The sequence below is a fragment of the Paracoccus sp. C2R09 genome, assembly GCF_018860625.1.
In the GTDB taxonomy this organism is placed as follows: domain Bacteria; phylum Pseudomonadota; class Alphaproteobacteria; order Rhodobacterales; family Rhodobacteraceae; genus Paracoccus.
This window is the reverse complement of the sequence record NZ_JAHKQB010000017.1, coordinates 54,980-109,875: the sequence shown is the minus strand read 5'-3', so window position 1 is coordinate 109,875 and position 54,896 is coordinate 54,980. Positions and strand designations below refer to the sequence as shown.

General features: G+C 65.2%; 58 protein-coding genes (2 of these 58 running past the window's edge). 25 read left to right on the top strand and 33 right to left on the bottom strand.

Annotation, left to right across the window (positions count from 1 at the left end; all coding sequences use genetic code 11):
- Both KO490_RS06390 and KO490_RS06385 read right to left on the bottom strand, forming a co-directional pair.
- Positions 1–51: the 5' end (the start) of a ligase-associated DNA damage response exonuclease gene (locus tag KO490_RS06390; RefSeq protein WP_216018578.1), read on the bottom strand. The gene continues 942 nt to the left of window position 1, outside the view; the window shows 51 of its 993 coding nt (coding positions 1–51); it begins with the start codon at positions 49–51; its stop codon lies beyond the left edge, outside the window.
- A gap of 31 nt (positions 52–82) precedes the next feature.
- Positions 83–559 (bottom strand): Lrp/AsnC family transcriptional regulator, encoded by a 477-nt coding sequence (locus tag KO490_RS06385; protein ID WP_216018577.1) that lies wholly within the window; start codon positions 557–559, stop codon positions 83–85.
- Between the two features lie 105 nt (positions 560–664).
- Here KO490_RS06385 and KO490_RS06380 point away from each other — a divergent pair, with 105 nt between their 5' ends.
- Complete coding sequence (locus KO490_RS06380) at positions 665–2,035, top strand: aminotransferase class V-fold PLP-dependent enzyme (RefSeq protein ID WP_216018576.1); 1,371 nt, start codon at positions 665–667, stop codon at positions 2,033–2,035.
- 4 nt (positions 2,036–2,039) lie between these two features.
- On the opposite strand, the gene KO490_RS06375 is transcribed toward KO490_RS06380, so the two are convergent.
- From KO490_RS06375 to KO490_RS06365, 3 genes are all read right to left on the bottom strand, one after another.
- Entirely contained in the window at positions 2,040–2,936 is an 897-nt protein-coding gene (locus tag KO490_RS06375) for a DMT family transporter (protein WP_216018575.1), read from the bottom strand.
- Positions 2,937–3,056: 120 nt separating this feature from the next.
- Positions 3,057–3,356, bottom strand: coding sequence for an HU family DNA-binding protein (locus tag KO490_RS06370; RefSeq protein WP_028726023.1), 300 nt, complete (start codon positions 3,354–3,356; stop codon positions 3,057–3,059).
- A 149-nt stretch (positions 3,357–3,505) separates the two neighbouring features.
- Positions 3,506–4,993 carry an AMP nucleosidase gene (locus KO490_RS06365; protein ID WP_216018574.1) on the bottom strand — a complete coding sequence of 496 codons (1,488 nt, stop codon included), beginning with the start codon at positions 4,991–4,993 and terminating at the stop codon, positions 3,506–3,508.
- A gap of 93 nt (positions 4,994–5,086) precedes the next feature.
- Here KO490_RS06365 and KO490_RS06360 point away from each other — a divergent pair, with 93 nt between their 5' ends.
- The 3 genes from KO490_RS06360 to KO490_RS06350 all read left to right on the top strand — a co-directional run bounded on the left by KO490_RS06360 (position 5,087) and on the right by KO490_RS06350 (position 8,196).
- Complete coding sequence (locus KO490_RS06360; RefSeq protein ID WP_216018573.1) at positions 5,087–5,944, top strand: SDR family oxidoreductase; 858 nt, start codon at positions 5,087–5,089, stop codon at positions 5,942–5,944.
- 50 nt (positions 5,945–5,994) lie between these two features.
- A complete protein-coding gene (locus tag KO490_RS06355) occupies positions 5,995–7,215 on the top strand; it encodes a UbiH/UbiF/VisC/COQ6 family ubiquinone biosynthesis hydroxylase (RefSeq protein ID WP_216018572.1) in 1,221 nt (406 codons plus the stop codon).
- A gap of 63 nt (positions 7,216–7,278) precedes the next feature.
- Positions 7,279–8,196, top strand: coding sequence for a glutaminase (locus KO490_RS06350; RefSeq protein WP_216018571.1), 918 nt, complete (start codon positions 7,279–7,281; stop codon positions 8,194–8,196).
- A gap of 18 nt (positions 8,197–8,214) precedes the next feature.
- Here KO490_RS06350 and KO490_RS06345 read toward each other — a convergent pair whose 3' ends face one another.
- Together KO490_RS06345 and KO490_RS06340 are read right to left on the bottom strand one after the other, a co-directional pair.
- Positions 8,215–9,639 (bottom strand): UdgX family uracil-DNA binding protein, encoded by a 1,425-nt coding sequence (locus tag KO490_RS06345; RefSeq protein ID WP_216018570.1) that lies wholly within the window; start codon positions 9,637–9,639, stop codon positions 8,215–8,217.
- Positions 9,639–10,871, bottom strand: a complete 1,233-nt coding sequence (locus tag KO490_RS06340; RefSeq protein ID WP_216018569.1) for a putative DNA modification/repair radical SAM protein — start codon at positions 10,869–10,871, stop codon at positions 9,639–9,641. Before KO490_RS06340 ends, KO490_RS06345 begins: the two co-directional genes overlap by 1 nt.
- Before the next feature lie 151 nt (positions 10,872–11,022).
- Between KO490_RS06340 and KO490_RS06335 the strand changes: the two genes are divergently transcribed.
- The 5 genes from KO490_RS06335 (at position 11,023) to KO490_RS06315 (ending at position 15,559) form a co-directional block, all read left to right on the top strand.
- Positions 11,023–11,613, top strand: coding sequence for an outer membrane lipoprotein carrier protein LolA (locus tag KO490_RS06335; RefSeq protein ID WP_216018568.1), 591 nt, complete (start codon positions 11,023–11,025; stop codon positions 11,611–11,613).
- 80 nt (positions 11,614–11,693) lie between these two features.
- Positions 11,694–12,935, top strand: coding sequence for an MFS transporter (locus KO490_RS06330; RefSeq protein WP_216018567.1), 1,242 nt, complete (start codon positions 11,694–11,696; stop codon positions 12,933–12,935).
- Between the two features lie 17 nt (positions 12,936–12,952).
- A complete protein-coding gene (locus KO490_RS06325; RefSeq protein ID WP_216018566.1) occupies positions 12,953–13,624 on the top strand; it encodes an HAD family acid phosphatase in 672 nt (223 codons plus the stop codon).
- A gap of 86 nt (positions 13,625–13,710) precedes the next feature.
- Complete coding sequence (locus tag KO490_RS06320) at positions 13,711–14,715, top strand: glycosyltransferase (protein ID WP_216018565.1); 1,005 nt, start codon at positions 13,711–13,713, stop codon at positions 14,713–14,715.
- Between the two features lie 157 nt (positions 14,716–14,872).
- Positions 14,873–15,559 (top strand): sulfotransferase, encoded by a 687-nt coding sequence (locus KO490_RS06315; RefSeq protein ID WP_216018564.1) that lies wholly within the window; start codon positions 14,873–14,875, stop codon positions 15,557–15,559.
- Between the two features lie 37 nt (positions 15,560–15,596).
- Here KO490_RS06315 and KO490_RS06310 read toward each other — a convergent pair whose 3' ends face one another.
- The 12 genes from KO490_RS06310 to hrcA all read right to left on the bottom strand — a co-directional run bounded on the left by KO490_RS06310 (position 15,597) and on the right by hrcA (position 27,075).
- Complete coding sequence (locus KO490_RS06310) at positions 15,597–16,580, bottom strand: hypothetical protein (RefSeq protein ID WP_216018563.1); 984 nt, start codon at positions 16,578–16,580, stop codon at positions 15,597–15,599.
- 23 nt (positions 16,581–16,603) lie between these two features.
- A complete protein-coding gene (locus KO490_RS06305) occupies positions 16,604–17,503 on the bottom strand; it encodes a glycosyltransferase family 2 protein (RefSeq protein WP_216018562.1) in 900 nt (299 codons plus the stop codon).
- Positions 17,504–17,507: 4 nt separating this feature from the next.
- Positions 17,508–19,136, bottom strand: a complete 1,629-nt coding sequence (locus KO490_RS06300) for a glycosyltransferase (protein ID WP_216018561.1) — start codon at positions 19,134–19,136, stop codon at positions 17,508–17,510.
- A gap of 37 nt (positions 19,137–19,173) precedes the next feature.
- Positions 19,174–20,046 carry a glucose-1-phosphate thymidylyltransferase RfbA gene (gene rfbA, locus KO490_RS06295; protein WP_216018560.1) on the bottom strand — a complete coding sequence of 291 codons (873 nt, stop codon included), beginning with the start codon at positions 20,044–20,046 and terminating at the stop codon, positions 19,174–19,176.
- Positions 20,043–20,900 (bottom strand): dTDP-4-dehydrorhamnose reductase, encoded by an 858-nt coding sequence (gene rfbD / locus KO490_RS06290; RefSeq protein ID WP_216018559.1) that lies wholly within the window; start codon positions 20,898–20,900, stop codon positions 20,043–20,045. Before rfbD ends, rfbA begins: the two co-directional genes overlap by 4 nt.
- On the bottom strand, positions 20,900–21,937 hold the full coding sequence (gene rfbB / locus KO490_RS06285) for a dTDP-glucose 4,6-dehydratase (RefSeq protein WP_216018558.1): 1,038 nt from the start codon (positions 21,935–21,937) through the stop codon (positions 20,900–20,902). Before rfbB ends, rfbD begins: the two co-directional genes overlap by 1 nt.
- Complete coding sequence (gene rfbC, locus KO490_RS06280) at positions 21,934–22,494, bottom strand: dTDP-4-dehydrorhamnose 3,5-epimerase (protein WP_216018557.1); 561 nt, start codon at positions 22,492–22,494, stop codon at positions 21,934–21,936. Before rfbC ends, rfbB begins: the two co-directional genes overlap by 4 nt.
- A 119-nt stretch (positions 22,495–22,613) precedes the next feature.
- The gene (fghA, locus tag KO490_RS06275) at positions 22,614–23,450 is read right to left on the bottom strand and encodes an S-formylglutathione hydrolase (protein WP_252727046.1); all 837 of its coding nucleotides are present in this window, start codon (positions 23,448–23,450) and stop codon (positions 22,614–22,616) included.
- 52 nt (positions 23,451–23,502) lie between these two features.
- Entirely contained in the window at positions 23,503–24,132 is a 630-nt protein-coding gene (locus tag KO490_RS06270; RefSeq protein ID WP_216018556.1) for an ATP-dependent Clp protease proteolytic subunit, read from the bottom strand.
- A gap of 83 nt (positions 24,133–24,215) precedes the next feature.
- Positions 24,216–25,343, bottom strand: coding sequence for an S-(hydroxymethyl)glutathione dehydrogenase/class III alcohol dehydrogenase (locus KO490_RS06265; RefSeq protein ID WP_216018555.1), 1,128 nt, complete (start codon positions 25,341–25,343; stop codon positions 24,216–24,218).
- Between the two features lie 141 nt (positions 25,344–25,484).
- Positions 25,485–26,012, bottom strand: coding sequence for a nucleotide exchange factor GrpE (locus tag KO490_RS06260; protein WP_216018554.1), 528 nt, complete (start codon positions 26,010–26,012; stop codon positions 25,485–25,487).
- Positions 26,013–26,019: 7 nt separating this feature from the next.
- Positions 26,020–27,075 carry a heat-inducible transcriptional repressor HrcA gene (gene hrcA / locus KO490_RS06255; protein ID WP_216018553.1) on the bottom strand — a complete coding sequence of 352 codons (1,056 nt, stop codon included), beginning with the start codon at positions 27,073–27,075 and terminating at the stop codon, positions 26,020–26,022.
- Positions 27,076–27,147: 72 nt separating this feature from the next.
- Here hrcA and rph point away from each other — a divergent pair, with 72 nt between their 5' ends.
- The 4 genes from rph to KO490_RS06235 are packed head-to-tail and all read left to right on the top strand — an operon-like array spanning position 27,148 to position 30,001.
- Positions 27,148–27,861, top strand: coding sequence for a ribonuclease PH (gene rph, locus KO490_RS06250; protein WP_216018552.1), 714 nt, complete (start codon positions 27,148–27,150; stop codon positions 27,859–27,861).
- The gene (rdgB, locus tag KO490_RS06245) at positions 27,858–28,475 is read left to right on the top strand and encodes an RdgB/HAM1 family non-canonical purine NTP pyrophosphatase (protein WP_216018551.1); all 618 of its coding nucleotides are present in this window, start codon (positions 27,858–27,860) and stop codon (positions 28,473–28,475) included. The genes rph and rdgB overlap by 4 nt, the downstream gene beginning before the upstream one ends.
- Positions 28,459–29,643 (top strand): radical SAM family heme chaperone HemW, encoded by a 1,185-nt coding sequence (hemW, locus tag KO490_RS06240; RefSeq protein ID WP_252727045.1) that lies wholly within the window; start codon positions 28,459–28,461, stop codon positions 29,641–29,643. The genes rdgB and hemW overlap by 17 nt, the downstream gene beginning before the upstream one ends.
- 1 nt (position 29,644) lies before the next feature.
- Positions 29,645–30,001 carry a YbaN family protein gene (locus KO490_RS06235; RefSeq protein WP_216018550.1) on the top strand — a complete coding sequence of 119 codons (357 nt, stop codon included), beginning with the start codon at positions 29,645–29,647 and terminating at the stop codon, positions 29,999–30,001.
- A gap of 43 nt (positions 30,002–30,044) precedes the next feature.
- On the opposite strand, the gene KO490_RS06230 is transcribed toward KO490_RS06235, so the two are convergent.
- The 7 genes from KO490_RS06230 to hemJ form a co-directional block, all read right to left on the bottom strand.
- Complete coding sequence (locus KO490_RS06230; protein WP_216018549.1) at positions 30,045–30,938, bottom strand: ParB/RepB/Spo0J family partition protein; 894 nt, start codon at positions 30,936–30,938, stop codon at positions 30,045–30,047.
- Positions 30,938–31,723, bottom strand: coding sequence for a ParA family protein (locus KO490_RS06225; protein ID WP_216018548.1), 786 nt, complete (start codon positions 31,721–31,723; stop codon positions 30,938–30,940). Before KO490_RS06225 ends, KO490_RS06230 begins: the two co-directional genes overlap by 1 nt.
- Positions 31,716–32,306, bottom strand: coding sequence for a 16S rRNA (guanine(527)-N(7))-methyltransferase RsmG (gene rsmG / locus KO490_RS06220; RefSeq protein WP_216018547.1), 591 nt, complete (start codon positions 32,304–32,306; stop codon positions 31,716–31,718). The genes KO490_RS06225 and rsmG overlap by 8 nt, the downstream gene beginning before the upstream one ends.
- On the bottom strand, positions 32,306–34,174 hold the full coding sequence (mnmG, locus tag KO490_RS06215) for a tRNA uridine-5-carboxymethylaminomethyl(34) synthesis enzyme MnmG (RefSeq protein WP_252727044.1): 1,869 nt from the start codon (positions 34,172–34,174) through the stop codon (positions 32,306–32,308). The genes rsmG and mnmG overlap by 1 nt, the downstream gene beginning before the upstream one ends.
- Before the next feature lie 2 nt (positions 34,175–34,176).
- Positions 34,177–35,445 carry a tRNA uridine-5-carboxymethylaminomethyl(34) synthesis GTPase MnmE gene (gene mnmE, locus KO490_RS06210; protein ID WP_216018545.1) on the bottom strand — a complete coding sequence of 423 codons (1,269 nt, stop codon included), beginning with the start codon at positions 35,443–35,445 and terminating at the stop codon, positions 34,177–34,179.
- Between the two features lie 10 nt (positions 35,446–35,455).
- On the bottom strand, positions 35,456–36,727 hold the full coding sequence (gene rho, locus KO490_RS06205) for a transcription termination factor Rho (protein ID WP_216018544.1): 1,272 nt from the start codon (positions 36,725–36,727) through the stop codon (positions 35,456–35,458).
- A 130-nt stretch (positions 36,728–36,857) separates the two neighbouring features.
- Positions 36,858–37,304, bottom strand: a complete 447-nt coding sequence (gene hemJ, locus KO490_RS06200; protein ID WP_216018543.1) for a protoporphyrinogen oxidase HemJ — start codon at positions 37,302–37,304, stop codon at positions 36,858–36,860.
- Between the two features lie 514 nt (positions 37,305–37,818).
- Here hemJ and KO490_RS06195 point away from each other — a divergent pair.
- The 4 genes from KO490_RS06195 to KO490_RS06180 are packed head-to-tail and all read left to right on the top strand — an operon-like array spanning position 37,819 to position 40,903.
- A complete protein-coding gene (locus KO490_RS06195; RefSeq protein ID WP_216018542.1) occupies positions 37,819–38,673 on the top strand; it encodes a shikimate dehydrogenase in 855 nt (284 codons plus the stop codon).
- Positions 38,670–39,257, top strand: a complete 588-nt coding sequence (coaE, locus tag KO490_RS06190; protein WP_216018541.1) for a dephospho-CoA kinase — start codon at positions 38,670–38,672, stop codon at positions 39,255–39,257. Before KO490_RS06195 ends, coaE begins: the two co-directional genes overlap by 4 nt.
- Complete coding sequence (dnaQ, locus tag KO490_RS06185; protein ID WP_216018540.1) at positions 39,250–39,957, top strand: DNA polymerase III subunit epsilon; 708 nt, start codon at positions 39,250–39,252, stop codon at positions 39,955–39,957. The genes coaE and dnaQ overlap by 8 nt, the downstream gene beginning before the upstream one ends.
- A gap of 52 nt (positions 39,958–40,009) precedes the next feature.
- Positions 40,010–40,903 carry a YihY/virulence factor BrkB family protein gene (locus KO490_RS06180; RefSeq protein WP_216018539.1) on the top strand — a complete coding sequence of 298 codons (894 nt, stop codon included), beginning with the start codon at positions 40,010–40,012 and terminating at the stop codon, positions 40,901–40,903.
- 18 nt (positions 40,904–40,921) lie between these two features.
- Here the strand turns inward: KO490_RS06180 and KO490_RS06175 are convergent, their stop codons facing one another.
- Positions 40,922–41,725 carry a response regulator gene (locus KO490_RS06175; protein ID WP_216018538.1) on the bottom strand — a complete coding sequence of 268 codons (804 nt, stop codon included), beginning with the start codon at positions 41,723–41,725 and terminating at the stop codon, positions 40,922–40,924.
- A gap of 130 nt (positions 41,726–41,855) precedes the next feature.
- Between KO490_RS06175 and KO490_RS06170 the strand changes: the two genes are divergently transcribed.
- The 7 genes from KO490_RS06170 to KO490_RS06140 are packed head-to-tail and all read left to right on the top strand — an operon-like array spanning position 41,856 to position 48,489.
- A complete protein-coding gene (locus KO490_RS06170) occupies positions 41,856–41,966 on the top strand; it encodes a NepR family anti-sigma factor (RefSeq protein WP_303463010.1) in 111 nt (36 codons plus the stop codon).
- Between the two features lie 40 nt (positions 41,967–42,006).
- Entirely contained in the window at positions 42,007–42,573 is a 567-nt protein-coding gene (locus KO490_RS06165; protein ID WP_216018536.1) for an RNA polymerase sigma factor, read from the top strand.
- A 7-nt stretch (positions 42,574–42,580) separates the two neighbouring features.
- On the top strand, positions 42,581–44,371 hold the full coding sequence (locus KO490_RS06160) for a sensor histidine kinase (protein WP_216018535.1): 1,791 nt from the start codon (positions 42,581–42,583) through the stop codon (positions 44,369–44,371).
- Positions 44,372–44,411: 40 nt separating this feature from the next.
- A complete protein-coding gene (locus KO490_RS06155; RefSeq protein WP_216018534.1) occupies positions 44,412–45,089 on the top strand; it encodes a paraquat-inducible protein A in 678 nt (225 codons plus the stop codon).
- Positions 45,086–45,745, top strand: coding sequence for a paraquat-inducible protein A (locus KO490_RS06150; protein WP_216018533.1), 660 nt, complete (start codon positions 45,086–45,088; stop codon positions 45,743–45,745). Before KO490_RS06155 ends, KO490_RS06150 begins: the two co-directional genes overlap by 4 nt.
- A 53-nt stretch (positions 45,746–45,798) precedes the next feature.
- Complete coding sequence (locus KO490_RS06145; RefSeq protein WP_216018532.1) at positions 45,799–47,850, top strand: intermembrane transport protein PqiB; 2,052 nt, start codon at positions 45,799–45,801, stop codon at positions 47,848–47,850.
- 3 nt (positions 47,851–47,853) lie between these two features.
- Positions 47,854–48,489 carry a membrane integrity-associated transporter subunit PqiC gene (locus tag KO490_RS06140; protein WP_216018531.1) on the top strand — a complete coding sequence of 212 codons (636 nt, stop codon included), beginning with the start codon at positions 47,854–47,856 and terminating at the stop codon, positions 48,487–48,489.
- A 112-nt stretch (positions 48,490–48,601) separates the two neighbouring features.
- Here KO490_RS06140 and KO490_RS06135 read toward each other — a convergent pair whose 3' ends face one another.
- The 4 genes from KO490_RS06135 to KO490_RS06120 all read right to left on the bottom strand — a co-directional run bounded on the left by KO490_RS06135 (position 48,602) and on the right by KO490_RS06120 (position 52,011).
- Complete coding sequence (locus tag KO490_RS06135) at positions 48,602–48,943, bottom strand: hypothetical protein (RefSeq protein WP_216018530.1); 342 nt, start codon at positions 48,941–48,943, stop codon at positions 48,602–48,604.
- Between the two features lie 91 nt (positions 48,944–49,034).
- Positions 49,035–50,741, bottom strand: coding sequence for a hypothetical protein (locus tag KO490_RS06130; RefSeq protein WP_216018529.1), 1,707 nt, complete (start codon positions 50,739–50,741; stop codon positions 49,035–49,037).
- Positions 50,742–50,764: 23 nt separating this feature from the next.
- Positions 50,765–50,947 carry a hypothetical protein gene (locus KO490_RS06125; RefSeq protein ID WP_216018528.1) on the bottom strand — a complete coding sequence of 61 codons (183 nt, stop codon included), beginning with the start codon at positions 50,945–50,947 and terminating at the stop codon, positions 50,765–50,767.
- On the bottom strand, positions 50,938–52,011 hold the full coding sequence (locus KO490_RS06120; protein WP_216018527.1) for a phosphatase PAP2 family protein: 1,074 nt from the start codon (positions 52,009–52,011) through the stop codon (positions 50,938–50,940). Before KO490_RS06120 ends, KO490_RS06125 begins: the two co-directional genes overlap by 10 nt.
- 108 nt (positions 52,012–52,119) lie before the next feature.
- On the opposite strand from KO490_RS06120, the gene KO490_RS06115 reads away from it, so the two are divergent.
- A complete protein-coding gene (locus KO490_RS06115; RefSeq protein ID WP_216018526.1) occupies positions 52,120–53,658 on the top strand; it encodes an SARP family transcriptional regulator in 1,539 nt (512 codons plus the stop codon).
- Here the strand turns inward: KO490_RS06115 and KO490_RS06110 are convergent.
- Together KO490_RS06110 and KO490_RS06105 are read right to left on the bottom strand one after the other, a co-directional pair.
- Entirely contained in the window at positions 53,655–54,434 is a 780-nt protein-coding gene (locus KO490_RS06110; protein WP_216018525.1) for a 3'(2'),5'-bisphosphate nucleotidase CysQ, read from the bottom strand. The two genes, KO490_RS06115 and KO490_RS06110, sit on opposite strands and share 4 nt — an antisense overlap.
- Positions 54,421–54,896 carry the 3' portion of a TldD/PmbA family protein gene (locus KO490_RS06105; RefSeq protein WP_216018524.1) on the bottom strand. 868 nt of this gene lie beyond the right edge of the window, so only the last 476 of its 1,344 coding nucleotides appear in the window; its start codon lies beyond the right edge, outside the window; the stop codon is at positions 54,421–54,423. Before KO490_RS06105 ends, KO490_RS06110 begins: the two co-directional genes overlap by 14 nt.

Below are 54,896 nucleotides of genomic sequence, written 5' to 3'. Positions count from 1 at the left end.
CGGACAATAGAGCCCGGCCTCGGTCGGGTGCAGGATCTGATCGGCGCGCATGGGCCCCAAGCTGACAGTTGTTGCGTGAAAATCAACGCGGCAGCCGAAGGGGGCGCGCCTCGAAGATGGTCTCCATCGAGAAAACGCCCGTGACGCGTTCCAGATCCATGTCGCGTGTCAACGCCTTGTAACACTGGTCGTATCCGGCCATCGAGGTGGTCACCAGCTTGGCCATGTAGTCCCATTCGCCGCCGATGCGGTGCAGCTCGGTGATCTCGGGGATGGATTCGACGCGGGCGCGGAACCTGCGCGCCCAGCCATCGTCGTGATGGCGGGTGCGGATCATCACGAAGACGGTCAGCTGCAACCCGGCCGCAGCGGCGTCGATCACCGCGCGGCTGCCCTTCAGCACGCCCGCCTGCTGCAGGCGCTGCAGCCGCCGCCAGCAGGCGTTCTGGGACATGCCGACGCGATCCGCCAGTTCGCGCTGCGACACGCCGCTGTCCTGCTGCAGGACCGACAGGATGCGGTGGTCGATATCGTCGAAGATGGGGGATCTGTCGTTCATTTGACCCACAGCTTAAGCCAACCGCGCATGAAATGAAATCAATTCCGCCGCCGGATCGGGTCACGATGCGGGCCACGATCCGGGTGACGGACAAGGAAGGCGGACATGGATATATTCGAGAAGCTGCGCGCGATGGCCGGACCGGCCGACAGGCTGCATCAGCAGGTCATCGGGCACGACCTGCTGATTGAGGGGCCGTTCGGGCCGAAGCGCATGATCTATGCCGATCACGTCGCCTCGGGCCGGGCCCTGATGCCGATCGAGCAGCTGGTCATGACCGATATCCTGCCCCGCTATGCCAACAGCCATACCGAGGCCAGCCATTGCGGCGCTGCCATGACCGCCATGCGCCGCGCCGCCCGCGCCCAGATCCTGCGCTGCACGCGCGGCACGCCGGATCATGCGGCGATCTTCTGCGGATCGGGGGCCACGGCGGGCATCAACCGGCTGGTTCATCTGCTGGGCGCGGGCCCGGGCATTCGCGTGATCATCGGCCCCTATGAACACCATTCGAACATCCTGCCCTGGCGCGAAAGCGGCGCAGAGGTGATCGAGCTGCCCGAGGGCGAGCAGGGCGGCCCCGACATGGCTGCGCTGGCGCGGGCCCTGGATACCGACATGCGCTGCATCGTGGCGATGTCGGCAGCATCCAACGTCACCGGGGTCGTCAGCGATGTCGCGGGCATCACCCGCGCCGTGAAGGCCGCGGGGGCGGCGATGGTCTGGGACTATGCCGGGGGTGCGCCCTATCTGCCCATCGACATGGGGCTGGGGATGGATGCGGTCGTCGCATCGCCGCACAAGTTCCTGGGCGGTCCCGGCGCATCGGGGGTGATGATCCTGCGCCGCGACGCGGTCCGCACGGATCGGCCCAGCCTGCCCGGTGGCGGAACCGTGCGTTTCGTGAACGGGGCGGGCCACGACTATGCCGCCAATGTCGAGGCCCGCGAAGAGGGCGGGACGCCGAACGTGCTGGGCGACATCCGCGCAGGGCTGGTCTTCGCGCTGAAGGATCACTTGGGCCAGCGGTTCATCGACGACCGGAACGCGCGCTGGCTGGACAAGGCGCGCGATCTGGACGCCGTGCCGGGGCTGGAGATGCTGGGCCGCCGGGACGTTCCGCGCCTGCCGATCCTGGCCTTCCGCGTGACGGGCGCGCACCAGCAATTCGTGACGCGGCTTCTGTCGGATCTGCACGGTATCCAGGCGCGGGGCGGCTGCGCCTGCGCGGGCCCCTATGTCCACCGGCTGCTGGGCATCGACGATGCCCAGTCGGAACGGCTGCGCCATGCGATCCTGTCGGGGGCCGAAATCGAGAAGCCGGGCTTCACGCGTCTGAACCTGTGCTGGGCCGCCCCCGAGCCCGAGATCGACGCCATCCTGCAGGCCGTGGCGCGACTGCCGCAGGATGCGTTGCGGCACCGCGACGCCTATTGCCCCGATCCGGCGACGGCGATCTTCCGGCCCGCGGCCTGAAGGATCAGGCCGGGGGCGGACGCTTGCGCACGGGGGCGGGCTGGCGCGACATCTGGACGGCAAGGATGCCCACCATGATGATCGCGACGCCCAGCACGTCCCCCGCGCCCAGGGATTCCCCCAGCAGAAGGGCCGCGATGGTCACGCCGAAGAACGGGCTGAGGAAGTGGAACGTCGCGGCGCGGACCGCCCCGATCCGCCCCACCAGCAGGAACCAGATCCACGTGGCCAACAGCCCCGGCACGATGACAGTATAGGCGAAGGCCCCGACCAGGCGCGGCGTGATCGCGACGTCCCAGGTTTCGACGAAGGGGGCGATCAGGGCCAGCGCACCCGCGCCCACCAGCATCTGCATGCCCACCACCATCATCACGTTGCCGCCGCCGCTGGCGCCGCGCACGGTCAGCGTGGCCACGGCCAGTGCCAGCGCCGCGACAAAGCCCATGGCGATGCCGATGGGATCGCTGCCGCCCTGCAGCCGCGCACCCATGATGATGCCCACGCCGACAAGGCCCAGCACCAGCCCCAGGATGCCCATCGGGCGCAGCCTCTCGCCCAGCCAAATCCAGCCCAGGAAGGCCACCATCAGCGGCATGCTGGCCGCGATGATCGATGCCAGGCCCGCCTCGATCCACTGCATCGCGATCCAGTTCAGCCCCAGATACAGCGCGTTCTGACACAGGCCCAGCACGACCACCGCACGCCACTGCGCCCGGCTGAGCGCGCGCCAGCTTTCGCCCATGAAGGATGCGATGGCGATCCCGATCCCCCCCGAGATGGCGAAGCGAAGGGCCAGCGCCATCAGCGGCGGCGCCTCGGTCACGATCATGCGGGTCGAGGTGAAGGCCGATGCCCACATCAGCGCGAAGCCGACACCCATGAGGATTGCGCGAAGATCCATGCCCTGCCCCGTTCTTGCATATGTTGCATCCGGGCTAGCAGAGGGTCGGCGGCGAACAAAGCGCAAAAAAAGGGCCGTGCGCGCGGCACGGCCCCGAAAACAGGTCGAAGACCCGTCGGATCAGCTGTTGACGCTGTCCTTCAGCGCCTTGGCGATGGTCACCTTGACCGACTTGTCGGCCGGCTTGGTGATCATTTCCTGGGTCTGCGGGTTGCGGACCTGGCGCTCGGGGCGGGCGCGGCAGGCGATCTTGCCGATGCCGGGCAGGGTCACGGCGCCACCGGCAGCGACTTCGCGGGTCACGATGGTGACCAGCGCGTCCAGCGCGGCACCTGCCGATTTCTTGTCCGAACCCATTTCTTCGGCCAGCGTAGCGACGAGCTGCGTCTTGGTCATCGGTTTGGCAGAAGCCGTAGCCATGTTCTGTCTCCTCTTGCCCTGTTGCTCCGGGCCACAAAATTACTGCCTTTTTAAGGCATATCGCCTGCTACACACGGTTTTCACGGGTAGATCAAGCCTTTTTCGCCGGACGCGCGAATTCCCGCGTTTGCTGGCGATTGCGCATGCGTTCACAGAAACGCCGTCTCGCTGAAGGAACGCAGCTTGCGCGAATGGATGCGTTCGAGGGGCATCTTGCGCAGCTTCTCCATCGCGCGAATTCCGATCAGAAGATGGTTGGCGACCTGCGTGCGGTAGAAATCCGTGGCCATCCCCGGAAGCTTCAATTCGCCGTGCAGCGGCTTGTCGGAAACGCACAGAAGCGTCCCGTAGGGCACGCGGAACCGGAAGCCGTTGGCGGCGATCGTCGCGCTCTCCATGTCCAGCGCGACGGCGCGGGACAGTGACAGGCGATGGACCGGTCCGGACTGGTCGCGCAGTTCCCAGTTGCGGTTGTCGATGGTGGCCACAGTGCCCGTGCGCATGATGCGTTTCAATTCGTATCCGTCCAGCCGGGTGACCTCGGCCACGGCCTCCTGCAGGGCGACCTGAACCTCGGCCAGGGCCGGGATCGGAACCCAGACCGGCAGGTCGTCATCCAGCACGTGATCCTCGCGCAGATAGGCATGGGCCAGCACGAAATCGCCAAGCGACTGGCTGTTGCGCAGGCCCGCGCAATGGCCGACCATCAGCCACGCATGGGGGCGCAGCACGGCGATGTGGTCGGTCGCGGTCTTGGCGTTGGACGGACCCACGCCGATATTGACCAGCGTGATCCCCTGCCCGTTCGCCCGCTTGAGGTGATAGGTCGGCATCTGCGGCATCTTGGGAAGCACGCTCAGCGGGGCGTCGGCGGTCGTGATCTCCTGGTTGCCGGGGGCCACGAAGGCGGTATAGCCGCTGTCGGGATCGGCCAGCACCTTGCGGGCATAGGCCTCGAACTCGTCCACGTAGAACTGGTAGTTGGTGAACAGGACGAAGTTCTGGAAATGCTCGGCCGCGGTGGCGGTGTAATGGGCCAGTCGCGCCAGCGAATAATCGATCCGCTGCGCGGTGAAGGGGGCCAGGTACTGGCTGCCATCGGGCATCGGACCGGCCATGCCGTTCACGATGTCGTCGTTCATGGTGTTCAGATCGGGCACGTCGAACACGTCGCGCAGCGAGAATGCGAGCACGCCTTCCTGCGGCACGGCAAGGTCGCTCTGGGTGGCGGCGACGGCGAAATGCACGGGCATCGGCGTGTCCGAGGGCTGCACCGTGATCACCACGCCGTGGTTCTTCATCAGCAGGCCGATCTGTTCGGTCAGATAGTTCTGGAACAGGTCGGGACGGGTGATCGTGGTGGCGAAGCTGCCCGGTGCCACGACATGGCCGAAGGACAGGCGGCTGTCGATCGTGCCGTGGATCGGCACCACCATCCGCACCTCGGGATAGAAGGCGCGATATCGCGCGACCGGGGTCTCGCCGCCCAGGATGCGGGTGAAGTTCTCCAGCAGGAAACTGGTCGCCTGATCATAGAGCGCGCGCAGATGGGCCACGGCCTCGACCGGGTCGTTGAAATCGCGGGGCGCCTCGGGCTGGGGCGTCTCGATCGGCAGAAAGCGGGAATCCGTGGTCATTTGGTCGTCCTTCTTGATGGCACGACCCTGCCGGAAGCGCCTGCGGCAGGCAAGCGTCTGGCGCCGCTTCGCGCGGGCCGTTACGCTGGCGTCATGGAAATGCTCGTTTTCGGTCACGGCTATTCTGCCGGCTATCTGACGCCCCTGCTGACGGCACGGGGCTGGAACGTCACAGGCACCACGCGCGAACATCCCGAAAGGGTGGCGGCCGCGGGGGCGCGCCCGCTGATCTGGCCGGGGGCCGAGGACAGCCTGCGCCAGGCCATCGCGCGGGCCGATGCGATCCTGGTATCGGCAGGCCCCGGCCCCGAGGGCGATCCCGTCCTGGCGCAGTTCCGGGCGGATCTGGCGCAGGCGCGGCCCGGCTGGCTGGGATACCTGTCCACCACCGGGGTCTATGGCGACCGGCAGGGCGGCTGGGTTGACGAGGACAGCGAGCTGGACGGATCGGGCCCGCGCGGCAAGGCCCGCATCCGCGCCGAGGCCGACTGGCAGGCGCTGGCCCGCGAAAACGACCTGCCGCTGCACATCTTCCGGCTGGCGGGGATCTATGGCCCCGGTCGCGGTCCGTTTGCCAAGCTGCGTCGCGGCAGCGCCAAGCGCACGGTCAAGCCGGGGCAGGTCTTCTCGCGCATCCATGTCGAGGATATCGCCCAAACGCTGCTGGCCTCGATCGACGCGCCCGATCCGATCGGGATCTACAACCTCTGCGACGACGAACCCGCCCCGCCGCAGGACGTGATCGCCCATGCCGCGATGCTGCTGGGCATGGACCCGCCGCCCGAGATCCCGTTCGAGGAAGCCGCCCGCGAGATGTCGCCCATGGCGCGATCCTTCTATGCCGACAGCAAGCGCGTCTCGAACGTGCGGATCAAGGAACGGCTGGGCGTCGCGCTGAAATATCCGGGCTATGACAGCGGGCTTCGCGCGATCCTGCGCGCCGAGGGCTGAGCCGTTGCGCCGCATTGCCTTTGCCCACCGCCCGTGACTAGATCGCGGCCATGAAACGCTTTGACGTCCTGATCGCCGGGGGCGGGCTGAACGGCCCCACGCTGGCCATTGCCCTGGCGGATGCCGGGCTGTCCGTGGCCGTGGTCGATCCGCGCCCCGCATCCGCGCGGGCCGATGCCGCATTCGACGGGCGGGCCTATGCGCTGTCCATCGCCTCGACCCGGCTTCTGGGGGCGTTGGGACTGTGGGCGGACCTTGCGCCCAAGGCGCAGCCCATGCGCCAGATCAAGGCATCGCAGGGTCAGCCCGGATCGGGGGCCGCGCCCTGCTTCCTGCATTTCGACAGCGCCGAGATCGAAGAAGGGCCCGTCGGCCACATGCTGGAGGATCGGTTCCTCTATGCCGCGCTGCTGGCGGGGATGGATGGGCGCGTGACCCATCTGGACGGGCTGGCGGTCACGGACCATGCGGCGGATGCGACCGGCGTGACCGCGACCCTGTCGGACGGGCAGCAGATCCGCGCGAACCTGCTGATCGGCGCGGACGGGCGCGGTTCGGGCGTGGCCGCGCGGGCGGGCATCGCGCGGCGCGGCTGGGGATACGGGCAGACCGCGCTGGTCGCGGCCATCGACCACGAACTGCCCCATGACGGCATCGCGCATCAGTATTTCATGGCGACCGGCCCCTTGGCGATCCTGCCCCTGCCCGGTAATCGCAGCAGCGTCGTCTGGTCGGAAACCGACGCCAATGCCCGCGCCATCGCCGCGCTGCCCCATGATGAATTCATGGCCGTGCTGCGCCCCCGCTTCGGCGATTTCCTGGGGCAGATCGGCCTTGCGGGGGCGCGCTTCAGCTATCCCCTCAGCCTGTCGCTGGCCGAACGCTATGCGGCGGATCGGGTCGCGCTGGTGGGGGATGCGGCGCATGGCGTCCATCCCATCGCGGGCCAGGGGCTGAACCTGGGGCTGCGCGATGTCGCGGCCCTGGCCGAGGTGCTGGTCGAAGCCTCGCGCCGGGGTGAGGATATCGGAAACGAGCTGGTCCTCGAACGATACCAGGGGTGGCGGCGCTTCGACGCGACCGCGCTGGCGCTTGGCATGGACGGGGTGAACCGGCTGTTCGCCACCGACAATCCGCTGATCGCGGGCCTGCGCGGGGCGGGGATGGGCCTCGTCGGCGGCATCCCGGGCCTGCGCCGCCGCTTCATGCGGCAGGCGGCGGGGCTGTCGGTCGATCCCATGCCGCGCCTTCTGACGGGCCGGGCGCTCTAGGCGCTTCACAGCCGCCCCCGTTTTCGGGCAGAAGCACCCCCGGACGATCCAGAGGGGACCGACATGACCGACGATCTGCAGGATTTCCTGACCGGGCTGGATGCCGATATCCGCGCCATGGGCGATTGGGGCGATGTCGCGGATTACATCCCGGAACTGGGACGCGTGGCGCCCGATCAGTTCGGCATCGCCGTGGCCCTGCCCGATGGGCGGGTGCTGACGGCGGGGCAGGCATCGCGGCCCTTCTCGATCCAGTCGGTCAGCAAGGTCTTCGCGCTGGCCTGCGTGCTGGGCCGGATCGGGGAACAGCTGTGGCTGCGCGTGGGGCGCGAACCCTCGGGGGATCGGTTCGATTCGATCCTTCTTCTGGAACAGGAAAAGGGCCGCCCCCGAAACCCCTTCATCAATGCGGGCGCGCTGGTCGTTACCGATGAATTGCTGACCGGACGCACGCCCCGCCAGGCCCTGTCCGAGGTGCTGAGCTTCGTGCGCGCCGCCGCCGAGGATGACGACATCCATATCGACAAGGCCGTCGCCCGGTCCGAGACCGAGACCGGCCATCGCAACACGGCCCTTGCGCATTACCTGCGCAGCTTCGGCAATCTGAACAACCCGCCCGAACATACGACCGGCACCTATTTCCACCAATGCGCCATCGAGATGAGCTGCATCCAGCTGGCCCGCGCCGGGCGGTCCATCGCGGGGCTGCCGAACGCGCCGCAGATGCTGTCCCCGCGCAAGGCGCGCCGGATCAATGCGCTGATGCTGACCTGCGGTCAGTATGACGGGTCGGGGAACTTCGCCTTCCGCGTGGGTCTGCCCGCAAAATCGGGCGTGGGCGGTGGGCTGCTGATCACCGCGCCCGGACGCGCCAGCATCGCGATCTGGTCGCCGGGGCTGGACGGCTGGGGCAATTCCAAGATGGGCACCCTGGCCGCCGAGAGGTTGGCTGAATTCACCGGCTGGTCCGTCTTCGGCTGAGGGGTCTTCGGCTGAGGGTCAGGCCGCCAGCATCTGCCGCGCAGTCTGCAGGTCCGCCAGCAATTCGGCGCGGGCGGCAGGCGCACGGTCGGGCGGCAGGCGCAGAATCAGGCTGGGGTGCCAGCTGATCAGCACCGGCCCGCCGTCCAGACCGGGTTCGACCCCGCCCCGGCGCGGCGTCAGGGCGGCCTTGCTGCCCGTCAACGCCCGCGCGGCCGTCGCGCCCAGCGCAAGGGTCAGGCGCGGCTGCACGAAGCGGCGTTCCAGATCCAGCCACCATCGGCAATGTTCGATATGACCGCCGTCCGGGTTCTGGTGCAGGCGCCGCTTGCCGCGCGGCTGAAAGCGGAAATGCTTGACCGCATTGGTCAGCCAGGCGCGGTCGGGGTCGATCCCCGCCTGCCCCATCGTGTCGCGCAGCAGCTGCCCCGCAGGTCCCACGAAGGGCTTGCCCTGCAGATCCTCGTGATCGCCCGGCGCCTCGCCCACGATCATCAGTTCGGCCTGCGGATCACCCTGCCCCCAGACCGTCTGGGTGGCGGCATGGCACAATTCGCAGCGCGTGCAGCGGGCGGCCTGTTCGCCCGCCTGTCCCAGCGACTGCGGCATCCCTTCGTCGGGCAACTGCCTGATGCGCGCCGTCACCCGCGCGGCCCGCGCGGGCGCGATGGATGCCCCCGCATCGGCCATGGCCTGCACCCGTCGCGGCGCATCGTTCAGCATCTCGGGGATCAGCCGCGTCTCGGGCAGGTTCTTCCAGTATTTCATCGGCATCTCGGACCGCATGGCGTTGGTCTTGATGCGGGCCGGGTTGAAGATGTTGGCGAAATAGGTCTGCCACAGCCCGTGGCTGGCATCGTCGGGCAGGTCGGGGCGCGCGGCGGGCGCATCGAAGGCGACCTGCCCGCCCGTGAAGCGCGCGATGCCTTCGGGCGTGGCGATCAGCCAGTCCATGTCGGCGAACCGCTTGGCAAAGAACGGCACCCCCGCCTCGAGGATGGGGTGTTCGGGTTCGAACCATGCCCCGAAGCTGCGGCGCGGACCGTCCGAGGGCAGTTCGTGGAACCGCACGAAGGCATGCATCTTGTGGATGTCGCGGCGCACGTATTTGGCCATGCGGTTCAGCCGGTCCTGCAGCGGATCGGCGGGGTTCGACAGGAACCCGCGTTCAACCTGCAACCGCATCAGCGCGGAATAGAGCAGCGCGAAGCGTTCCGGGTCGGAATGATGGGCGACCTGCCGTGCAAGATCCAGAAAGTCCCGCGACGCGGTGACAGGCGCATCGCCGGGCGCGGGCATCGGATCGGCCCCGAACAGATCGGCGGGCGCATCCGGATCGCCCCATGCGACATCGCCCGCCGGGATGCGAGCGCTGGCCAATGACCGCGCCGCGTCCCGCCAGGCCGCGAAACGCCCGAAGCGCGGCAGCTCGACCCGGATCATCAGAACAGGCTCAGCTGTTCGGGGGCGGGGGCGAAGCGAGCGCGAAGGCCGTCGCTGTCGGTCAGCGCGCCCGGGTGCCAGTCGGTCAGCGTCACGAAGGGCTGCGCCTTGGACATGATCGCCCCCATGCGCAGCAGGTCGCCATACCGCACCGCACCGTTCCTGCGGGCCGCCAGGATGCGCTGCACGGTCTTGGTCCCGAAGCCCGGAACGCGCAGCAGCATCTCGCGGGTGGCGCGGGTGACGTCCACGGGGAAATGCGCGCGATTGGCCAGCGCCCAGGCCAGCTTGGGGTCGATGGCCAGGTCCAGGTTGCCCGAGGGATGCGCGGCGCCGATCTCCTCGGCCTCGAACCCGTAAAAGCGCATCAGCCAATCGGCCTGGTACAGGCGATGTTCCCGCATCAGGGGCGGCTTGATCAGCGGCAGCACCTTGGACGCGTCGGGAATGGGCGAAAAGGCCGAGTAGTAGACCCGCTTCAGCCGATACCCGGTATAGAGATTGGCCGAGGTCCGCAGGATGTCGCGATCCGAGGCCTGATCGGCCCCCACGATCATCTGCGTGGATTGTCCGGCGGGCGCGAAGCGCGGGGGGCGCTTGCCGGTGAAAGACTTCTCCTTCGCGGCGTCGCGCGACAGGCGCAGATCGGCCATGGTGGCGCGGATCGTCTCGGGGCGCTTTTCCGGGGCCAGCCTGCGGATCGAATCGTCCTGCGGCAGCTCGATATTGACCGACAGCCGGTCGGCATAAAGGCCCGCCTCGGCCACCAGTTCGGGCGAGGCGTCGGGGATCGTCTTGAGATGGATGTAGCCCTTGAAGCCGTGATCCACGCGCAGCATCTTCGCGATCCGCACGATGTCGCCCATCGTCTGGTCGGGGCTGCGAATGATGCCCGACGACAGGAACAGCCCCTCGATCATGTTGCGCCGATAGAATTCAAGCGTCAGCGTCACGACCTCTTCGGGGGAAAACCGCGCGCGTTCCACGTTGCTGCTGACCCGGTTGATGCAATAGGCGCAGTCATAGATGCAGAAATTCGTCATCAGGATCTTGAGCAGGCTGATGCAGCGCCCATCGGGCGTATAGGCATGGCAGATGCCGCTGCCCCCCGCCGATCCGATCCCGCCCGCGCGCGAATCGCGTTTCGTCGTCCCGCTGCTTGCGCAGGAGGCGTCGTATTTCGCCGCATCCGAAAGGATCGCCAGCTTGTCCTGAAGGGTTTTCGTGACCATGCGCCCAAGATACGTTCCCGATGCGTTCCCTTCAACTGCGGCGAATGGCAGCATCCGCCACGGAACCCTCACATCCGCGAGAGGGTTGCAGGGCGCGGTCTTCCTGCAGACGTGATGTGCAGACCGCCCCGGAAAGGATAAGATCAGCGCCATGAACATTCGCTCACTCGCCCTTGCGCCCGCCCTTCTTGTCGGTCTTGCCGTGCAGGCACTGGCCGCGCCGATTTCCCTGTCCGAGATTTCCCGTTATCTCAACGGGCTGACCACCGTCACGTCGGACTTCACGCAGGTGAACCCCGACGGCACCGTGTCCACGGGCACCGTCTATATACAGCGCCCCGGCCGGGTGCGGTTCGAATACGACAACGACAACACGCTGGTCCTTGCATCGGGCGGCAACGTCGCCGTCTTCGACGCCAAGTCGAACAGCGGCCCGCAGCAATATCCGCTGTCGCAGACGCCGCTGTCGATCATCCTGGACGCCAATGTGAACCTGGGCCGCCAGGGTGTCGTCATCGGCCATACCGAACAGAACAACGGCACCATCGTCGTGGCGCAGGATCCCCAGCATCCCGATCACGGCAACATCCAGATGGTCTTCACCAACCCGACCGAGCTGCGCCAATGGGTCGTCACCGACGACAGCGGGCAGAAGACCACCGTCATCCTGGGCGAGATGAAGAAGGGCGGATCGATCCCGTCCTCGCGATTCTCGATCCAGAACGAGATGGGCCGCCGCTGATATTGCAGCCATACAATCGCGCGATTGACCGCGTGACGGACTGACGCGAATCTGCGGCCCTGACGCCGGGGGCCACAGACATGACCAGCAAACCTTCCCTTCTGACACCCGTCCTGATCGGCGGATCGCTGATCCTGCTGATCAGCTTCGCGATGCGCGCCAGCTTCGGGGTGTTCCAGATCCCCGTCGCCGCCGATTTCGGCTGGCCCCGCGCGGAATTCAGCCTTGCCATCGCCATCCAGAACCTTGCCTGGGGGATCGGTCAGCCGATCTTCGGGGCGCTGGCCGAAAGATGGGGCGATCGTTGGGCGGTGATCCTGGGGGCGATCCTCTACAGTTCCGGGTTGATGCTGACGGCCTTCGCGACGACCCCCCTGGGCATCCAGGCGCTGGAGGTGATGGTGGGCTTCGGCATCGCGGGCACCGGTTTCGGGGTGATCCTGGCCGTGGTGGGCCGCGCCGCCAGCGACGAGAACCGCAGCCTCGCCCTGGGGATCGCCACCGCGGCGGGGTCCGCGGGACAGGTCTTCGGCGCCCCCCTGGCCGAGATCCTGCTGGGCTTCTACGCCTGGCAGTCGGTCTTCATCATCTTTGGCGTGATCGTCCTGTCCACGCTGCTGTTCCTGCCCCTGCTGGGCAAGGGCCGCCCCGCCAGCCCCGCCACGCTGGAGGAGAGCATGGGCCGCGTGCTGGGCCGGGCCTTCCGCGACCCGTCCTACCTGATGATCTTCGTGGGCTTCTTTTCCTGCGGGTATCAGCTGGGCTTCATCACCGCGCATTTTCCCGCCATGATCACCGAGATGTGCGGCCCGATCTCTCCCTCGGGGATGCTGGCGGGGCTCGGGATCACCACGACCTCGGCGCTCGGGGCGATCGCGATCTCGTTGATCGGGCTTGCCAATATCGCAGGCTCGATCACCGCGGGGTGGCTGGGCAAGCGTTGGAGCAAGAAATACCTGCTGGCGGGCATCTATGCGATGCGCACCGTCGCCGCCGCAGCCTTCATCCTGTCGCCGATCACGCCGGGCAGCGTCATCGTCTTTTCCCTGGTCATGGGCGGGTTGTGGCTGGCCACCGTGCCGCTGACCTCGGGCCTGGTGGCCTATATCTACGGGCTGCGCTACATGGGCACGCTCTATGGGTTCGTGTTCCTGTCCCACCAGATCGGATCCTTCCTGGGGGTGTGGCTGGGCGGCACGCTCTATGATGCGACGGGCGATTATCAGCTGGTCTGGTGGATCGGCGTCGGCGTCGGCGCGTTCAGTGCATTGATCCACCTGCCCGTGCGCGAGGCGCCTTTGCGAATGGCCGCCCCCGCCTGAAGACCGAAAGGCATCCGATGACCGTCCACACGCCCCACGACCACCGCATCGCCATCCGCTATCAGCAGGCCTCGGCCGAGGTGCGGGCATTGCAGCGCCAATGCTATGCGCTGGCTGCGATGCGCCTGCGCGATGCCGTGGAACAGACCGGCAGCGGCGAGGGGTTGGCCATCGTCAGCGACATCGACGAGACGATCCTGGACAACAGTGCGGTCATGGCGCTGTCGATGGAAAATCACGACCGGCTGGACCACGTGGACATGTGGAAATCCTGGGAACGCGACGGCGATCCGCATCTGATCCCGGGGGCGGCGGACTTTTTCCATCTGGCCGACAGCCTGGGCGTCACGATCTTCTACCTGTCGGATCGCTTCGACGAGAACAAGATGGCGACCATCGCCACCCTGTCGCGGCTGGACCTGCCGCAGGTCTCGGCCGAGCAGGTGCTGCTGTTCGGCCCGCCCAAGGCCGATCGTCGCGCCCTGATCGAGCGTGACCACCGCATCGTGCTGCAGCTGGGCGACACGCTGCACGATTTCGACGGCATCTTCGCGGGGATCGGTCTGGACGATCAGCACCGCCTTGCCAACGATCACGCCGACCGCTTCGGACAGGACTGGATCGTCTTTCCGAATGCCGCCCATGGCACCTGGATCGAGGCCGAGCTGCGCCCCTGGCGGCGCCCGTGATGCGCCGCATTGCCCGAAACCCCGCCACCCTGCTATAGGGGCGGCACGCAGCCGGTATCGGCTTCATTGCCCCAACCGACCGACGCATGACCCACACCCCCCCCTCCCGCGACCGCATCGCAGCCCTTGTCGTCACGCATCAGCGGCTGTCGAAGCTGCAGGCGACCGTGACCCGCCTTCTGGCCGAGGATCTGGACGCGGTCGTCGTCTTCGACAATGCCTCGACCGACGGCACGGTGGAATGGCTGCGGGGTCTGGACGAACCGCGCCTGCATGTCATCGCCCATGACGCGAATTCCGGCGGTGCGGGCGGGTTCGACATGGGCCTGCGTCATGTGACCGAACATCTCGATCCGGACTGGGTGCTGGTGTCGGACGATGACGGTCGGCCCATGCCCGGCGCGGTCGCAGCCTTTCGCGCCATGGACCGCACCCCGTGGGACGCCATCGGCGCGGCCGTCCTGACCCCCGACGGGCAGGTCTGCGAGATGAACCGCCCCTATCGCAACCCGTTCTGGCATCTCCCCGAGTTTCTGCGCACCCTGCGCGCCGGTCGGCGCGGGTTCCATCTGGGCGATGATGCATATGCCCCGCATGCCCCCGCGACCCCGGTGGACATGGCATCCTTCGTGGGGCTGTTCCTGTCGCGCAGGGCCATTGATCAGGGTGGATATCCGGACCGGCGGCTGTTCATCTATGGCGACGACCAGCTCTATACCCTGACATTGCGCAGGCGCGGGCTGCGGATCGGCTTTGCGCCCGCGGTCAGGTACGAACACGACACGACCTCGATCGCCGCGGGCACGTTGCGCCTGTCGCCGATCTGGAAGGTCTACTACATGTATCGCAATGCGCTTCTGGCCTATCGCGTGGCCGCGGGGCCGTGGTTCTGGCCGCTGCTGCCGCTACTGGTCTTCAAATGGCGCGGGATCGCGCCGCGCTATGGCGACGAATCCCCCGCATTCCGCCGCCTTCTGCGCATCGCGATATGCGACGGCTTGCGCGGGCGGTTGGACCGGACCCACCCCGAGGTCATCGCCATCGCATCCGCCCGGACCCCCGATGGCGACAAGGCCGGTCCGAGCGGGTGAGCCCCCTCGCCCGAACGCGCCAGCCAGCCGCGGTGATCGCGCCGGCAGTTTCGGCGCATCGAGGATCACCCGAGGTCATTAGAAATTCCGTCGCGCGCCCACGCGTGGTATCCGCAATCTCGTCCTGCCATCTGGTCAAGAATCGAAAGCATCCAAGATGTCCGAACATCGTCTGAACAAGCAATACCCGCAGCTCAAGCGGAACCTGTTCATCGTCACCTATGGTCGGTCCGGATCGACCCTGCTGCAGCGTCTTGTCCAGACCATTCCCGGCTGCATGCTGCGCGGTGAGAACTTCAACGCGATCGAGGGGATCTGGCAATCCGCGCAGCGCGCCCGCAAGACGCGCGCGACCTGGGGCAAGCAGGCTCAGCCCGAACTGAGCCCCTGGTATGGGGCCGACGAGGTTCGCCCCCTGGTCTATGCCCAGGCGCTGATCGACGCGATGGTTGCCCACGTGCTGCGCCCCCCGAAGGATGTGCGCTATTTCGGCTTCAAGGAAATCCGTTACATCACGCTGGATGATCGCTTTCCCGAGCTGCTGGACTTCATGCGTATGCATTTCAAGGATGCGTTCTTCATCTTCAACACCCGCAACGCCGAAGACGTGAAGGAATCGGCATGGTGGAAGAACAAGGATCCCGACCACATCCGACAGATGGTCGCGACGATGGATCGGCGCTTTGCCGATTACCACGCGGCCAACCCCGACCACTCCGAGCTTCTGTCCTACGAGGAGTTCTCGAAGGATCCGAATGCCCTCCGCCCTTTGTTCGAAAAGCTGGGTGAACCGTTCAAAGAGGAGCAGATGACCCGGATCCTGTCGGAGAAGCTGAAGCACTGAAAAAAGAGGGGCGAGCAACGTGCTCGCCCCAGAAAGTTTAGTTTTTAAGTTGCCGTATCAGTTCACCTATGAATGGGCCGAACAACCTTTGGCTTGCAGTGTAGGAATCCTGTGGCAGAGCGGGCTGAACGACCTTCTCACTTTCTGAGGGCAGCGGTTCCAAAAAGAGCTTGTCCCGAGCAAAGAAGCGCTTCGCCACAGCATCGTTCCCCTCTTGATACTCCTTCATGATACCGACGCGTTCCGCGTGTGGGATCATGAGCAACGCCGGATTTTCCTTTCGGATTTCACGGTCGACACTTTCCGCGATCTCGATAAGTTTCAACCTCAGTTTCATCGGTGCTTCAATGAGCGGAAGCTGCCGGACAAACTCAGAAACCTCAGGGGTAAGGCTGATATTGCTTCCCCCGGCGGCCGAAAGCTTTCTGGTTTTCGTAAATCCGAACTGTTTACAAAACTCTGCTATCGGCCCATCTGGCATTTGAGATCGTTCGAACACATAGGGCCGGACCGAACCTACGCCGAAGACACTTTCAATATGATTGATATAGTTGTGATAATCGATCCAGTGGAAATCTTTGCGATCCCGTATGAAGTCGGGCCAAGATTTATGGCAGTAACGACGGTCCCATTGACCTTTTACATTCTGCGCCCACCAGCTTTCCAGCCAAAGGTCTTGCCGACGCATGGCAAAGATAACCTTAACGTCGAAAGAGTCAGCTAGGGCCTGAAGGGGACCGAGGTCTTCCCTCATGCTGACGTCTTCATCACTCATTACAAGAGTGTGTATTTCATTCGGGTGATTTGCCGCGCGGCGCACCAGATCCTTACCCACGGTTCGCGCGTCGGTACGCCCGGAAAAGATGTCGTTGAAAACTCCGATATGACGCTCGACGCGGTACGGGTAGAGAAATCCGTTATTTCGGAGAAGCTCCCAGTTCCGCGCCATCGCAGCCTGTATCGCCGTGGTTGCGGTGCGATGGACGCCGATATGAAGATAAAGTGTTCGCCGGTCAGTCATTGGCAGCGTCTTCCTATAGTTCACTATGCCCGTTCGATCTTGGGACGGAAGCTGAGGCCCTTGAGGATCGCGCCGTAGATCTGGCGGCGCAGACGGTGGGGGACGTCGCCCGCGCGCATCTGGCCGCGCACGCCATAGGCATAGGCCAGGACGTTGATCAGCCCCCCCTCGCGCCGGCGGAACGAAGTCTCGTTGCGGGCGCCGTACTTGAACTTCCACAAGCTCTTGTCGTCGACCAGTCCGAAATTCACGCCCCGATTGTCGGGCGTGTCGTGGATCACCCGGCTTTCGGGGACGAAGATCCCGGGATAGCTGCGCGCGATGCGGCGGGTATATTCCGCATCGTCGAACCAGATGAAGTAATCCGCGATGGGCAGGCCGTGTTCGGCCACCGCCCAGCGCGGGATCATCACCGACACGAAGGAACAGCTGTCCAGAAGCGCCCAGGGCTTGCCCGGCTGCACGAAGCGCGCCCAGTCCCAGACCGGCCGCGGGCAGTTCATCTCGCACAGCGAACCGTCGATCCATTCGACACGCGAACAGGCGAAGCTGGGGCGCCAGCCGTTCTCGGACTGGAATCCCGTCAGCGCGTCGTGCAGACGCTCGATCGCGTTGGGTTCGGGATAGGCGTCGTCATCCGAGATCCAGAAATACTGCGCGCCCATCTGGAAGGCAGCCTTCATCCCGGCATGGAAGCCGCCCGCACCGCCCACGTTCCGCGGCAGGCGCAGATGCCGGATCGAGCCATCGTCGCGGGCCCGCGCCTCGACCAGTTCAGCGGTGTCGTCGGTCGAGGCGTTGTCCACCACCAGCACGATATCGGGCCGCATGGTCTGGGCGGCAAGCGCGTCCAGCACCTTCATCAGCTTGCCCGAGCGGTTGAAGGTGACGATCACCGCCGCGGTCTTGTTCAGCACGCTCATTCGTTCAGTTTCCCTGCACGGTTTCGGCAGCCGCGCGATAGACGGGTTTCAGCACTTCCTCGGCCGTCGGGTCGTCCGACAGCTGGCGCCAGCGTTGGGCCAGGCCGTCCTTCTGCCGCTGCAGGAAGCCGTTGTCATGCCACATCCGGTCGACCGCGAAAACGGTCTGGCGGACGGTCGCATGGGGTGCCAGCGGGACCAGAAGCTCGTCCGGCAGCAATTCGTCCTGCGCGCCGACGCGGGTCGAGATCGGGATGCAGCCATGCGCGATCGCCTCGTAGCAGACCAGCGCCAGCCCCTCGTTGTTCGAGGGCAGGATGAGGATGTCGGACCGCCCCAGCAGGGCCGGCACGTCGGCATTGCCCGGCATCTGCACGACCTTGCCGCCAAGCCCGTAGCGGCGCAGCAGGCGTGTGACCGCCCCCTCGAACGGGCCTTCGCCCACCATGGTGGCGCTGAATTCGACGCCGTTGCGCGTGGCCCAGGCATCCAGCGCGCGCAGCGTCTCGACCGCCACGATGGGGCGCTTCTGGTAATACATCCGCCCGATGAAGGCGACATGCAGGGTCTTCTGGCCCGTCTTCAGGCGCAGTTCGGGGGCCGGCGCGTCATCCTCGGCCCGGTCCAGCATCCGCCCCAGCACGACCCTGCCCGACGGCGCATTGAAGCCGTCGCGAAGATAGCCGACAAGTTCCCGGCTGATGACATGCTGCATGTCGAGATAGTTCGACCAGACGCCCGAGGTCCGGGGATAGCCCCCATCGGCATGTTCCACGATATGCGTGCTGTCCAGGGTCTTCACCCAAGGCAGGCGCGAACGCAGCAAGGGCAGCGTCTCGTAGAGCGGAATACAGTGGTGGTTGTGGACCAGGGTGATGTTCTCGTCCAGGACCAGCTTCTCGACGAAGCGCGGCCAGAGGTGATGGGGCAGCCAGCGATCCAGTCGGATGAAGGTGACGTCGGGATGATCGGGCAGCTTGTGCGCCAGCCGCTGGATCGAGGCGACCGAGGCCACGACGAAGACGCGCAGACCCGATTCCAGCGCCCAGCGGATGCTGTCGAAGCCCAGCTTCTCGGCCCCCCCGGTTTCCAGCCAGTGCATCCCGATCAGCGCGGCGGGGCGCTTGTCCGATGCGGGGCGCTGCGGCTTGGGCAGAAGGTCGGTGCCTTCACCCAGGGGAAGCGCCGTCGATTGGAATTTGCGGGACCGCTTCTTGCGACGTATCTCGGCCTGATAACGGATGTATTCGTAGGCCATGGGATTGGCCGCGAACAAGCGGCCCAGCCTGGCCTGCGGCTTCCACGGCGCATCGGTCTGCTTCAGTTCATAAGGCAATGCCTGCCGTGGAACCGCGATCTTGATCGTGACCTCGGGCGCATCGGCGTTTGCGCCGGGCCGATCGATCATCCCCAGAAACTGGGCACCCATATCGTGGGGGCCGGGAACATGAACCCCTTCCAGCACTTCGGGATGGGACCAGATCGCATTCTCGCCAAGCCTCAGGACATAGCGCAAATGCTGGGTAGGAAAGATGCGTTCATAGATCGCGCGCATCTCGGCGATCTGGTCGCCAAGTTCGCTGGAAGCCGTGCTGTCGACAGGTTTCGACGAAGCCTTTGGGGACATGTGCATGAAGTTCCGGGTTTTCGTGGTCGTTAAACTGAAGCCTTCAGTCGATCAATTGCAGCAAGTACGCGCCATAGGCGTTCTTGGCAAATTTTTCGGCCCGCGCGCGCAGCTGAACCGGCGTGATCCAGCCTGCATTCAGGGCAATCTCCTCGGGGCAGCCGGTCTGGAGGCCCTGACGGTTTTCCAGGGTCCTGACGAAGTTTCCGGCATCCAGAAGGCTGGCATGGGTTCCGGTATCGAGCCAGGCGAAGCCGCGACCCATGCGCTCCACCCCCAGCATGCCGTCATGGAGATAGCTTTCCAGAAGCGTGGTGATCTCCAGCTCTCCGCGATCCGAGGGCTTCACCCTCCGTGCCCGCTCGGGTGCCGTGCCGTCGAGGAAATAGAGCCCTGTCACCGCATAGTTCGAGGGCGGATCGGCGGGCTTCTCGATGATGGCGCGGGCGCGCATGTCGTCGTCGAAATCCACCACGCCATAGCGTTCGGGGTCGGACACCCGATACCCGAAGACGGTGCCGCCGGTCTCGCGCGCGTCGGCCGCCGCCAGAACCTCGGGCAGGCCATGGCCGAAGAAGATGTTGTCGCCCAGCACCATGGCCGAGGGCGCGCCGTCCAGGAAATCCTCGGCCAGGATATAGGCCTGCGCCAGCCCGTCCGGCGAGGGTTGCACGATCCAGGTGAAGCTGACGCCCCATTGGCTGCCATCGCCCAGAAGGCGCTGGAACTGGTCCTGATCCTCGGGGGTGGTGATGATGGCGATTTCCCGGATGCCGGCCAGCATCAGGACCGTGATCGGATAGTAGATCATCGGCTTGTCATAGATCGGCAGAAGCTGCTTCGAGACGCCCATCGTGATGGGATAGAGGCGCGTGCCCGATCCGCCTGCCAGAATGATGCCCTTGCGGTCGGTCATTGCCCAGTCTCCAGGTCCTTGAGTATCTCTGCCAGCCCCTTGCGCCAATCCGGGCGCGGAATGCCGAAATCGGTGCCGATGCGCGTGCAGTCCAGCCGCGAGTTCAGCGGCCTTCTGGCAGGTGTCGGGTATTCGGCGGTCGGAATGCCCGACACCTCGGGGGTGAGGCCCGCCTGCGCGAAGATCTCGCGGGCGAAGCCTGCCCATGACGTGTCGGGCGCCCCCGCGAAATGATAGAGGCCGCCCTTGGCCGGATCGTCCAGCATCGCGCGGATCATCGCCAGCGCCGCCGCCGCGATGTCGCGCGCGGGCGTCGGGCCGCCGATCTGATCGTCCACGATGGTCAGCCGATCGCGTTCGGCACCCAGACGCAGCATCGTCTTCACGAAATTCGTCCCATGGGCCGAAAAGACCCAGGATGTGCGCATGACGGCCCATTGCCCGCCTGCATCGGCGATCGCGCGTTCACCCGCCAGCTTGGTCGCGCCATAGACGCCCAGGGGCGCGGTCGGCGCGTCCTCGGATCGGGGGGTCCTGCCGCTGCCGTCGAAGACGTAATCGGTCGAGACATGCAGGAAGGGCAGCCCCGATGCGGCGCAGGCCCGTGCCATCGCCGCGGGTGCCTCGGTGTTGATACGATGCGCCGCATCGCGTTCGGCTTCGGCGCGATCGACGGCGGTATGGGCGGCCGCGTTGATCACCGCGCAGGGGGCGGCATCGCGGATCGCACGCGCGCAGCCCTCGGGATCGTTCAGATCGGCCATGTCGCGCCCGAGGAATGTCGCATCGGGGGCAAGCGACATCAGCTCGGTCGCCAGCTGGCCGGTGCGTCCGAAGACCAGAAGCCCCCGCATCAGCCCGTCCCCAGCCGCTTGCCGACGCCGTCCCTGTCCAGGAGGGGCTGCCACCAGTCGCGGTTCTCCAGGTACCACTCGACCGTGCGGCGCAGCCCTTCCTCGACCGTGACCGAGGGCTTCCAGCCCAGCTCGGACCTGATGCGGGTCGGGTCGATCGCATATCGGCGGTCATGGCCCGGACGATCCGTCACGAAGGTGATCAAATCGGCATGGGGCGCGCCTTCGGGATGCAGTTCGTCCATATGGGCGCAGATGGTGCGGACCAGGTCGATATTCGTGACCTCGTTCTCGCCGCCGATATTGTAGCTGCGTCCCAGATCGCCCTTCTCGGCCACCAGAAGCAGCGCATCGGCGTGGTCTTCGACGAACAGCCAGTCGCGGATGTTGCCGCCATCGCCATAGACCGGGATCGGCTGGCCGGACAGGGCCTTCAGGATCACCACCGGGACCAGCTTCTCGGGGAAATGGTAGGGGCCGTAATTGTTCGAGCAGTTGGTCAGGACCACAGGCAGGCCATAGGTCTCGTGCCAGGCTCGGACCAGGTGGTCCGAGCCGGCCTTGCTGGCCGAATAGGGGCTGCGCGGGTCATAGGCCGTGGTCTCGGTGAACTGGCCCGTCTGGCCCAAGGACCCGAACACCTCGTCGGTCGAGATGTGGTGGAAGCGGAAACCTTCGGGACGACCTTCGCGGTCCCAATAGGCGCGCGCGGCCTCCAGCATGTTGAAGGTGCCGATCACGTTCGTCTCGATGAAGGCCGCGGGGCCGTCGATGGACCGGTCCACATGGCTTTCGGCCGCAAGATGCATGACGATGTCGGGACGATGCGTGGCCAGGATCCGGTCCAGCGAACCGCGATCGCGGATATCGGCATGTTCGAAGCAATAGAGATCGCTGCCCGCCGAATCGCCCACATTGCGCAGATCGGCGGCATAGGTCAGCGCGTCCAGGTTCACCACCTGATGACCGCGCGCGACGGCCAGTCGAATGACGGCCGAGCCGATGAAGCCGGCGCCGCCGGTGACGAGGATCTTCATGCGTCGGCCTCATGGGTGAAGGGGGTCCGCCAATCGGCGAAGGCGGGCGCGGCACGATCCTTGTCGGACAGGATCGGCGCATCGACACCCCAGTCGATGCCCAGGCTGTCCCATGCGACGGCGCCGTCGGATGCCGCGTCGTAATGCGCGGTGCATTTGTAGACGATCTCGGTATCGGGCTGCAGGGTGGCGAAACCGTGCAGGAAGCCCGCCGGGATCCACAGCTGCCGCCCGTTCTCGAAGCTCAGCTCGGCCCCGAACCACTGCCCATAGGTCGGGCTGCCGCGCCGCGCATCGACCGCCACGTCGAACAGGCTGCCCCGTCCGCATCGCACCAGCTTGCCCTGCGCATGGGGCGGCGACTGGTAATGCAATCCGCGCACCGTCCCCACCTGGGTCGAAAGCGAATGGTTGTCCTGGACGAATTCCGGCAGATGCACGCCCGCCTTGGCCAGGGTCTCGCGGTTCCAGCTCTCGGAAAAGAAGCCGCGCGCATCGCCGTGACGCCGGGGCGTCAGGATCAGGACATCACGCAGCGGGGTCGTCTCAACTTGCATCGGAACCTCTGAAAACTCACTCTCCGATGTCTAGGCTGCGTGGCCGACGATGTCAGCCCGTTTCCGCGAGACGGCCCCGGTGCGATGCGTCCGGGACCCAGTCCTGAGGGTTCCGGTCTTCAGAGGCCCAGTCGTTCGGCATGCCAGAAGACATGATCCTCGATGAAGCTCTGGACGAACCAGTAGCTGTGATCGAATCCTTCCTGCATGCGGAACATGCCCGGCTGGCGACGCGCGGCCATGGCGTGCGACAGGCTCTCGGGCATCAGCAGGTCGAGGAACTGATCCGCCGTCCCCTGGTCGATCAGCACGTCGCCGTCAAAGCCGCGATCACGCATCAGCAGGCTGGCATCATGCGCGGCCCAGCTCGATTCGTCATCGCCCAGATAGGCCGCAAGCTGCTTGCGCCCCCAGTCGGAACGGGTCGGATTGGCGATGGGCGCAAGGGCCGACACGCTGCGGAAGCGGTCGGGCAGCGTCATCGCGATCGTCAGCGCGCCATGCCCGCCCATCGAATGCCCGGTGATCCCCATGGCGCCCGGATCCAGCGGCATCTGCGCCGTCAGCAGGTCCGGCAATTCGGTCGCGACGTAATCCCACATGCGGTAATGCTGCGCCCAAGGGGCCTCGGTCGCATTCACGTAAAAACCCGCGCCCTGCCCCAGATCGTAGGCGTCGTCATCGGCCACCCCCTCGCCCCGGGGCGAGGTGTCGGGAAAGACCAGCGCGATGCCCGCCTCGTCGGCATGGGCCTGGGCCGCGGACTTGATCATCGCGTTCTCATGCGTGCAGGTCAGGCCCGACAGGTACCACAGCACGGGGACGGAACCGTATCGCGCGGCTTCCGGCAGGAACACCCCGAAGGTCATGTCCGTCCCGGTCGAGGTCGAGCGATGGCGATAGACGCCCTGGGTGCCGCCGAAGCAGCGGTGTTCGGAAAGCGTTTCGATGGTCATGGGAATCCTGCGCCCGAAAGGGAAAGGGCGGGTCCAAGACCCGCCCCGTTTTTCACTTCAGCTCGTCGATGCTGCTGATAACCTTGCCCAGAAGCCCGTAATCGAGGGCCTCCTGCGTGTTCAGCCAGAAGTCGCGATGCGTGTCCTTCTCGATCCGTTCCATCGGCTGGCCGGTCGCATCGGCGAAGATCTGGTTCAGACGGTCGCGCATCAGGCGAACCTGTTCCGCCTGGATCATCATGTCCGAGGACGTGCCGCCGATCCCGCCCGAGGGCTGGTGGATCAGGAAGCGCGTGTTGGGCAGGCAGAAGCGGTTTTCCTTTTCCGCGCCCACGAAGATCAGCGCGCCGGCGCTGGCGACCCAGCCCGACCCGATGGTGCGCACGGTCGGACGGATGAACTTGATCACGTCATGGATCATGTCGCCCGATTCCACGTGCCCGCCGGGCGAGGAGATCAGCATGTTGATCGGCTCGTCGCTTTCCTCGGCCAGGGCCAGAAGATGCGCGACGGTGCGCTGAGCCAGCTTGTCGTTGATCGCACCGGCGACGATCACCGTGCGCGACTTGAAGTACAGCTTGGCGATCTTGTCGCCTTCCGGAAGGCCAAGGCCCTTGTCGCCGTCTTCACGGCGGTCGTCTTCCTCGTGATCGTCGTCGTCATCCAGCCACTGGTGGCGCATGGCCTCATCCTTCTTGTTCTGTCGCAAGGGCGGAACGCCACAGGTGCGCGCCCCGCCCCTTTTACCTAAGCAGCCGTGTCGGATCAGTAAAGAACGACCGAGCGGATCGATTCACCGCCATGCATCAGATCGAAGCCCTTGTTGATGTCGTCCAGCGGCATGGTGTGGGTGATCATGGGGTCGATCTCGATCTTGCCGTCCATGTACCAGTCCACGATCCGCGGCACGTCGGTGCGGCCGCGCGCACCGCCGAAGGCCGTGCCCTTCCAGACGCGCCCGGTGACCAGCTGGAACGGACGGGTGCTGATCTCGGCGCCGGCGGGGGCGACGCCGATGATGATCGACTGTCCCCAGCCGCGATGGGTGCATTCCAGCGCGTCGCGCATCACCTTGACGTTGCCCGTCGCGTCGAAGCTGTAATCGGCCCCCCCGATCTGATCCAAGGGCGTCTTCGTCAGGTTCACGATCTCTTGGACGACATTGTCGACCTTGGTCGGGTTGACGAAATGCGTCATGCCAAAGCGGGTGGCCATTTCCTGGCGGTCGTCGTTCAGGTCCACGCCGATGATCATGTCCGCGCCCGCCATCCGCAGGCCTTGGATTACGTTCAGCCCGATCCCGCCCAGCCCGAAGACCACAGCCTTGGCTCCGATCTCGACCTTGGCGGTGTTGATGACCGCGCCGATGCCGGTGGTGACGCCGCAGCCGATATAGCAGATCTTGTCGAAGGGCGCGTCCTCGCGGACCTTGGCGACCGCGATCTCGGGCAGGACCGTGTGGTTGGCGAAGGTGGAACAGCCCATGTAGTGGTGGATCGGCGTGCCATCCAACATGCGGAAACGCGTGGTCCCGTCGGGCATCAGCCCCTGCCCCTGCGTCGCGCGGATCGCGGTGCACAGGTTCGTCTTGCCCGACAGGCAGGATGCGCATTCGCGACATTCGGGGGTATAGAGCGGGATCACGTGATCGCCGGGCTGGACCGAGGTGACGCCCTCGCCCACCTCCAGCACGATGCCCGCACCCTCATGGCCCAGGATCGCGGGAAAGATGCCTTCGGGATCGGCCCCCGAACGGGTGAATTCGTCGGTATGGCACAGGCCGGTGGCCTTGATCTCGATCAGGACCTCGCCTGCCTTGGGGCCGTCCAGTTCGACCTCCATGACTTCAAGCGGCTTGCCGGCCTCGAGGGCCACTGCGGCGCGGGTTCTCATCGCGATACTCCTTCAGAAACCTGCCCCTTGGGGGCCTTGCGTCATGCCATCATGCCCGCGCGTCGCGGAAGCTTCCACCACCGACACGCGATGGGGCGGATGCGACATGAAAACGCCGCCCCGAAGGGCGGCGAGATCGGATCAGCCTGCCGGGGTCGAACTGACACCCACCTTGGCGGGTCGCAGCAGGCGTTCATGAAGGCGGAAGCCGTTATCCATGACCTGGATGATCTCTCCGGCGGTGGTGTTGGGGACCGGGGCCTCGAACATCGCCTCGTGGAAGGTCGGATCGAACTTCTCGCCCAGTTCGGGCCGCAGGACGGTGATGCCATGCTTCGAGAAGACGCTTTCCAGCTCTCGCAGGGTCAGCTCGACCCCTTCCAGCAACGCCGAGGCGGCCTCGCGCTGTTCGTCGGTCGCCGCATCCAGCGCGCGGGTCAGCGCGTCATGGACGGGCAGCAGGTCGCGGGCCAGACGCGAGCCGCCATATTGTTCGGCGTCGCGGCGTTCCCGGTCCGCGCGCTTGCGCGAGTTCTCGGCATCGGCCAGGGCACGCATCCACTTGTCGCGCAACTCGTCACGCTCGGTGGTCAGGGCCTCCAGCGCGTCGTCCTGGGCCAGCGGATCCTGCAGCGTTTCGTCGATCGGCTGTTCGTTCTGCTCGGTCATCTTCAACTCATCCTTTCCGGCCGGACAGCACCCGCCCGACCAGTTGCGCGGTGTAATCGACGATCGGGACGATGCGGCCGTAATTCAACCGCGTCGGACCGATGACGCCGACCGCGCCTACAATCTTCCGGTCGGCATTCATATAGGGTGAAACCACCAGAGCGGAACCCGAAAGTGAAAAAAGCTTGTTCTCGGAGCCGATGAAGATGCGGACCCCCTCGCCATCCTCGGCCAGCTCCAGGAACTCGGCGATGTCGCGCTTGCGTTCCAGGTCGTCGAACAGCACCCGGACCCGGTCCAGATCGTCGGCCTCGCTGTCCAGAAGATGCGACCTGCCCCGCACGATCAGGCGCGGATCGGCGGTTTCCGCACCCCACAGCGCGATGCCCGACTGCACCAGTTCGGCGGCCATCACGTCCAGTTCCTGGCGTCGCGCGGCGATCTGCCGGACCAGGTGCGTGCGCAGTTCGGCCAGGGTCTTGCCCTCGGCCATGGCGTTGAGGAAGTTCCCCGCCTCGCGCATGGATGACGGCGTCTGGCCGGGCGGGGGCGTGAAGATGCGGTTCTCCACATGCCCGTCGGCGAAGACCAGCACCACCAGCGCACGATCAGGCCCAAGGCTCACGAACTCGATATGCTTGATCGGGGCCTCGTGCTTGGGCATCAGGATCAGCGACGCCCCCCGCGTGATCGAGGACAGCGCCGTGCTGACCCGGTCCAGCAGCACGCCCGTTTCCGGATCGTCGTTCCCAAGCGTCTGATCGATCGTCGCACGGTCGCCGGGATCGACCTTGTCGACCTCCATCATCCCGTCGACGAACAGCCGCAGGCCCAGCTGCGACGGCAGGCGCCCGGCCGAGACATGCGGACTGTCCAGCAGCCCGAGGAATTCCAGATCCTGCATGACGTTGCGGACCGTGGCGGCCGACACCCGTTCCGACAGCGCCCGTGTCAACGTGCGCGATCCGACGGGCTCGCCCGTTTCCAGATAGGATTCGACCACGCGGCGAAACACTTCGCGCGATCTGTCGTTCAGCTCGTTAAGCAGCGATTCCTGGCTCATCTGCCTCGTGGGGTTGCGTGTCGTTGCCCTCGGGCGGTATTGGGCACCAACTCTCGGAAAAAAGGATGACCCATGCGCCCCTCTGGCCGGAATCTAAGCCAAATGCGTCCGATTTCAATTGAAACCGGCATCACGAAGCACGCGGAAGGATCCTGCCTGATCCGCTGCGGCGATACGCATGTCCTGTGCACCGCCACGATCGAGGATCACCCCCCGCGTTTCCTGAAAGGAACGGGCCTGGGCTGGGTGACCGCCGAATACGGCATGCTGCCCCGCGCCACCAATTCGCGCAATCGGCGCGAAGCTGCAACCGGGAAACAGTCCGGCCGCACGCAGGAAATCCAACGACTTATCGGACGCAGCCTGCGCGCAGGCGTCGATCGCAGCGCGCTTGGCGAACGCCAGATCACCATCGATTGCGACGTGATCCAGGCCGATGGCGGAACGCGATGCGCGTCCATCACCGGCGGCTGGGTGGCCCTGCGCCTTGCGGTGAACAAGCTGCTGAAGGCCGGCACGATCAGCAGCGACCCCATCGTCGATCACGTCGCTGCCGTCAGCTGCGGGATCTATGCCGGTCAGCCGGTGCTGGACCTGGACTATGCCGAGGACAGCGAAGCGGGCACGGACGGCAATTTCGTCCTGACCGGCGCGGGCCGCCTGATCGAGGTGCAGATGTCGGCCGAAGGCGCGACCTTCTCGCGCGATGAGATGACGCAGCTTCTGGACCTGTCCGAAGCCGGCATGGCCGAGCTGGTCGCCGCCCAGAAGGCCGCCATCGCATGAGAGCCTTCACCGAGGACCGCCTGCTGATAGCCACGCATAATGCGGGCAAGCTGGCCGAGATGCGCGAGCTGCTGTCGCCCTTCGGGGTGACGGTGGTCGGCGGCGCCGAGATGGGCCTGCCCGAGCCGGAAGAGACAGAGGAGACCTTCGTCGGCAATGCGCGGATCAAGGCGCATGCGGCGGCGAAGGCCACCGGCCTGCCCGCCCTGTCCGACGACAGCGGCATCTGTGTCGATGCGCTGGACGGCCAGCCGGGCGTCCATACCGCCGACTGGGCCGAGACCGGCAACGGTCGCGATTTCCGCATGGCGATGGAGCGCGTCCGGTCCGAGATCCAGTCCAGGGCCACCCCCGCCCCCCATGGCGCGCAGTTCCGCTGCACGCTGGTCCTTGCCTGGCCCGACGGCCATGACGAGGTGTTCGAGGGCGTGCTGCACGGTCAGGTCGTCTGGCCGCCGCGCGGGGCCGAAGGGCATGGCTACGATCCCATCTTCCAGCCCGAAGGACAGGATCTGACCATGGCCGAGATGACCTCGGCCCAGAAGAACGCGATCAGCCATCGCGGACGCGCCGTGGCGCAATTGATCGAGGGTCCCTTTGCTTCCCGCAAATGACACCATCACCGCCGGCGAGGATTGGCGCGCCGGCGGCTTCGGGCTCTATGTCCATTGGCCCTTCTGTGCGGCCAAATGCCCCTATTGCGACTTCAACAGCCATGTCGTGGCGCAGGTCGATCAGACGCGTTGGGCGCAGGCGCTGTCGTCCGAGATCGCGCGGCTGGCCGCAGAGACGCCGGGCCGCCATCTGCGCAGCATCTTCTTCGGCGGCGGAACGCCGTCGCTGATGCTGCCGGAAACGGTCGATGCGGTGATCCGTGCGGCGCGTGCTGGCTGGGGCTTTTCCAACGATATCGAGATCTCGCTGGAGGCGAACCCGACCAGCGTGGAACGCGGTCGCTTCGAAGGCTTTGCCCAGGCTGGCGTGAACCGCTTGTCGATGGGTATTCAGGCGATGAACGACGACGATCTGCGCCGCCTTGGACGGATGCATTCCGTGGCCGAGGCGCAGGCCGCATTCGATGTCGCGCGCGATGCCTTTCCCCGCGTCAGCTTCGACCTGATCTATGCCCGCCAGGGCCAATCACGGCAGGCCTGGCGGCAGGAACTGCAACAGGCGCTGTCGATGGCCGTGGACCACCTGTCGCTCTATCAGCTGACGATCGAGCCTGGCACCGCATTCGGGGCCCGCGCCGACGCGGGCAAGCTGCGCGATCTGCCCGATGACGACCTGTCTGCCGACATGTATGCCGACACGCAAGAGATCTGCGACGCCGCGGGAATGTCCGGCTATGAAATTTCGAACCACGCGCGACCGGGGTCCGAAAGCCGCCACAATCTGGTCTATTGGCGGCAGGGCGACTGGGCCGCGGTCGGTCCCGGGGCACATGGCCGCATGACCCTGCCGCAGGGCCGCGTCGCGACCGAGGCGCATCGCGTCCCCGGAGAATGGCTGAACGCGGTCGAGACCGCCGGAACGGGCGAGCTGCCGCGCGCGTTCATTCCCCGATCCGAACAGGCCACGGAATATCTTCTGATGTCGATGCGACTTGCCGAGGGGCTGGACGAGGCCCGATTTGCCGCCCTTGCAGGTCAATCGCTGGACGAAGGCAGCATCGGGAACCTCCAGGATCTGGGCATGGTGACGCGTTCCGACGGCCGCATCCGTGCGACAGCAGACGGACGCCCCGTATTGAACGCGATCCTCAGGGAACTGGCGATCTGAGATGCGTCAGAGATTGTGGCTGGGCATCGGATGGCTTTTCACGCTGCTTGCGGTGATCGGGATCGCCCTGCCCGTTCTGCCGACCGTTCCCTTTCTGCTGGTCGCGGCATGGGCCTTTGCCCGTTCGTCACCCGCATTGGAACAGCGCATCCTGAACCATCCGAAATACGGGCCACCTGTTCGGGCGTGGCAGCAACGGGGGGCCGTCAGTCGAATTGCCAAGATCTGGGCAATTACGGCGATGTGCTTTGGCGTGGGACTCTCGGCAGCAGTCGGAATGCCCCTATGGGTCGTGGCCGTGCAGGCGCTGATCGCAATTTCCGTAGGCGCATTCCTGATAACGCGACCCGAAGAATAACACAGCATCGGGTGGGCGAAGCCACGCCCGCCCCCAGGTGTCGTCAGCTTCCCAAGATCTGGCAGAGCTTATCGAGCTGATCGAGATCCTTGTAGCTGATCGTGATCTGACCGCCCTTCGACCCACCGTGATTGATCGAGACCTTCATGCGCAAATGCGCCCCCAGGTCCGATTCCAACGCACGCGTATCGGCATCCTTCTCGGGCTTGCCGCGCGGTTCTTTCGCCTTGTCACCCTGATCCTGCGCCAGCTTGCGGACCAGCTCTTCCGTTTCGCGAACCGAAAGCCCCTTCTCGATCACCTTCTTGGCAAGGGTGAGGGGATCCGCCGCGGTGATCAACGCACGCGCATGACCCGCGCTGAGTTGTCCATCCTTGACGAATTCCTGCACTTGGGGCGGAAGGTTCAGCAGTCGCAGAAGGTTGGCGATATGGCTGCGGCTCTTGTTCAGAGCCTCGGCCAGCCGTTCCTGCGTGTGACCGAAACGGTCCATCAGTTGACGGAACGAAGCGGCTTCTTCGATCGAGTTGAGGTCGGCGCGTTGAATGTTCTCGATGATCGCAACCTCGAGAACCTCGTTGTCCGAGAATTCGCGAATGATGACCGGCAGTTCATGCAGCTGCGCCATCTGGGCAGCGCGCCAGCGACGCTCGCCGGCCACGATCTGAAAAAGCTCGGCATCCTTGGGATGCGGGCGAACGATCAATGGCTGCAGAACGCCGCGCGACCTGAGAGATTCGGCCAGTTCCTTGAGCGTTTCGGGATCGAACGCCCGGCGGGGCTGATCCGGGTTCGCGGTGATCTGTTCGATCGGTATCAGCGTCCGGTTCTTGGGCGCCGAAGCCTGCTCTGGCGGTGCGGCAGCAACGTCGATATCCGCCATCAGCGCCGAAAGGCCCCGCCCCAAACCTCGTTTCGCAAGCTTGTTCTCGGCCATCAGGCTATCTCCGGGACCAGTTTCAGACGCGCAAGGAACTCGGCCGCGAACTGACGATACGCGGCACTGCCCTTCGAATTCGGATCATACGCCAGAACCGGCTGCGCGAAAGAGGGAGCTTCCGAAACGCGGACATTTCGCGGGATAACCGTCGGGTACACAAGTTCCCCGAGCGTTTGACGGGCATCCGCCTCCACCTGCTGCGAAAGCTTGTTGCGATTGTCGGACATCGTCAACAAAACGCCGTTGATCCGCAGCTTGGGATTTGCGGTTTCTCGGACCTGGCGGAAGGTTCCCAACAGTTGGGTCAGCCCCTCCAAGGCATAGAACTCCGCCTGAAGCGGGATCAGGATACCCGTCGCCGCGACCATGGCATTGAGGGTCAGAAGGCCGAGTGTCGGCGGGCAATCGATCAAGATGATCGAGCCTTCCGGTGCCTTCGAAAGCTGCGCATCCAGGCGCCTGATGCGATCCGAATGCTGCGAAAAATCGACATCCGCAGAAGAAAGATCCGAGGTCGCTGGCACCAGCATAAGGTCGTGAATATCTGTCGGTTGAAGGATCGATTCCAGATCCGCCTCGCCGGTCAGCAGGTCGTATACGGTCTTCTCGCGCTGTTCGGTATCGATCCCGAGCCCGGTCGAAGCATTTCCCTGGGGGTCGAGGTCAATGAGAATCGTCCTATGCCCGGCCTCGGCCAATGCAGCAGCGAGATTCACCGCCGTCGTCGTCTTACCGACCCCGCCCTTTTGGTTGGCGATTGCGATGACATGCGTCTCAGGCATGGGAAACCTCGGATATTTTGAGTATTGCAGCGTCGCTTCCCGTAATACTTGGGATCGGTTCGACCGAAAAGCGCCAATCCTTCTTTGCAAGCTCTACTTCTTCGCGCCAGTTCCGGCCCTTCATGAAATAGGCCGTACCCCCAGATTTGAGATGCCTAGCTGAAAATGCCAAAAGATCCGCAAGCGGTGCCAAGGCCCGCGCTGAGGCTACTTCGGCATTCTGCGGCTCAACAGCTTCGATCCGCGATGCGATAACTGTCGTATTCTTCAGTTCAAGCTCGCGTATGACGGTGCGAAGAAACGCACCTTTGCGCTGATCGCTTTCGATCAATTTGAATTGGTAGCTGTCGGCGGGAAGAGCACATGCCAGTACGATCCCAGGAAACCCTCCCCCACTTCCGAAATCGACCCACGTGCCGTGACCCGGTTCGGTAGCATGAGCCAGCTGCAGACTATCGGCGATGTGGCGATGTTCAAGTTCGGACAGCGTAGAGCCCGCAATGAGATTGATGCGCGGGTTCCACTTCCGAACCAAGGCGGCATATAGCTGAAGACGCTCCTCTGTTTCACGTGAAACATCCATCAGGCGCGTTTCCGTTCTGATATCTTGCTGGCGGCAAGTAGGATGGTCAGGGCAGCTGGCGTCATCCCCTCGATCTTCGCGGCCTCGGCCATTGTTTTGGGGCGGTTGTCATCAAGCTTCCGGACCAATTCCCCCGACAAGCCCCCGATCTCCGCATAATTCAGATCCGCCGCCAATGCGACACTTGCACTATCGCGAAGCGCCGCTGCGTCCTTCGACTGACGTTCCGTGTATTGGATGTAAAGCGCATCATTCCGCAGCTGCTGAACAGTTGTGGGGTGTATGTCCGCGAACTCTTCGAAGGCATCGAACAGCGCGGATTGGTCCAGATCCGAAAGACCCAGAAGCTCGAACAGGCTTCTCTTCTGCCCATCCTGGCGTACCTGAAAGCCCTTAGACTTCAATTCAGTGGGCGTGACCTTCCGCTCGCTCAACCGCGCGCGCGCCGCGAGGTAGGCATTCTGGCGCGCATGGAACGCCTGGCCTCTTGCGTCTCCGACACAGCCGATCTGGATACCGAGTACCGTCAACCGCTGATCAGCGTTATCGGCACGAAGCGTCAGACGAAATTCGGCCCGAGAGGTGAACATTCGATACGGCTCGGTGACGCCCCGGGTTGTCAGATCGTCGATCATGACACCGATGTAGCTTTCAGCGCGGCTGAAGATAACAGGCTCTTGCCCTTGTGCCAAACGGGCCGCGTTAATCCCTGCAACCAGTCCCTGTGCAGCAGCTTCTTCGTACCCCGTAGTTCCATTAATTTGACCCGCAAAGTAAATTCCCTTTGCCGATCGAACCTTTAATGTCGCATCGAGCGCACGCGGGTCGACATAATCGTACTCCACAGCATAACCTGGCTGAAGAATCTTGACGTTCTCCAACCCACGCATCGTTCGGACATATGCTTCCTGAACATCTTCGGGCAATGAGGTCGATATCCCGTTCGGATAGACCGTAAAGTCATCCAACCCTTCGGGTTCCAAGAAGACCTGATGGGAATCCTTATCGGCAAACCGAACAACCTTGTCCTCGATCGAGGGGCAATATCTTGGACCACGCCCGGAAATATGCCCGCCATACATGGCTGACCGTGTAAGGTTGGACACGATAATCTGATGGGTCGCGGTATTCGTATGGGTAATACCACAGGAAATCTGGGCAGCCTCGGGGGCTGTGCTCAAATAAGAAAACAGCACAGGCTCATCATCACCAGGCTGCTTTTCAAGCAAGTCCCAGTCGATTGTGCGACCATCCAGCCGCGGAGGGGTCCCAGTCTTTAACCGGCCAATCGGAAGATCGAACGCCGCCAACGCCGCTGCCAGTCCGTTCGATGCCTTGTCCCCCCAACGACCGGCTTGGCGCGATACGTCGCCAATATGGATCGTACCGTTGAGGAATGTCCCCGTCGTCAGCACGACAGCCTTCGATGACAGATGTGTTCCATCCCCCAGAACCACGCCGCTAATCACGGACTGATCTCGGATAAAATCGGTTACTTCGGCAAATAGAAGCTCGAGATTCTCATAATTCTGGGCGATTTCTCTTGCCGTCTTTCGATAGATGGCGCGGTCCATCTGGGCACGGGGCCCCTGAACAGCCGGGCCTTTCCGCCGATTCAGCAGGCGAAACTGGATGCCAGCCTTGTCCGCAATGCGCCCCATCACACCATCAAGGGCGTCAACCTCTCGCACCAGATGCCCTTTGCCCAACCCACCGATCGCCGGATTGCAAGACAGGGTTCCGATATCTTCCGGTCTCATCGTGACAAGGCAGGTTCTTGCCCCCATCCGCGCGGATGCCGTCGCGGCTTCGAGCCCAGCATGCCCGCCGCCAACCACGACGACATCGTAATGTTTCACGTGAAGCATTCCTATTTTCCGATGCAGAACGAGGAGAAGATCAGATCAAGATAGTCCTCCGCATCGATTCGACCAAGAAGCCGATCCAACGCAGAGTTCGAAACTCGCAAGGATTCGCTGACGAGCTCAACCGGCAGCTCTCGGACATCCGCCAAGGCATCGAATGCAGTTATCAACTCGGTCCTTTGGCGTTCGTGACTCACGATCCCTGCGGATGCAGTCTGATCGGTCAACTTCTCTTGGATCAGTGCCAGAAGATCATCGACCCCCTGCCCGGTCTCGGATGAGACCGGCAACGATGTCCCGGCTTCAGCTCTCAGATCGGCGCGGCTGGCCACGACGATATCACCCGACTGGTACAAATCCGGAACGCGCTGTCCTTCATCCGACATGTGAACGCGAAGGTCGGCGTTCCTAGCCCTTTCGCGGGCTCGGTCAATGCCGATGCTTTCAATCGCGTCCCGTGATTCCCGTAGACCGGCAGTATCCAGCATCGTGACTGCAAGCCCCCCCAGATCCATGCGAACCTCAATGACATCGCGTGTCGTTCCCGCGATGTCCGATACGATTGCCACATCCCTTTTTGATAACCTATTGATAAGGGAAGATTTTCCTGAATTTGGCGGCCCCACGATCGCCACTTCGAATCCTTCCCGGATACGTTCGGCGGCGGAGAACCCGTCGATCTGATGTTTCAATTCCCCCCGTAGGGTTTCGATCAGCTCGAACGCCCTCTCCGGCACATCGTCCGGAACCTCTTCATCCGCAAAATCCACGCTGACCTCGACCAAGGCACCCGCCTCGATCAGCCAGGCACGCCAGGTTTCCGCCTTCTGCGCAAGCTCGCCAGATGCCGCGCGCAGGGCTAGCTTTCGCTGTGCTTCGGTCTCGGCCGCCAGAAGGTCGCCAAGTCCCTCGATCTCGGCCAGATCCATGCGGCCATTGAGGAACGCACGACGCGTGAACTCGCCCGCATCCGCCGGACGGATGCCAAGATCCAGCAGCGCCCGAACTGTCCGACGAACCACCACCGGGGCGCCGTGCAGCTGCAGTTCGGCAACTTCTTCGCCCGTGAAACTGCTGCCGGCAGCGAACCAGATTGCCAATACCTGGTCGATATTTTCACCCCGGTCGACCAGATTGCGAAAATAGGCGTGCCGCGCCTTGGGCATCGGGCCCACCATGCGTTCGGCAATCGCGCGTGCGCCATCGCCGCTGATGCGGATGACGGAAACGCCCCCCCGCCCAGGCGGGGTGGCTTCTGCGAAGATCAGGTCCATGCTTGCCTCGTCAGGCGTTCATCGAGTCGAAGAACTCGGAGTTGGTCTTGGTCTGTTTCAGTTTCGAGATCAGGAATTCGATCGCGTCGGTCGTGCCCATCGGGTTCAGGATCCGGCGCAACAGGTAAGTCTTCTGCAGATCCTTGCTGTCGACCAGCAGTTCTTCCTTGCGCGTCCCGGATTTCAGGATGTCCATCGCCGGGAAGACACGCTTGTCCGCCACCTTGCGATCCAGGACGATCTCGCTGTTGCCGGTGCCCTTGAACTCTTCGAAGATGACTTCGTCCATGCGCGAACCGGTATCGATCAGCGCGGTTGCGATGATGGTCAGCGAACCGCCTTCTTCGATATTGCGGGCTGCACCGAAGAAGCGTTTCGGGCGCTGCAGTGCATTCGCATCGACACCACCGGTCAGCACCTTGCCCGAGCTCGGCACCACGGTATTGAACGCCCTACCAAGTCTTGTGATTGAATCCAGCAGGATCACAACATCTCGTTTATGCTCGACCAGGCGCTTGGCTTTCTCGATCACCATCTCGGACACTGCCACGTGACGGCTGGCCGGTTCGTCGAATGTCGAGGACACGACCTCGCCGCGCACCGAGCGCTGCATGTCGGTGACTTCCTCGGGGCGTTCGTCGATCAGGAGGACGATCAGATAGCATTCGGGGTGATTCTTCTCGATCGAATGCGCGATGTTCTGCAGCAGGACCGTCTTACCGGTCCGCGGCGGTGCCACGATCAGCGAACGCTGGCCCTTCCCGATAGGGGCGACCAGGTCGATGATGCGCGCGCTGCGATCCTTGATCGTCGGATCCTCGATTTCCATGTTCAGCCGGTCGTTGGGATAGAGCGGCGTCAGGTTGTCGAAGGCGACCTTGTGGCGCGCCTTCTCGGGGCTCTCGAAATTGATCCGCTCGACCTTGGTCAGGGCGAAATAGCGCTCGTTCTCTCCGGGGGCGCGGATCACGCCCTCGACGGTGTCGCCGGTGCGCAGCGAATGCTGACGGATCATGTCGGGGCTGACATAGATGTCGTCCGGACCGGGAAGATAGTTCGCCTCGGTCGAACGCAGGAAGCCGAAGCCGTCCTGGACGACCTCCAGGACACCCTCGCCGCCGATATCCCAGCCCTCCTCGGCATGCTCCTTCAGGATCGAGAACATCATCTCGCCCTTGCGCATGGTCGAGGCGTTCTCGATCTCCCATTCCTCGGCCATGGACAGCAGGTCGGCCGGGCTCTTGGCTTTCAGATCGGACAGGTTGAGACGTTCTTCGGTCATATCGGCATGCATCCCGCGGGCCAGCCGGCATCATCGGCGGCGTATCAGTCGTGTATCGGAGATTCCCGCACCGGACGGCCGGGGTTGGGTGGCAGATACGTTTCCCTGCCCCACGAGTCAATCTTTTCGCTCAGAACTTCACGATCACCGAGCTGACGATGACGACCATCAGCAGGGTCGGAACCTCGTTCATCATCCGGTATCGGCGGCCGGTTCCCGCACTGCCCTGCGCCAGCATCCGCCTTTCGCGGGCGCACCACATGTGAAACCAGGTCATCGCGATGACGGCAGCGGCCTTGGTCCACGGCCATATCATTGAAAACGATACGATTCCCGGTGTCATCACCAGGCACAGCCCGCTGATCCAGGTGGCGATCATGGCCGGGTTCATGATCAGCCTCAGAAGCTTCTCTTCCATGATCACGAAGCTTGCGACGGGTTCCTTGCCGATGCGGTCGCGCTCTGCGTGATAGACGAAAAGCCTCGGCAGATAGAACAGCCCGGCCATCCAGCTGATGACCGCCATGACGTGGAACGCCTTCGTCCAGGGATAGATCAGACCGAGCCAGTCGAGCATGCGAACCTCCGATCCCTCTCACTTAAATAAAGAAGAGTAAGAAAGGAATGATGTTGAAGTAGGGCCTGTGGATAGGGGGAAATGACCCTTTTTCGCGACTCGTTCCCCAGATTCGCATGGCTGTGGATAACGCTGTGCAATCTGTGTGTGAGAAACGAAAAGGCATTTGTAAACAATAACTCACGATGTGGATAACTTTGCGGATAATGCCAAGGCCGCCGATTCGCCCACAGCGGGGTTATCCCGGGGGTGTTTTCGGTCCACCTGTGGAAAAGCGCCTCTCGTTCCGGCTGCGTTCCAAGGCCTGAATCTTGCGAATCAGCAGGGGCTGCGATTCGCCCTCGTGATTCGACCCGATTCCCCCAAAAACTTGTCCACACCACCCTGCGGACAGATGCGCCGCTTTCGCCACAGCGGGCGAATCATCGCCCCGTCGCGGCTTTTTTCCGCGCCCCGCAACGCATAGGCTGGCTGTGCAGAACTCCTGTGCAGAACTCATGCGATCCAAGGCCCGATGACCGAAGAAACAGCCCCCACCCAGATCAAGCACGCCCCCCTTGCGGGGGTGATCGGGATGCCCATCGCGCATTCCCGTTCGCCAAGGCTCCATGGCTATTGGCTGGAACGCTATGGTCTGGCGGGTCACTATGTGCCGATCCCGGTCATGCCCGAACACCTGGCCGAGGTGCTGCGCATGATGCCGCGGATGGGATTCGTGGGGGCTAATGTCACGATCCCCCACAAGGAGGCGGTGCTGACCCTGGCCGATACCGTCACCGACCGCGCGGCCCTGATCGGGGCGGCGAACACGCTGATCTTCCGTCCCGACGGCAAGATCCATGCCGACAACACCGACGGTTACGGCTTCATCGCCAATCTGCGCCAGCATGCGCCCGACTGGGATCCGGCGGGCGGTCCTGCCGCGGTGATCGGGGCAGGCGGTGCCGCGCGCGCGGTCGTCGCATCCCTGCTGGACAGCGGCGTGACCGAGCTTCGGATCGCGAACCGCACCAAGCTGCGGGCAGAGCAGATCAAGGCGGAATTCGGGGCACGGCTGGTGGTCTATGACTGGGCGCAGGTCGGCAACATGCTGGACGGGGCCACGACGGTGGTGAATGCGACCTCGCTCGGGATGGATGGCAAGCAGCCGCTACGCATTCCGCTTGACGCGCTGTCGCCCGCGGCGCTGGCGACCGATCTGGTCTATACCCCGCTGATGACACCCTTCCTGACCGAGGCGGCGTCCCGAGGCTGCCGCATCGTGGACGGGCTGGGGATGCTGCTGCATCAGGCGGCCCCCGGCTTCGAACGCTGGTTCGGCCACCGCCCCGAGGTCGACGAGGCGACGCGACAGCTGATCCTCGGATGACCTATCTTCTGGGCCTGACGGGCAGCATCGGCATGGGGAAATCCACCACCGCCCGGATCTTTGCCGATATGGGCCATCCGGTCTGGGATGCCGATGCCGCGGTGCATGGTCTGTATGGCCCGGACGGCGCGGCAGTGGACCCCGTGGGCCGCATCTTCCCGGATGCCATCCGCGACCGCGCGGTGGACCGACAGGCCCTGAAACGCATCATCGCAGGTGACGATACCGCGCTGCCAAGGCTTGAGGCGGTGGTGCATCCCCTCGTGGCAGCCGATCGGCGGGCCTTCGTCGCGGCCCATGCGGATGCGCCGCTGATCGTTTTGGACATTCCGCTGCTGTTCGAAAGCGCGGCCCCGCCCGACCTGGACGGGATCGCGGTGGTGACCACGGATGCGGCCACGCAGCGGCGTCGGGTCCTTGCGCGGCCCGGCATGACCGAGGAAAGTTTCGCGATGATCCTTGCACGTCAGCTTCCCGACGCCGATAAGCGCGCCCGCGCGGATTTCATCATCCCGTCGGACAGCCTGGAAACCGCGCGCGCCGCCGTGCAACAGATCGTCGAAAAGGTGACAGCCGATGCGTGAGATCGTCCTCGATACCGAAACCACGGGCTTCGATGCCGAAGGTGCCGACCGCATCGTCGAGATCGGGGCGCTGGAGCTGCTGAACCACCTGCCGACGGGCAAGACCTTCCATGTCTACATCAATCCGGAACGCTCGATGCCGAAGGAGGCCTTCGACGTTCACGGCCTGGGCGACGAATTCCTGGCAGGGCAGCCCAAATTCGCCGAGATCGCCCAGGGCTTCGTCGATTTCATTGGCCCCGATTCCAAGCTGGTGATCCACAATGCCAGCTTCGACATGAAATTCCTTAATGCCGAGCTTCGCCGCGCGGGGCATGCGGTCCTGCCCTGGGCGCGTGCGCTGGATACGCTGGCGATGGCGCGGGAACGGTTCCCCGGCTCTCCGGCGACGCTGGATGCGCTCTGCCGTCGGTTCGGCGTGGACAATTCGGGGCGCGAACTTCACGGCGCGCTTCTGGACAGCGAATTGCTGGCCGAGGTCTATCTGGAACTGATCGGGGGCCGGCAGCCCGACCTGGTCCTGGCAGGGCCGGCCAGGGATCGCGACGACAGCCAGTCCGAGGGCGGCGTCATGCGCAGCCGTGCGCAGCGCCCCCGCCCGCTTCCCTCGCGCCTGTCCGAGGCCGAGGCCGCCGCCCATGCCGAATTCACGGCGTCCCTGGGCGAGGATTCCCTCTGGGCGCGGATGTCGCGGGGCTGAGCCTTGCCTTGAAGGTCCCCTGCCCGCATGCTGGGCGGGTAACGGAGGTCGCATGCTGGAACGTCTTCGCGATTTCGGAACCTTCCTCGGCGCCATCCTGGAACGGATGGACAAGACGCATATGACGCTGATCGCGGCCGGGGTCGCGTTCTATTCCATGTTCGCGGTCTTTCCGGGCCTTGCCGCCATCATCGCATTGTGGAGCCTGTGGTTCGATCCCGATGTCGTGCTGACCTATCTCGAGGTCGCGCATGAATTCCTGCCCTCGGGGGCGGCGACGCTGGTGGACGATCAGGTCATGTCGCTGACGGCCAACGGGCGCACATCCGTGGGCTGGACGTCCTTCCTGTCCTTCATGATCGCCACCATCGCGGCGCGGGCGGGCGTGGACGCGCTGATCCGGGGGCTCAACGCCGCTTACGGCGTCAGGGCGCATCCGACGATCTTCGGCTTCGTGCTGGCCTATGCGCTGACGCTGGTGATCGTGGGGATCTCTCTGGCAGGGCTTGCGACCATCGTCATCGTGCCGGTGGTACTGAACTTCTTCGTCTTCGCACCCTTCCGCTCGATGCTGCTGACCTACCTGCCCTGGGCCGGGATGTTCCTGCTGGTGATCCTGACCATCGGCATCCTCTATCGCTATGGGCCGAACGTGAAGACGCCGCGCACGCCGATCTTCACCTGGGGCGCCCTTTTCGCGGCACTGTTGTGGTCGGCGGGGTCGATGGCCTTCTCCAGCTACCTGGGCAGCTTCAACAGCTACAACCGGATCTACGGCTCTATCGGGACGGTGGTGGCGCTGCTGATGTGGTTCTACGTCGCGGGTTTCTCGGTGCTGCTGGGGGCGCTGATCAATGTCGAGCTGGCCCGCAGGCGGCGCCTGCGGGCCGTGAGGGCCGCGAAGGAGGAGTTCATGGAACTGGCCAAGGATGACGCGGCGGGCTGACCCGCCGCGATCGGGTCGTCAGACCTGCATGCCTTCGGTCGAAGCGAAGAACATCGCCTGGCTGACCGCCGAACGGACCTGTTCCTCGCCATAGGGCTTCGAGATGAGGAAGGCCGGTTCCGGGCGGTCGCCCGTCAGCAGGCGCTCGGGGAAGGCGGTGATGAAGATCACCGGGATGTCGCCCATGCTCTCCAGCAGCTCGTTGACGGCCTCGACCCCCGAGGAACCATCGGCCAGCTGGATATCGGCCAGAATCAGGTCGGGGCGATCCTTGGCGGCCAGGTCGATGGCGGCCGTGTGGGTGCGCGCGACGCCCGTCACCTCGTGGCCCATGGCCTGCACGATGCCCTTGAGGTCCATCGCGATGATCATCTCGTCCTCGATCACCATGACCTTCCCGCTGAGCGAGCTGCTCATTTCGGACAGGGCGATCTGGACCAGCTCGTCGGCCTCGGCGGGTTCGATTTGCATGACGCGGGCGATCTGGTCGCTGCGCAGTTCCTCGATGGTGCGCAGCAGAAGGGCCTCGCGGGAATTGGGCGTCAGGCCGCGCAGGTGGTCCTGGGCACGGCGTTCGCGGGTCGTGAGGTCGGCTTCCTCGACCGGCTGCCCCGAACTGATCCAGATGGCGTGGAACGTCTTGAACAGGGCGATCCGCAGATCGTCCTCTCCGTCCAGGACGGAGCGGTCGCTGAGAATCGCCTCGAGCGTGGCTGCCGCATAATTGTCGCCGGCACCTTGGCTGCCGGTCAATGCGCGGGCGTAGCGACGCAGATAGGGCAGTTCGCGTCCGATATTCTGGGCCAGATCGGCAGCAGTCATTTCACAGTCCTCTTAATTCCATATTGCAAGGAACCATCTTCGGCCCCTATCGGTTGCATACTGTGCGCACAAGATTGTCAGGACCTACAACACTATGACACCGAAGCGGGACGATCGGCGGAAACAGGCCGTGGAACAGCAGATCGATGAAAACCTCAAACGCGTCTATGAACAAGACGCGACGGACAATGTTCCCGACCGGTTTCTTGAACTTCTGCAGAAGCTGAAAGAGCAGGGATGAACCCCTGCCCGCCCTTTTCCATTCCTCGGAAAGATCTCTGATGACCAACTCAGCTTCGGCCGATCCCCGCGACCAGCTGGTCGATCACCTGCCCGCACTGCGCGCCTTCGCATTGTCGCTGACGCGAGAGGGTGCCGCGGCGGACGATCTGGTGCAGGACACGATCGTCAAGGCCTGGACGAACATGGACAAGTTCCAGGCCGGGACCAATCTGCGGGCCTGGCTGTTCACGATCCTGCGCAACACCTTCTATTCCGCCCGCCGCAAGACCAAGCGAGAGGTCAGCGACAGCGACGGCATCCATGCCGCGCGTCAGGCCACGCGCCCCGATCATGACGGCAGGCTGGCCCTGACCGATTTCCGCGCGGCCTTCCGGCAGCTTCCCGACGAACAGCGCGAGGCGCTGATCCTGGTGGGCGCATCCGGTTTCTCCTACGAGGAAGCGGCAGGCATGACCGGCGTCGCCGTGGGCACCGTGAAATCGCGTGCCAATCGCGGCCGTCGCCGGCTGACCGAACTTCTGCATCTGGAAGCCGGGGAAGAACTGAACATGACCGATCAGGCGACCTTGGCAGTCATGGCCCAGAACAACAGCAGCTCACGCTGAGCGGACGATGCTCAGGCGCATCTCGGACAGGTTGGATTTCACGCGTCGCCTGGGCTTTCGCCTGGGCGCGCTTCTGTCCGTGGCGATCCTGCCCATCGGGCTGATCTCGCTTGTCCAGAACCTCCATCTTGCACGAGAGGCCGAGCGCAGCGCCGAGATCGCGTTGCTGGGGCGGACCGCATCCGCGGCATCGGGCGAACGGGCCTTGCTGCAAAGCGCGCTCGGGTCTGCGGATGCCCTGGGGCCCGCGGTGCTGGAAACGCTGGACCGGCCCGATCTCTGCGGCGACCTGATGCGCAATTTCGTCGAACGCAGCGGGACCTATGTCTATGCGGGCTTCGTGCCGCTGGACGGAATGGCCGAATGCACATCGGCCCCGGCGGGCGGCGGTCCGGTGGATATCAACGATCTGCTGGTCTTCCAGCGCTTCATCGAAAACCCGATGACCGCGGTCTCGTCGATCGCCGAGGGGCCGATCAGCGGGCGACCTGTCGTGGTCGTGCTGCAGCCGCTCTATCGCGACCGCGATCTGCTGGGCTATGTCTCGGTCTCGTTGTCGCAGGAATTGCTGCGTTCGACCCATGCGGTCGATTTCGGCACGGAAGGCGCCCGGGTGCTGACCTTCAACAACCGTGGCGATGTCCTGACCGGGGACGGGATGCTGGGCACCGAGGCGCAGCAGCTTCTGCCCCGCGACATCAACCTGACGACTCTTCAGGGTCAGGGCGAGACGACCTTCCGGGCCATTGCAAACAACGGAGAGGACCGCGTCTTCACCGTCGTTCCCGTGGTTCCGGGCCTCGTCTACGCCCTTGGCAGCTGGAGCCCCAGCATCGCGGGCATCGGTGTCTTCCAGCTGTCGCGCTTCGGGGCGGTGCTTCTGCCCGTGACCTTGTGGGTGGTGTCGCTGGCGGTGGCCTATTTCGCGGTCTTCCGGCTGGTGCTGCGCCATATCACCGTGCTGCGCGGCCAGATGCGCCGTTTCGCCATCGGCAGCCGCGACGTGGCCCCCCCGGTCCTGCAGGGTGCCCCGACCGAGATCACGGATGTCAGCCAGACCTTCCACAACATGGCCCGCATCCTGATCCGCGACGAAGAGGCGATGGAGCAGGCGGTTTCCGAAAAGACCGTCCTTCTCAAGGAGGTCCACCACCGGGTGAAGAACAACCTCCAGCTCATCGCGTCGATCATCAACATGCAGGGGCGGCTGATCGACGACCCGGATGCCAAGCGCGTCTTGCGCTCGGTCCAGGACCGCGTGGCGGCACTGGCGACGATCTATCGCAACCTCTATCAGGCCGAGCAGCTCGATTCCGTCGAGGCCGGGCGCCTGATGACCGATATCATCACCCAGCTGACCAGCGTGTCGCAGGGCAATGCCGCAAAGCTCGAGGTCTCGACCGACATCAAGCCGGTGACCATGCTGCCCGACCAGGCCGTTCCGCTGACCCTTCTGGCGACCGAGGCCTTCACCAACGCGCTGAAATACGCGGGTGCGGGCCCTTCCGACAGCGCGCCCTGGGTCCGCGTCCGCCTGTCGTCGCCCGAACCGGGAATGGGCCTGCTGCAGGTCGAGAATTCGACCGAAGGGTCCGACCAGCAGCAGGGCACGGGCCTGGGCAGCCAGCTGATCGAGGCCTTCGCCATGCAGCTGGAAGGCGACATCCAGATCGAGGAGATGGCCGGCCGTTATCGCCTGTCGCTGCCTTTCCGCATCGCGCACACCCATGCGCCGCAATCGAACGACACCCGCCAGGTCGTGCTGACATCGGCCGCGCGCGAAGGTGCCCAGCACTGAGCGTGCTTGCGCCTGCCGCCATCTGCTCTATCTTCCGAATATGAGCGACGGGGCCGAAAATTACGATCTGGGTACGGGACGCGGGCTGATCGCCTGTCCCAACTGCGATGCCCTGCATGTCGAGGAAGAGCTGGAGCTGGGCGAGACCGCCCGCTGCATCCGCTGCGGTACGGTCCTGGCCAAGCCGCGCGACGGGGCCTTTGCGCAGCTGATCGCGCTAGCCTTCACCTCGATGGTGCTGCTGGTGGGCGCGGTGTTCTTCCCCTTCCTCCAGGTGTCGACCATGGGCTTCGGGAATGCCAGCTCCCTCTTCGACGTGGCGCTGGCCTTCGCCGAAGGGGTGATGCTGCCACTGGTCCTTGCGGTGCTTGCCATGATCATCGGGCTGCCGATCTTCCGGTCCTTCCTGCTGGTATACACCCTCGTGCCGCTGGCGCAGGGGCGTCCGCCGTTCCGGCATGCCGCCCGCGCCTTCCGCTGGTCCGAATTGCTGCGCCCCTGGTCCATGGCCGAGATCTTCGTGATCGGCACGGCCGTCGCGCTGATCAAGGTCGCGGGGCTTGCAACCGTCCATCTGGGCCCGGCCTTCTGGGCATTCTGCGCGCTGATCTTCGTGAACATCGCCAGCCGCGCCTTCATGTGCCAGACCTCGATCTGGGACGCGATCGAGGATGCGGGCGTCGAAACCGATTTAACCGAACGCAAGGCCCGCGCATGAGCGCCCCCGAAAGCGACCACAAGGGCCCGATCCTGACCGCGCACCGGGCCGGGCTGGTCGGCTGTCACCGCTGCGGGCGCGTCTGGCCGCTGGAACACCGCCGCTGCAACCGCTGCGGCGCGCATCTCGTGCCGCCCGATCGGCGTGGGCTGCAGAAGGTCTGGGCATGGTGGTTCGCGGGGCTGATCTGCTACGTGCCCGCCAACCTGTTCCCGATGATGCGGACGGAAACCTTCGCGGGGCTTGCTGGCAATACCGAATCCACGATTCTCGGCGGGGTGGTGGAGCTGATCCACCACGGAAGTTACGACATCGCGCTGATCGTCTTCGTGGCCTCGATCATCGTGCCCATCGGCAAGTTCCTGGCGATCGCATGGCTGGCAACCGTTGCCGGTCAGCCCGCATCCGTCGATCAGGCGCATTCGCGGCTGAAGGTCTACGAGGTCGTGGAATTCATCGGGCGGTGGTCGATGATCGACGTCTTCGTGGTGGCGATCCTGTCGGCCCTCGTGCAGCTGGGCTTCGTCGCCTCGATCCATCCCGGCCCCGCGGCCGTGTCCTTCGCCCTCTCGGTTGCGTTCACGATGCTTTCGGCGCAAAGCTTCGACGCGCGACTGATCTGGCGCGGCCTTCCCCTGCGTTCGGCCAGGCACTGACCGCCCGGGGGTCGCCGACAACCTTGCCACGCCGCCTTCAGGAACATGCGCAGATGACAGACAAGCCCCAGCCCCCCAAGCCCGCCAGCCCGGTCCGCAAGACCGCGGCACGCGCCGCACAGGCCGGGGTCAACGTGATCTGGATCGTGCCGATCATCGCACTGGTCGTGACGCTGGCCATCGCGTGGAACAGCTTCCGCGATCGCGGCACGCTGATCGACATCGAATTCGCCGATGCCACGGGCATCACGCCGGGCGACACGACGCTGCGCTTCCGCGAGATCGTCGTGGGCCAGGTCGAGGGCGTGCGCTTCACCGACGATCTGTCCAGCGTGGTCGTGTCGATCCGCGTGGACAAGGACGTCGCCCCCTATATCGACGACGAGGCCTCGTTCTGGATCGTGCGCCCGCAGGTCAGCGCGCAGGGCGTCACGCGCCTCGACACCGTGCTGACGGGTGCCTTCATCGAGGGTTACTGGGATGCCGACATCTCCGAGACCGCGACCCGTTTCGCGGGGCTTGAGCGTCCGCCGCTGATCCGCAGCGACCAGAAGGGCACCTGGGTCAAGCTGCTGATGGACAATGCCGACGGGCTGAGCGAGGGCGCGCCCATCCTGTTCCGCGGGGTCGAGGTGGGTCGTCTTGAAAACATCCGGCTGGCCGATGACAGCGAACGCGTGCGCGTCGATGCCTTCATCGAGGCGCCCCACGACGCGCGCCTGACCAGCGCCACGGTCTTCTGGGACACGTCGGGCTTCTCGTTGTCGCTGGGGTCGCAGGGGCTGGCCTTCAACGTCAATTCGCTGTCCTCGGTCCTTCAGGGCGGCGTGGCCTTCGACACGCTGATCAGTGGCGGCCAGCCCATCGAGACGGGCCACAGCTACGAGCTGCTGCCCGACGAGGATGCCGCCCGCAGCCAGCTGTTCGTCAGCAATGACAGCGAACGCCTGCGCGTGGCCATGCTGATCGACGATTCCGTCGAGGGGCTGGGGAAGGGCGCGGACGTCCAGTACAAGGGTCTGCGCATCGGCAGCGTCACCGATATCGCGGTGCGTCTGGGCCAGGATTCCGACGGGGTCGAACGCGTGCAGCAGCTGATCACCCTGACCGTGGCCCCCCGCAGGCTGGGCCTGCCCGAGGATGCGACCGCCGAGGACGCGCTGGACCTGTTGCAGACCGAGGTCGCATCGGGGCTGCGCGCGCGCGTCGCCAGTTCGGGCTTCCTTGGCACGTCCCTGGTCGTCGAACTGGTCAACATCCCAGGCGCCCCCGAGGCCATGATCGACACGGGTGCCGATCCGCTTCCGCTGATCCCCTCGGTTGCGGGGGATCTGGACGATTTCACCAGCAGCGCCCAGGGCCTCGTGACCCGCATCGGCGATCTTCCCATCGAAGAGGTGATGAACAGCGCCCGCGACATGCTGGACAGCATCACGGCCCTTGCCGCCTCCGAGGAGACGCGCGCCATTCCGGGGGCCATCCGCAAGGCCGCCGAGGAAGGCTCGGTCGCGCTGGAGGACGTGGCCCAGATCACCGCCCGACTGCGCGAGGCCGATAGCGGCGAATCGCTGGCCCGCCTGATCGACGGAGCGAACGAGGCCGTCACCGCGGTGACCGAGGCCGCCGCCGACATGCCAGAGATGGTCGACCAGATCGATGTCGCGGCCGCCGCCGTCGAAGAGTTCGGCTTTGCCGAGATCAGCGCCCAGGCCGAAGGCATCATGGCCGATCTGCGCGCCATGCTGGGCAGCGAGGATGCCGAGCAGCTGCCGCGCAACCTGTCCGACACGCTGGAGGCCGCGACCGGGCTGCTGAACGACCTGAGCGATGGCGGAGCGGCCACCAGCCTGAACGACGCCCTGCGTTCGGCCAGCGTCGCCGCCGACGAGATCGCGAGATCGGTCGAGGCCCTGCCCGCCCTGATCCAGAGCCTGCAGGTCACCGCAGGCCGTGCCGACACGCTGTTTGACAGCTATGGCGAACGTTCGGCCTTCAACAACGAACTGATCACCACGCTGCGCGAGTTGCGCCGCGCCACGGCGGCCTTCGGCTCGGTCGCCCGGTTGATCGAACGCAACCCCCGCGCCTTCATCCTGGGACGATAAGCCATGACCATTCTTCGCGCCGCGTTCCCCGCAATCTGCCTGCTGACGGCAGCCTGTTCGAACCCCGAGGCCACGGGCCGATACCTGATCGACCCGCCCGTGACGGGCGTCCAGGTGCCCAACCGCCTGGGCACGGCCGAGCTGAAGGACGTCCAGCTTCCCGAATACGCATCCGATCAGGAGGTCGCCTTCCAGACCGCGGACGGGGCGGTGCGGTCGAATCCCGACGACATCTGGGCCGACGACCCGTCGCGCGCCTTCACCACGACGCTGGCGCGCACCATCTCCGAGGTGTCGGGCGCGACCGTCATCGGCGAACCATGGCCCCTGGCCGAACCGCCCGCCCGGGTGGTCGAGGTGCGCGTGGAACGCGCGCTGTCGCAGGCGAACGGCATCTATCGCCTCAGCGGTCGGTATTTCGTGTCCGATGACGGGCTCAAGGGATCGGGCACCAACTATGCCCGCAGCTTCGACATCCAGGTGCCCTTGGGTGAACCCGGCCCCGGCGCGACCGCCCGTGCCGCGGGCGAGGCGATCAGCCAGCTGGCGGCACAGATCGCCAGCCTGTCGGGCCCCGGCGCAGCCATCGCGACCACGACCAGCCGGACCGACGATCTGGATTTCGCGGGCATCTTCTGAGCCCAAAAAGGTGACCGGCAGGGCCATGGGCTCTGCCGGTCGATCCGCAGGTAACGTAAGCAGGGAGTGACTCGTTAAACAAACAGGTCTGCGGATATCTCTGGAATGACCCTCAGCCCTTCTCGAGGCTGGTCTCGAACGGATCGCGCCCGATCACGCGGGCGATCACCGGCAGGACGAAATGGTCGAAGCAGGACCGGTCCGGCTTGAATGCGCCGGGGCTTCCGATGCCGCCGCATTCCTCGCAATCAGAAATCGTGCCCCAGCAGTTGGGGCAGGCCCCAAGCGCGCAGGCCAGCATCTCGGCATGGTCGATCAGCAGGGCATTCTCGCGTTCCAGACGGCGGATGCTGACGCTCTCGGCGGTTTCCGGGACGGGCTGACGTTTCGGTTCAGCACCCAGAATGCCCAGCTGGGACATGAAGTCCTGATAATCGCGGATGCCCTTGTCCATTTTCGGTCTCCTTCGGGATCGCCTTGCTTCGTTCCATCAATTGATTCGCATCCCCCCGTGAAAGGGGCGTGAATATGCGCGTGAAGGCCCCTCAGCGCCGCCAGGGCCGCCCCGGGCCCGGCAGGATCGGCGGGTGGCCTGTCCCATCGGCCATGGCCAAGGCTATCATCTCCTGGCGCGTTCCGGGCCGTGCCCCTGCGGCCATGCGACCTGCCAACCAACGAGAGACCCAGGGTGCCGCCAGCGAACTGCCCGACATGATCGCGAAGCTGCCCGATCCGCGTCCCCGCACGATCATCCCGTCATCGAAGGGCGCGCTGTCGATCCGGACCATGACATCGCCCCCGATCTCGCGATCGATCAGCGAATTGTAGATGACGCAGCGGTCGAACTGGTGGTCCACGACGCCCGCGCGCAGGGTTCGCGACCCCGTGGCATAGGCGTTGATCGTGTCGCTTCGCTGGACTGCCGCGGCCCCGCCCACCGGGTCGAAGGGAATGGGAAAACCGTCGGGGCGCAGTTCGTGATAGGCGGGATCGACAAGCCTGCTCTGGCGGGCCTCGCGGGGGAAGCCCCGCAGCACGTCGTCGCGTTGCAGGGACAGGGCATAATCGCCGGGGGACGATCCCGGCGCGATCGAGATGCCCCATTGCCCCGCCGTCAGCCAGGGATCGCCGGGGCGTTCGGGACAGGTCGGGTCCAGGATCACGGTCACGCATTCGCGCCAGCCCGGACCGACCTGCGCGGTCAGCGTGCAATAGGCGCGGGCAATCACGTCGCCACGGTTGTCGTGAAGCCGCGCGACCTGTCCATGGGCCGTGAAGCCCGTGGTCCGGGCGATCATTCCGGGGCCGTCCAGCGTGATCTGCATGGGGGATGCGGGGGGCGCGGCCAATACGGGGCCCCAGATCTCGAGCGGTGTCACGGTGCGATCGTCGGGGGGCAGGTTCCATTCCAGCCGCCGGCCCACGGGCAGGGTCGCCCGCAGCCGCGCCATGCGGTGGTTTCCCGATGGCAGGACGATCCGCACCGGGCCCAGATCCGGCGCCACGTGGCCCGAGACGGCATCGAGGAAACGCTCGATCAGGCTGGAACCGTCGCGCGGCCCCGCCGTCAGCCCCAGGCTGATGTTCAGCACCACGGGCAGCCGGACGGAATTTGCGGGCAGCCCGCGATGGGACTCGACCTGGCGGCACAGACGTCGTGCCCGGGTCAGGACGAACAGCACCGCCGCGATCATCACGCCGGGGGCCAGGGTGCCCGTCGTGTCGGCCAGGATGCGGGGCGGCAGGTTCACCCCGATCAGGGGGATGTTCCGGCCCCGCGGGTCATCCGGTGCCATCCCTGCGGCCAGCAGCGATACCGCCGCCCCGTGGCCCGCCGCGAAGGCCGCCGAATGGGTGGTCTGGCGGTTCATGTCGACGATGCCCGCCGCACGATAGATGCCGTCCTCGGTCGCGATGCGGCCTTGGGCCAGGTCGCGCAGCCAATGCGATATGCGCGCGCCGCGCAGTTCGATCCCCGCAGGCAGGTCGCGCCCCGGCCCCGCAGGGTCGTGCGCCGCATCCATCGCCCAGAGAGATGCGACCCGCGACCGTCGGTCACCCACCCGGAACCGTTCATGCGCGAAGGGGATCGCGTCGTCGATCACGCCGGTGATGCAGCCGCCTTCGGGATCGGGCAGGTCGGCCGCATCCATCAACAGATGGGCAGGATCCAGAACCGGGATGGCACGCGGCGACGGATTGACCGCATCGGGCAGCACCACCAGCCCCGGCGCGAACAGCGCGGCGGTCATCGCCTGAAGATCCGCCCCGCCGATCATTCCCGGAAGGCTGCGGACAGCAGCTGGTCCAGCAGTCGGTCCTGTTCGGGCGGCAGGGCGTCCTTGCCCGATTTCGGGATGGCCTCGCGCTCCAGCCGGTCCTGCAGATAGGGGGACAGCCCCGCGATGCCGCCCTCGGCCATGGGTTCGGGATCGGCCCAGCCGGATGTCAGCTCCATCTTGCCCCCCATTCCTTGACGGCGCGTTCGATCAGAACGGTCCACAGTGGCGCGCCGGGCGGGGGCACCGCGACGGGGGTGAAGGCGGTGGACGGGTCGCGCCCCTCCATCATGTCCTGCAGCACCTGGTAGTGAAAATCGCGGGTGACGGGATCGCCCGGCGTGCCATCCACGAAGGCTGTGCCGTCGAAGCTGCCGCTGCGCATCGGGTCGCATCGCCCGGCGCGCGCCATCAGGTATCGCCCGATCTGGATGCCCAGCACCGCCCCCGCGGCGCTGTCGGCGGGGAAATGCACGCCCGCCACCGTCCGGTTGATCGCGATGCGGCAGGCCATGCGGAACAGCCTGTCGGACGCATCGACCTTGGCCGCGGAATCGCGGATCAGGGACAGCATGGTCGCAAGGCAGAAGGCCTGCGTCGCATGGCCGCTGGGCAGGGTGGCGTGGGACGGCACGGGGATCACCGGCTGGATGCGGTCGCTGAACTGCGATGGACGCGGGCAGGCCAGCGCCAGCTTCATGCGCATCACCAGATGGGTCGTGATGTCCAACCCGCGATAGAGCATTTCCAGAAGCGCCTCGGATCTCGATTCCTCCAGCGGAAGGATCGAGGCGAAGAAGGGCAGCAGCTCGGCGCGCTGAACCTCGATCTCGGGGACGCGGTCGGGGCGCAGTTCGGCATAGTTTCCGACCATCTCGACCGCCTCGCGGAACTGCGAGAGATCGGGCCGTGCGATCTTGGCGATCACGGTGCCGCCCGATGCGTCCTGCCACAGGATTGCCGCGGAATGCGCGGCCTCGGCGGGCCCCGAGCTTTCGAAGCGCACCCCTTCGAGCAGCTCTGCCACGAGGACCGCCGCGCGGTGATCCGCATCCATCCGCAGCAGCCGCTGCCCCGGGTCCAGCGACGGGGGCTGTCCTGCCACCGGATTCATCAGTTCAGAGCCCACGATGGCATCGCGGGACCGGATCAGGGCCAGCGTCGTCAGCGTGGCGGCACCCCCGGCATCCTCGGCCTTGGCGTGCTTTGCATGTTTCGCGTGCTTGGCATGGAACAATGACATCGTCGATCCCGCAACTTTGGCTAAATCCAGGGGGCTTCGATGCACCGATGCTATCACAGAAACGTGTTAAAGGTTAAGTATATTGCCGAAGTTACCACGCATGGCACCATGATCCTTGTTCTGTCCCTGATCGGCCCGGTCGAACTGACGGGCCCCGGCGATATCCGCCTGACCCCGCGCGGAATGCGTGCGCGGGGGGCGTTGGCGATCATGGGGACGGCGCGGGGGATGCGCCTGCACCGGGCGCGGCTGCAGGACCTGCTGTTCAGCGACCGCGAACCGGAACATGGCAATGCCAGCCTTCGCCAAGTCCTGAGAGAGATCCGCATCGCGCTGGGCGATCACCGGCAGGCGCTGATCACCGGACCGGGCTGGGTCGGGCTGGATCCCGAAATGCTGCGCGTGGACATGCGTCCCCGACCCGGCGCGGATGGCCAGCTGCCGGAATTCGGCGCCGATCTGGACATCCCCGACCCCGAATTCGAGGATTGGCTGCGCGATGCCCGCCAGGCTGCCGCATCCCACCCCGAGACGCCCGATCCCGCGCCCGACGCCCTGCCCGCCCTGATCCTGCAGGAACCGATCTCGTCCAGCCAGGATGCGCAGGTCATCGGCGGCATGATCCTGTCCGAGGCCGCGGGGCGCGTGGGCGACCTGCTGCCGGTCGAGATCCTGTCGGGCGTCGATGCCGCCGAGGGTCCCTGCGTGATCGTCAAATCCATGGCCAACATGCAGGGCGACACGTTCAACTTCCTGGTGATGCTGACCCACCAGCCTTCGGGCCGGATGATGTGGTCGCAGCGCTTTTCCTCGGCCGTTGCGGATCTGGGCGGGCAGATGGGCGAATTCGTGGCACGGTCCTGTCTGGGGATGCTGCAGGTGCTGGATCACGGCACGCGGCTGGGGGCGGCGCTGCAGATCTCGTTCGGGGATGTGTTCAGCTTCAGCACGGATCGTCTGCGCCGCGCCGATGACGTGCTGGCGCGGCTGGGCGACAGCGTGACCCCTGCCGTGACCCTGTCGCTGCGGGCATGGATCCGCACGACCCACGCCTATGAGCGCCTGGACCCCAATCCCGGCAAGGCCATCGCCGAGGCTGCGGAATTCGCGGCCAGGGCGCGGCAGGCGGCCCCCTATCATGCGACCGCGCTGGCCGTCAGTTCCGTGGTCGAGGCGTTCCTGGACCGCGACGATCTGGCGTTCGAGCTGTCGCGCCAGGCGGTGGTGATCGACAGCCAGAACCCCCTTGCGCGCCTGGCGCATTCCCGTGCGCTGGCGGGGATCGGGCGCAATGCCGACAGCGCCATGCAGGCGCAGCAGGGGCTGACGCAGGCGCTGTCCAGCATCAACCCGGCGAACTGGCATCTGGGCATCGGGGTCGCGCTGATGCGGGCGGGCGACCTGCCCGGTGCGATGCGCCACCTGGAGGCCGTGCATCGCCACGCGCCCGACAACCGGCCGGCCCTTCGATTCCTCTCGGCACTGCGCTTTGCCACCCGGGACGAGGCGGGTGCCGCCGAGGCATTGCGCGCGCTAAAGAAGCTGGAGCCCGATTTCTCGTTGGATCTGATGGCAAGCGAGGATTACCCGGTCGATACGCTGCGCAGGCTGGGCTTGCTGGGCATCGCGAAATCGGGGTTGTTCTAGGCCAGGGCGGCGATCAGCTGGCGGTGCAGATGCGGCCCCGCCACGACCATGCCGTCCAGAAGCGCACGCGGGCTGTTGAAGCGCATGCGCCCGCCGCGGCGGTCGCTGACGGCCGCGCCCGCGCGTTCCGCGATCAGGCTGCCGGCGGCGATGTCCCATTCCCATGCCGCGCGCAACGACAGGGCCGCGTCGAAGCGCCCCTCGGCGGCAAGGCACAGCCGCCATGCCAGCGATGACCGGAACTGACGGCTGAAGGGCGGCACCTGCCCGCCGCTCCAATGCGCGGGATCCGTCACCCCGCGATAGGTCAGGATCCTGGCCCCGTCGATATCGGCGCCCGTGGGCGCGATGGGTTGCCCGTTCAGCAGCGCGGGGCCGCCCTCATGCGCGGTATAGGTCAGGTCCAGCGCCGGCAGATGCACCACCGCCGCCGTGATCCGGTCGCCCCTGGCGACGGCCAGCGAATGGGCGAAGCCCTCTTGTCCGTCGATGAAGGCGCGGGTCCCGTCGATCGGGTCGATGATGAAGCAGTGCTGCGCGTCCAGGCGGTCCGGATTCGCCTCGCTTTCCTCGGACAGCCAGCCGTAATCGGGGCGCGCGGCGGACAGGCGCGCCAGAAGCGCGTCGTTCACGGCCAGGTCGGCCTCGGTCACGGGGCCTGCATCGTCGGCCTTGTCCCAGGTCTGCGGATCGTTGCGCCAGAAGCGCATGGCGATGGGGCCGACCGCCAGCGCTGCCTGCGTCAGAAGCTTCAGATCGGCCTCAGGCCCCTGCAACGGTCATCCCCTCGACCAGCAGGCTGGGCACCTCGAAGGCGCGCCAGGGCAGCGCATCGTTCGCGGCGATCGGCGTCATCAGCATCTGCCGCAGGTTGCCCGCGATGGTGCATTCGTTGACGGGCCAGGCGATCTGGCCGTTCTCGACCCAGAAGCCCGCGGCCCCGCGCGAATAATCGCCCGTCGTGCCGTTGATCGACGCCCCCAGCATCGAGGTCACGATCAGCCCGCGCCCCATGTCGCGGATCAGCGCCTGCTGATCGCGGTCGCCCGGGGTCAGCAGGATGTTGCTGTGCCCCGGGGACGGGGCCGAGGCCAGCCCGCGCACCGCCGATGCGGTACTGTCCATGCCCAGCTTGCGCGCAGTGGCCAGGTCCAGCGTCCAGCCCTGCAGGATGCCGTCCGCCACGATGTCGCGGCCATAGGTGGCCAGCCCTTCGCCGTCGAAGGGGCGGGATGCCG

What these genes read in the sequence shown, in the direction of transcription:
- KO490_RS06385 (WP_216018577.1), bottom strand. Translation starts at nt 559, where the DNA reads ATGAACGACAGATCCCCCATCTTCGACGATATCGACCACCGCATCCTG.
- KO490_RS06380 (WP_216018576.1), top strand. Translation starts at nt 665, where the DNA reads ATGGATATATTCGAGAAGCTGCGCGCGATGGCCGGACCGGCCGACAGG.
- KO490_RS06375 (WP_216018575.1), bottom strand. Translation starts at nt 2,936, where the DNA reads ATGGATCTTCGCGCAATCCTCATGGGTGTCGGCTTCGCGCTGATGTGG.
- KO490_RS06370 (WP_028726023.1), bottom strand. Translation starts at nt 3,356, where the DNA reads ATGGCTACGGCTTCTGCCAAACCGATGACCAAGACGCAGCTCGTCGCT.
- KO490_RS06365 (WP_216018574.1), bottom strand. Translation starts at nt 4,993, where the DNA reads ATGACCACGGATTCCCGCTTTCTGCCGATCGAGACGCCCCAGCCCGAG.
- KO490_RS06360 (WP_216018573.1), top strand. Translation starts at nt 5,087, where the DNA reads ATGGAAATGCTCGTTTTCGGTCACGGCTATTCTGCCGGCTATCTGACG.
- KO490_RS06355 (WP_216018572.1), top strand. Translation starts at nt 5,995, where the DNA reads ATGAAACGCTTTGACGTCCTGATCGCCGGGGGCGGGCTGAACGGCCCC.
- KO490_RS06350 (WP_216018571.1), top strand. Translation starts at nt 7,279, where the DNA reads ATGACCGACGATCTGCAGGATTTCCTGACCGGGCTGGATGCCGATATC.
- KO490_RS06345 (WP_216018570.1), bottom strand. Translation starts at nt 9,639, where the DNA reads ATGATCCGGGTCGAGCTGCCGCGCTTCGGGCGTTTCGCGGCCTGGCGG.
- KO490_RS06340 (WP_216018569.1), bottom strand. Translation starts at nt 10,871, where the DNA reads ATGGTCACGAAAACCCTTCAGGACAAGCTGGCGATCCTTTCGGATGCG.
- KO490_RS06335 (WP_216018568.1), top strand. Translation starts at nt 11,023, where the DNA reads ATGAACATTCGCTCACTCGCCCTTGCGCCCGCCCTTCTTGTCGGTCTT.
- KO490_RS06330 (WP_216018567.1), top strand. Translation starts at nt 11,694, where the DNA reads ATGACCAGCAAACCTTCCCTTCTGACACCCGTCCTGATCGGCGGATCG.
- KO490_RS06325 (WP_216018566.1), top strand. Translation starts at nt 12,953, where the DNA reads ATGACCGTCCACACGCCCCACGACCACCGCATCGCCATCCGCTATCAG.
- KO490_RS06320 (WP_216018565.1), top strand. Translation starts at nt 13,711, where the DNA reads ATGACCCACACCCCCCCCTCCCGCGACCGCATCGCAGCCCTTGTCGTC.
- KO490_RS06315 (WP_216018564.1), top strand. Translation starts at nt 14,873, where the DNA reads ATGTCCGAACATCGTCTGAACAAGCAATACCCGCAGCTCAAGCGGAAC.
- KO490_RS06310 (WP_216018563.1), bottom strand. Translation starts at nt 16,580, where the DNA reads ATGACTGACCGGCGAACACTTTATCTTCATATCGGCGTCCATCGCACC.
- KO490_RS06305 (WP_216018562.1), bottom strand. Translation starts at nt 17,503, where the DNA reads ATGAGCGTGCTGAACAAGACCGCGGCGGTGATCGTCACCTTCAACCGC.
- KO490_RS06300 (WP_216018561.1), bottom strand. Translation starts at nt 19,136, where the DNA reads ATGCACATGTCCCCAAAGGCTTCGTCGAAACCTGTCGACAGCACGGCT.
- rfbA (WP_216018560.1), bottom strand. Translation starts at nt 20,046, where the DNA reads ATGACCGACCGCAAGGGCATCATTCTGGCAGGCGGATCGGGCACGCGC.
- rfbD (WP_216018559.1), bottom strand. Translation starts at nt 20,900, where the DNA reads ATGCGGGGGCTTCTGGTCTTCGGACGCACCGGCCAGCTGGCGACCGAG.
- rfbB (WP_216018558.1), bottom strand. Translation starts at nt 21,937, where the DNA reads ATGAAGATCCTCGTCACCGGCGGCGCCGGCTTCATCGGCTCGGCCGTC.
- rfbC (WP_216018557.1), bottom strand. Translation starts at nt 22,494, where the DNA reads ATGCAAGTTGAGACGACCCCGCTGCGTGATGTCCTGATCCTGACGCCC.
- fghA (WP_252727046.1), bottom strand. Translation starts at nt 23,450, where the DNA reads ATGACCATCGAAACGCTTTCCGAACACCGCTGCTTCGGCGGCACCCAG.
- KO490_RS06270 (WP_216018556.1), bottom strand. Translation starts at nt 24,132, where the DNA reads ATGCGCCACCAGTGGCTGGATGACGACGACGATCACGAGGAAGACGAC.
- KO490_RS06265 (WP_216018555.1), bottom strand. Translation starts at nt 25,343, where the DNA reads ATGAGAACCCGCGCCGCAGTGGCCCTCGAGGCCGGCAAGCCGCTTGAA.
- KO490_RS06260 (WP_216018554.1), bottom strand. Translation starts at nt 26,012, where the DNA reads ATGACCGAGCAGAACGAACAGCCGATCGACGAAACGCTGCAGGATCCG.
- hrcA (WP_216018553.1), bottom strand. Translation starts at nt 27,075, where the DNA reads ATGAGCCAGGAATCGCTGCTTAACGAGCTGAACGACAGATCGCGCGAA.
- rph (WP_216018552.1), top strand. Translation starts at nt 27,148, where the DNA reads ATGCGCCCCTCTGGCCGGAATCTAAGCCAAATGCGTCCGATTTCAATT.
- rdgB (WP_216018551.1), top strand. Translation starts at nt 27,858, where the DNA reads ATGAGAGCCTTCACCGAGGACCGCCTGCTGATAGCCACGCATAATGCG.
- KO490_RS06235 (WP_216018550.1), top strand. Translation starts at nt 29,645, where the DNA reads ATGCGTCAGAGATTGTGGCTGGGCATCGGATGGCTTTTCACGCTGCTT.
- KO490_RS06230 (WP_216018549.1), bottom strand. Translation starts at nt 30,938, where the DNA reads ATGGCCGAGAACAAGCTTGCGAAACGAGGTTTGGGGCGGGGCCTTTCG.
- KO490_RS06225 (WP_216018548.1), bottom strand. Translation starts at nt 31,723, where the DNA reads ATGCCTGAGACGCATGTCATCGCAATCGCCAACCAAAAGGGCGGGGTC.
- rsmG (WP_216018547.1), bottom strand. Translation starts at nt 32,306, where the DNA reads ATGGATGTTTCACGTGAAACAGAGGAGCGTCTTCAGCTATATGCCGCC.
- mnmG (WP_252727044.1), bottom strand. Translation starts at nt 34,174, where the DNA reads ATGCTTCACGTGAAACATTACGATGTCGTCGTGGTTGGCGGCGGGCAT.
- mnmE (WP_216018545.1), bottom strand. Translation starts at nt 35,445, where the DNA reads ATGGACCTGATCTTCGCAGAAGCCACCCCGCCTGGGCGGGGGGGCGTT.
- rho (WP_216018544.1), bottom strand. Translation starts at nt 36,727, where the DNA reads ATGACCGAAGAACGTCTCAACCTGTCCGATCTGAAAGCCAAGAGCCCG.
- hemJ (WP_216018543.1), bottom strand. Translation starts at nt 37,304, where the DNA reads ATGCTCGACTGGCTCGGTCTGATCTATCCCTGGACGAAGGCGTTCCAC.
- KO490_RS06195 (WP_216018542.1), top strand. Translation starts at nt 37,819, where the DNA reads ATGACCGAAGAAACAGCCCCCACCCAGATCAAGCACGCCCCCCTTGCG.
- coaE (WP_216018541.1), top strand. Translation starts at nt 38,670, where the DNA reads ATGACCTATCTTCTGGGCCTGACGGGCAGCATCGGCATGGGGAAATCC.
- dnaQ (WP_216018540.1), top strand. Translation starts at nt 39,250, where the DNA reads ATGCGTGAGATCGTCCTCGATACCGAAACCACGGGCTTCGATGCCGAA.
- KO490_RS06180 (WP_216018539.1), top strand. Translation starts at nt 40,010, where the DNA reads ATGCTGGAACGTCTTCGCGATTTCGGAACCTTCCTCGGCGCCATCCTG.
- KO490_RS06175 (WP_216018538.1), bottom strand. Translation starts at nt 41,725, where the DNA reads ATGACTGCTGCCGATCTGGCCCAGAATATCGGACGCGAACTGCCCTAT.
- KO490_RS06165 (WP_216018536.1), top strand. Translation starts at nt 42,007, where the DNA reads ATGACCAACTCAGCTTCGGCCGATCCCCGCGACCAGCTGGTCGATCAC.
- KO490_RS06160 (WP_216018535.1), top strand. Translation starts at nt 42,581, where the DNA reads ATGCTCAGGCGCATCTCGGACAGGTTGGATTTCACGCGTCGCCTGGGC.
- KO490_RS06155 (WP_216018534.1), top strand. Translation starts at nt 44,412, where the DNA reads ATGAGCGACGGGGCCGAAAATTACGATCTGGGTACGGGACGCGGGCTG.
- KO490_RS06150 (WP_216018533.1), top strand. Translation starts at nt 45,086, where the DNA reads ATGAGCGCCCCCGAAAGCGACCACAAGGGCCCGATCCTGACCGCGCAC.
- KO490_RS06145 (WP_216018532.1), top strand. Translation starts at nt 45,799, where the DNA reads ATGACAGACAAGCCCCAGCCCCCCAAGCCCGCCAGCCCGGTCCGCAAG.
- KO490_RS06140 (WP_216018531.1), top strand. Translation starts at nt 47,854, where the DNA reads ATGACCATTCTTCGCGCCGCGTTCCCCGCAATCTGCCTGCTGACGGCA.
- KO490_RS06135 (WP_216018530.1), bottom strand. Translation starts at nt 48,943, where the DNA reads ATGGACAAGGGCATCCGCGATTATCAGGACTTCATGTCCCAGCTGGGC.
- KO490_RS06130 (WP_216018529.1), bottom strand. Translation starts at nt 50,741, where the DNA reads ATGACCGCCGCGCTGTTCGCGCCGGGGCTGGTGGTGCTGCCCGATGCG.
- KO490_RS06125 (WP_216018528.1), bottom strand. Translation starts at nt 50,947, where the DNA reads ATGGAGCTGACATCCGGCTGGGCCGATCCCGAACCCATGGCCGAGGGC.
- KO490_RS06120 (WP_216018527.1), bottom strand. Translation starts at nt 52,011, where the DNA reads ATGTCATTGTTCCATGCCAAGCACGCGAAACATGCAAAGCACGCCAAG.
- KO490_RS06115 (WP_216018526.1), top strand. Translation starts at nt 52,120, where the DNA reads ATGATCCTTGTTCTGTCCCTGATCGGCCCGGTCGAACTGACGGGCCCC.